We start from the raw sequence: 57,671 nt of genomic DNA on the forward strand, positions 1-57,671 counted from the left end.
GAACACGATGGTCGCATCGTTGACGTTAGAGCTACGTCCCGCGTGACCGTAACCCTGGCCGCTGACACTCTGCTCGTTGATTTGATAGCCACCCGCCTGGACTTGGCTGGCGAAGGCGGCAGTGGCGACGGCGACTGCCAGGGCGAGCTTGTTGAATTTATTGTGCATAGTGGGCCTCTTTTCCCAATGATCCGACGGGATGGTGAACATCCATCATACTTTTTTTGTACATGTCAGTTTTGGCCCAAAAGCCCGCTTGGTTCAAGGGCAAACGAGCGTTTTATTTTATTTTTGCCTTATACATTAGTCGCACGTACGTTTTAAATCATTGTTTTAACCGTTTCGGCCTATTTTTTTGCTCAGACTTGACCTTTGTGTAACCCATAGGTTTTAGACTCATGGTCAGTCATCAACACTTTCCATTGGAGCGCACAATGAAAGTCAGCGAGCTGGCAAAACGTGGTGGCGTCACCGCCGAAACGGTACGCCATTACACCCGGGAGCAATTGCTTGCGCCCAAACGACATCCCGATAACGGCTACCAGCTTTACTCCGCGACGGACCTCGAACGGCTGCACTTCATTCAACGGGCGCGCAAGCTGGGTTTCAGCGTCGCCGAAATTCTCGACATCCTCGCTCACGCCGACCACGGGGACTCCCCCTGCCCATTGGTGCGCGACCTGCTGGCCAACCGGCTGCCGCAAATCCGCGCCCAGATCCGCGAACTCGAGGCGCTTGCCCAGCGGATGGAGCAGGCTCTGGAAAGCTGGCAGCACATGCCCGACGGTACGCCGGACGGCCACAGCCTTTGCCGCTTGATCGAAAGCTTCCCCGAGAAGCAGGAGGTAAAATGAGCCAGCACACCCTGACGCGCACGGTGCCCGGCATGAGCTGCCAGGGCTGTGTAACGCGCATGCGCGAGGCGATTCAGCAACAGGACAGCGACGCAGACGTGGTAGGCGAACCAGGTGAAAAGCGCCTCGAAGTCACCACCACGCTGGACGCCACCACCCTGGACCAAACGCTGCGCCAGGCAGGCTACCCGCCCGGCACACCCGATACGCCGGACGAAAAACGGGACCGGACGACTGACGCCACGCCTGCCCAAAGCGCTCCCCAGGGACGCCACCAGAAAACCCGCCTGGCGATCAGCGGCATGACCTGTGCCAGCTGCGTGAAAAGCGTTCAGAAAGCGCTGGAGCGCACCGAAGGCGTGGACACTGCAAGCGTCAATTTTGGCACGCATACCGCGCAGATTTTTGGCGATGCCGACCAGCAGGCCCTGGTAGCGGCCGTGGAGTCGGTGGGTTACGGCGCCGAGCCCATTGTCGATATGCGCGAGGCGGAAAGAACGCGCTCAGAACAGGAAGCCCACGACTACAAGCGCCGCTTGAAAGGCAGCGCCTGGTCACTGGCACTTGCCGTTCCGCTGATGCTCAGCATGTTCGTCTATCACCCACACCCGGTGGGCGCCGGGCGGCTGTTCTGGCTGGTGATCGGGCTGCTGACACTGGCTATTCTGGCGTTTCCCGGGCGGCACTTTTTTGTCAACGCCTGGAAAAACCTCAAGCACCATCAGGCCAACATGGACACCCTGGTGGCCATGGGCACCGGTACCGCCTGGCTCTACTCCATGGTGGTCGTGCTGTTTGCCCCCTGGCTACCCGAAGTCGCCCACGGCATCTATTTTGAAGCTTCCGCCATGGTGATCGGCCTGATTCTGCTGGGCAACGCCATGGAGCTTAAAGCGCGCGGGCGCACAAGCGATGCGCTAAAACGCCTGCTCGACCTGCAAAGCCGCACCGCAAGGGTGATCCGGGACGGCGAAGAGCGTGAGGTGGACATCGATGATGTAGGCGAAGGCGACCAGATCCGCGTTCGCCCCGGCGAGCGCCTGCCGGTGGATGGCGAGGTTGTGGAAGGCGCAAGCCACATCGACGAATCCATGCTCACCGGCGAACCCGAACCGGTGAAAAAGGGCCAGGGCGATGAAGTCAGCGCCGGGACGGTCAATGGCAAAGGAGGCCTGGTGTACCGGGCAACAAGGGTGGGCGCCGACACCCGTTTGGGGCAGATCACCGAACAGGTGGCCAGCGCCCAGAACTCGCGCCCGCCGATTGGCGAGTTGGCCGATAAAGTGTCCAGCGTGTTCGTTCCTTCGGTGATGATCATCGCCGTGCTTACCGCACTGGTATGGTTCAACATCGGCGCCGAGCCACGGGTCATCCACATGCTGGTAACGGCCACGACAGTGCTGATTATCGCCTGCCCCTGCGCACTGGGCCTGGCCACGCCGATTTCCACCATGATTGGCGTAGGCAAGGCCGCTGAACACGGCGTGCTGGTGAGAAACGGCGACGCCCTGCAAACCGCCAGCAAACTGACCACACTGGTCGTGGACAAGACCGGCACGCTCACCGAGGGCAAGCCCCGTGTCACAGAGGCGGAACTGCTGGACGAGGATAGGGCCCAGACGCTTGGCTATATCGCGGCCCTGGAACGCGGCTCCGAGCACCCGCTGGCAGCAGCATTGATGGCCTATGCCGACGCGCATGACGCTGAACCTGCCAGGATTCAGGACTTCGACAGCGTCACCGGGGGCGGTGTCAAAGCGCAAACCACCGACGGTAAGTCACTGCTGCTCGGCAACGCCCGTCTGATGGAGAATGCCGACGTCGATCTTTCCGCGCGTCTGGAAAACGCCCGCGAACTGGAAGAGAAAGCCCGCACGCTGGTGTATTTTGCCCTGGATGGGCAGTTGGCGGCGCTATTCGGCATCAGCGACCCGCTGCGCGACGATGCCGTTGCCGCCGTCAAGCGGCTACAGGAAGACGGTTTGAACGTCGTCATGCTGACCGGCGATAACCCCCACACGGCCGCAGCGATCGCGCGTCAGGTGGGTATTGATGATTACCGCGCCGGACTGCTGCCGGAAGACAAGCACGCTGACATTGAGCGGCGGCAAAACGCTGGCGAAATCGTCGGCATGGTCGGCGATGGCATCAACGACGCCCCGGCGCTTGCGCGTGCCCATGTCGGCTTCGCGATTGGTCAGGGCACCGATGTGGCCATCGAAAGCGCTGGCATGACGCTGATGCGGGGTTCACTGCACGGCGTCGCCGACGCCATCGAAATCAGCCGCGCCACCCTGCGCAACATCAAGCAGAACCTGGTCGGCGCCTTTGGCTACAACGTGCTGTGTATTCCGATTGCCGCCGGGGTGCTTTACCCGCTGACCGGTACGCTGCTTTCGCCGATGATCGCAGGCGCGGCGATGTCGCTATCGTCCATCACCGTGGTCAGCAACGCCAACCGCCTGCGGTTATGGAAAACCAGCGCCACTCAATCCAAAGGAGACACAGCATGAGCCTACTGATCAACCTTGCCGGAGTCGGCCTGATCGCGCTGATTGTTTGGTGGTTCTGGCTGAGCAAAGCTGACTGAACCAACGACGTTAGCTATCGCCGCACTTTCCAGCGATGTTTATAAGCGTCATGCTTTTTTACAAAAACCAAAATGTCACCCATAATAACGTATATATACGCTTCTATAGGTGACGAGAATGGCCCTTGAAATAAACAGCGCCGTGGATCGTGACGGTTTTATCATCGCCGATGCGCTCCTTGACGAGCTGCATATCACCAAGCGCGAGTTCGCTCATGCGATTGGGTTGAGCCATAGCGCCATCATCCGCAAGGATCGCCTTCATGCCGTTTCCACGCAGCAGCGTCTGCGCCAAACGATGGAAATCCTCAAGCGCATTGAACCCTGGGCGGGGTCGATAAGCGGTGCATGGTCCTGGTACCGCACTTACCCTATCGCACCGCTGGGTGATTTAACTGCCGAAGAACTGGTCAGTCATGGGCGGGCGGATGATGTCCGGGCCTACCTCTCGCACATTGCCGAGGGAGGCTATGCGTGAGTCTGCTGGCACTCGGGTTTCAATACACAGGGCTCGTCTATCGTGGCCACAACCCCAGGTGGCAGCATGCACCCACGTCAGGCGAAGGGGCCGCTCGCAACGGTGGCCGCTGGAACCCTGTTGGAATGCCTGCGCTGTATACCAGCGAGCGGTTCGAAACGGCCTGGCTTGAAGCCCAACAAGGCTTTCCTTTCAAGACGCAACCGCTGACGCTTTGCAGCTATGAGGTCAATTGCGGTCCGATTCTGGATCTGTGTGATCCAGATATCCAGAGGCGCGTTCGCCCGCACCCGGAAAATTGGCTGCGGGAAGCCTGGTTAGCCAAGAAAATCAGGCGCGAGCCCGTTATCGCCTGGGAGATCGCTGAGCAGTTGATCGCTATGGGGTTCGCTGGCATTCGCGTGCCGTCACAAGCGAAGGGAGCGACCCATCGAGACGTTAATCTCGTGTTCTGGCAATGGTCATCTCACGCACCGACCAGGGTTTGCGTGATAGACGATGAAAATCGATTGCCCAACGAGCCCTCTCAGCATCAGAAACAATCTTAACTCACCCCGATATAGCGCCCCGGCTTGTGGTTCAGGGCGATGATCAGGTTGAGCGTCAGCGCCCCCAGTACCGAGTAGGCCACGCGGTCCAGCGGCAACTGGGTGAGCGCTACCAGCAGGATCAGCCCGTCGATGCCAAGTTGCACGTAGCCTGCGCGCAGGCCGTGTTTTTCCTGGAGGTAAAGCGCCAGGATATTGATACCGCCAAGACTGGTGCGGTGGCGAAACAGCATCAGCATGCCGATGCCCATCAGCGCGCCGCCCATGAGGGCGGCATAAAGCGACGGCACGGCGGCAAACTGCACCCAGCCCTGGGTGAGCTCCGAAAACAGCGATACCAGGCCGATCGCCGCAAAGGTGCGCAGCGTAAAGCTCCAGCCCATGCGTTTGATGGCCAGGTAATAGAACGGCAGATTGATGGCAAAGAACCACACCCCGAAGCCCCAACCGGTGATGTAATTTAACAGCAGCGCCAACCCAGCCGTGCTGCCCGTCAACAACACCGCATGGGTATAAAACGTCACTCCCAGCGCCACAAAGCAGGTGCCCAGCAACATCGCCATGACATCCTCATAGGGCTTGTGAGGGTCCTTGGGAAGGTCTTCCACACGCATGGGGGTGTCCTTGTTTGGTCTGTCAGGATTATCGAGTGATGCGCTTAGACAGGGCTGGCGTGTTCGACCATCAACTGCAGCGACTCACGCCCCCGCCAGCGGTTGCGATTAAGCTTGTAGGCGCAGTGGAGGGTATCGCCGACGCTGAATGCGGGCAGCTCACCGGGGGTCAGCGCGCGAAACCAGATCGCCTTGCAGGTCACCGGGCCCATGGAAAGCTCCATCATCAGGTGCGCGCCTTCCGCGCCGACCGGGCGCAGTGCTTCGACGATAAAGCGCCCTTCAAACAGCGGCGGGTCGAACTCGCGGCCATAGGGGCCCAGGGCCTCGATATCGCCAAGCGTTGCCAGTGACAGCTGTGTCGTGGATAGCTCGCCGTCGGTCCACAGGCGCGGATAGAGCTCGCGGCCTGCCAGTTGCTCTTCCACCGCCTGAAGAAACGCGGCTTTGAAGGCCTGCAGTTGGTCCCGTGGCACGCCCACCCCGGCTGCTCCACTATGGCCGCCAAATCGCGGCAGCGCCTGAGGGGCGAGTTCAAAGGTGCGCTGAAGCGCATCGCGCAGGTGCAGACCGTCAATCGAGCGGCCGGAACCGGTGAGCATGTCGGGGGCAGCCGCTCGGGTAAGCACCAGCGCCGGGCGCCCATAGGCCTGCACCAGCCGCGAGGCGACAATGCCCTGAACGCCTGGGTGACCATCTTCCAGTAACACGACGACCGCCGACTCGTTGGCTTCCAGTGCGGGCGCCGCCAGGGCGCGGGCTTCTTCCGCCATATCAGCCTCGATGGCCTTGCGCGACTGATTATCCTGGTCGAGGACTTCCAACTGGCGATTGGCCACGCCCTCGGTTTCCGCGAGCATGAAGTGCAGCGCCGCGTAAGGGTCGTCCAGCCGCGAGCGGGCATTGATGCGCGGCCCCATCTGGAAGGCCAGCGTTTCGGCATTGAACGGTACGCTGTCGGCACCCAAGCGGGTAGCCATGGCCCGCCAGCAGGCGGCCTCCATACGGTTGATCAAGGTCAGGCCGTGGCTGACCACTGCACGGTTGGCGGGGCTACCGCCCAGCGACACGCAATCCGCTACCGTGCCCAGCGCGACGTAGGAAAGCCACGGCGACAGCTTGGGAGTGGAGGCTGACAGCGCCCCCCACTCGATCAGCACGCCGCGGGCCAGCGACATCAGTAGCCACGCCACCATGCACCCGGCGATGGTTTTATCCGGGTAGTCGCAGTCATCACGGGTTGGATTGACGCAGGCATAGGCCGAAGGGGGTGGGCCTTCCAGCGGCAACGCATGGTGGTCGCTGACCACGACATCGATGCCCGCGGCTTTCAAGCGGGCAATGCGCGGCTCGTCGCTGCTGCCGCAGTCGGCAGTAATCACCAGCGACGGCAGCGGCTTCAGGTTCAGCGTGCGCTCGACCAGCGGCAGACTGATTCCATAACCGTCGTGAATACGGTGGCCAATCAGGCTGTGCAGCTTATGCTCCGGGACGCCAAATAACTCGACCAGGGTACGACGGATCACCACATGGGAGGTGATGCCGTCCACGTCATAGTCGGTAAGAATCCCGATCGATTCGCCTTCGACTACCGCCTGGGCGATGCGCTCGGCGGCTCGGCGGCCGTCAGCGAGTTTCTCCGGGTGCGCTAGGTAGCGAAGGCTGGGCGATACCAGCGGTGCCAATTCGCCTTGATAGCCCGGCAGCCGCGAGGCAAGCAGGCGCGCCTGCAACTCATTCAAGCCTTCCGACTGGGCGCGGGCATACACCGCCTCGTCCAGTGGACGAGGCTCCAGCCGGGGACGGCTAGCGTGTTGCAGCGACGCCCCCGCCTGGCGGGCAGGTGGTCGGTCTGTCACGTCGGCCATCATACCTAGCGCCGGTTGTCAGCGACAAACTGCTGCACCGCGGCGAGCTCAGCGGGCAACACCGCGTAACGCTCTTCGCGTTCAAGCAGGTCATCCATGTGTGTCGGCAACGGCACGCCCTGGAACCCGGCCTTCACCACCGCTTCGGCAAACTTGGCAGGATGCGCCGTGGCCAGCGTAATCACCGGTGTGGTCTGGTCGGCCCGAGCACGCTCGGCGGCGCGATAGCCGGTGGCCGTATGCGGGTCGAGTATTTCACCGGTACGGTGGTGGGCTTCACGGATCACTTCCAAGATCGTCGCGTCGTCAACGCTGTGGCTTGAGAACTTTTCGCGCAACCTGGCCAGCGGCGCATCGGCAAGTGCCGTGGGTTCCTGCTGAAAACGCTCCAGCAGCGCCGCCACCGCGGCACCGTCCTGGTCGTAGGCATCAAACAGCAGGCGTTCGAAGTTCGACGACACGACGATATCCATGGACGGCGCAAGGGTTGCCGCCAGCTCTTTCTTGGAGAAGTCATTGGCGGCAAGCGTGCGGTGCAGGATGTCGTTGGCGTTGGTGGCAATGATGAACTGCTTCACCGGCAGGCCCATCTTGTAGGCCATATAACCGGCAAAGACATTACCGAAGTTGGCCGACGGCACGCAGAAACTCACTTCGCGCTTGGGCGCACCCAGCGCCACGCCCGCGGCCACGTAATAGACGATCTGGGCCATGATGCGCGCCCAGTTGATGGAGTTCACCGCCACCAGGCGCGTGCCGTTCAGGAAGTCCTGATTGGCGAAGCTGGCCTTGACCATCGCCTGGGCGTCATCGAAATTGCCTTCGATGGCGATGTTGAACACGTTATTGGCCAGTACCGTGGTCATCTGACGACGCTGCACTTCCGAGACACGGTTGTGGGGGTGCAGGATAAAGATATCCAGGTTGTCGCAGTGACGGCAGCCTTCAATGGCCGCCGAGCCGGTGTCACCAGAGGTGGCGCCCATGATGACCGCACGCTCACCGCGCTTTTGCAGGAAGTGGTCGAGCAACCGGCCCAACAACTGCAGCGCGACATCCTTGAATGCCAGGGTAGGACCATGGAACTGCTCGAGCAGAAAATGGCTGGCGTCCAGCTGCTTGAGTGGCAGCACCGCGTCGTGATTAAAGGTCGCATAGGCATCGGTGACGATCTGACGGAAGGTATCGTCGTCGATCTCGCCGTTCACAAACGGCTTCATGACGCGAAACGCGATCTCCGCGTAAGACAGGCCAGCCATCGCTTCCAGGTCTTCTTGCGAGAACGACGGCAGCGTTTCCGGCACATAAAGCCCACCGTCGCTGGCCATGCCGGTCAACACCACCTCTTCAAAGGAGAGCGCGGGCGCCTGCCCGCGCGTGCTGATATAACGCATGTGGTGGGTTACTCCCCTTCGTCCAGGCTTTCCACGCGGATACGCGTGACAGGGCCCGCAATATCCGCCATGGCTTCGATTTCACGGATCGCTTCGTTCATCTGCTTCTCCTTGGTGCGGTGGGTCAGCAGGATGATGGGTACCAGCTCGCCTTCGGTCGCCTCTTTCTGGATCAGCGCCTCGATGGACATGCCCTGCTCGGCAAGGATGGTCGCCACGCGGGCAAGTACGCCGGGGCGGTCGACGGCCAGCAGGCGCAGGTAATACGCCGTGGTAATGTCTTCCATGGGCATGATCGGCAGCTGGCTGACGTCTTCGTCAATACCGCTGAACGCCAGGTAAGGTACGCGATAGTGATGGTCGGTGGCAATGTCACGCGCCACGTCGAGGATATCCGCCACCACGGCCGAAGCCGTCGGCTCCGCACCTGCACCGGCACCGTAATAAAGCGTCGGCCCGACGGCGTCGCCCATTACCGCGATGGCATTCTTGACGCCGTGAACATTGGCAAGCAGACGCTCTTTTGGGATCAGCGTGGGGTGTACGCGCAATTCAAGCCCATGGTCGGTGCGCTTGGAGATGCCCAGGTGCTTGATGACATAGCCTAGGTTATCGGCCTGTTCAACGTCTTCTGCGGTGATCCGCGAAATCCCCTCGGTGAACGCCTTCTCGAACTGAAGCGGCACGCCGTAGGCGATCGAGGCCAGAATGGTCAGCTTATGCGCCGCATCGATGCCTTCGACATCGAAGGTCGGGTCGGATTCGGCATAGCCCAGCGCCTGGGCTTCGGCGAGCACGTCTTCGAAGGCACGGCCTTCATCGCGCATGTGGGTCAGGATGTAGTTGCCAGTGCCGTTAATGATGCCCGCGACCCACTCGATGCGGTTGGCACCCAGGCCTTCGCGCAGCGATTTGATGACCGGGATCCCCCCCGCGACGGCGGCTTCAAACGCCACGATCACGCCCTTTTCGTGGGCCGCCTTGAAAATTTCGTTGCCGTGGACGGCGATCAGCGCCTTGTTGGCCGTGACCACGTGCTTGCCGTTTTCAATCGCGGTCAGTACCAGTTCGCGGGCAATGTCGTAACCGCCAATCAACTCAACCAGGACATCCACATTGGGGTTGGTGGCCACTTCAAAAACATCCGTGGTGGCATTGATACCGGTAATGTCGCAATCGGGGTGAATACTGCGGTGGCCCACCTGCTCGATCACGATCGGACGACCCGCACGACGTGCAATATCGTCCGCGTTGCGCGTCAGCACATTGAAGGTACCGCCACCGACGGTACCCAGCCCACAAATGCCTACTCTTACCGGTTTCAAAATACTTCCCCTTTCATATTGTGCACTCAGAGGTGCAGTGTCTCAGCGTGATAATGGTTGATCAATCGGCCCGTGGCTGTTGATTCTAGGCGTCGTCCAGCGCCAGCATTTCCACCATGCGGTCCGGCGGTACAAACCCTGGCACCATCTGCCCATCAGGCAGGATAATCGCCGGGGTGCCCTGTACGCCTAATGCACGGCCCAGCGTGTACTGCTCGGCGACCGGGTTGTCGCAGCTGGCTGAGCCGGAAAGCGTTTCGCCTTGCTTGGCCTGCGACATGGCTTCGCTGGGGTTATCGGCACACCAGACCTGTTGCAGCGTTCTCCCCGCATTGGCGTTCATTCCGCTACGCGGAAAGGCCAGGTAGTGTACCGCAATCCCCCGCTCGTTGAGCTCCGGAATGGTTTCGTGAAGCCTTACGCAATAAGGGCAGCTTGGGTCGGTAAACACCACGACCGTCGCCTTGGGGGGCTCTTCACCGCGGAACACCACCCGCTCGCTTTCCGGTATCGCCGCAATGGCGTCCGCGCGCTCCTGGTTGCGCGCCTGCTCGGTCAGGTTCACCAGCCCGCTGTCGGCGTTCTCGTAGAGGTCGCCGACCAGAAAATAACTGCCGTCGGCATTCGAATAAAAGGATTCGCCGTTTTCCAGACGCACATGGTAAATCCCTTCCATCGGCGTTTCACGCACCTCGTCGACCGGCATTGCCTGGCCATTGACGCTTAGCGTGTCGCGCAGCGCATCGGTGGCGCTACTAGCCTGCGCTGCCATGGGTAACAACGCACCGACCATCAGCCAGCCTATCAGCTTACACGGCTTGCTCTGGGACGTCGTTTGTTCTGTGCCTCGGCGCATCATGCATTCAACCTCTTGGGTGATGTTCAGCATGCAGACTTTCCAGGCGGGCCTGGGCCACATGCGTGTAAATTTGCGTGGTGGATAGGTCGCTATGACCTAGCAACAGCTGTACGACCCGTAAATTCGCCCCATGATTCAATAAATGGGTCGCAAACGCATGACGAAGCGTATGTGGCGACAGGGGGCGTGTTATGCCTGCCGTGATGGCGTGCACCTTGATGCGATGCCAGAAGGTCTGTCGCGTCATCGCTTTATCACCCCGGCCTGGAAACAGTGCCGGGCGCGTGGGATCCTGCATCAGCATGGGCCGCGTCGCTTGCATATACTGGACCAGCCAGTCGGCGGCCTCCTCCCCCATCGGTATCAGGCGGTCCTTGTCGCCTTTGCCGCGCACCCGGACGACCCCCTGGCGCAAATTGACCGCGTCACTGGTTAACCCTACCAACTCCGAGACCCGCAGTCCGCAGGCGTAGAGCAACTCCAGCATCGTGCGGTCACGTACGCCCAGCGGCGTATCCAGTACCGGCGCCTGAAGCAGGCGCTCCACTTCGTTTTCTTCCAGCGTGTTGGGCAGGCCTGGCTGCACACGCGGCAGGCGCACCTCCGCCAGCGGATCACTGGAAACGTGACCGTGGACGCGCGCCCAGCGGTAAAAACTGCGCAGACTCGACAACACACGAGCATTACTGCGTACCTGATAGCCCGCTTCACGGCGGCTGGTGAACCACGCATCCAGCCGGTCAGGCGTGGGCGACAATAATGACTCGCCGTGCACCTCCAGGTGCTGCTGCCAGGCGTTCAGGTCGCGTCGATAAGCCGCTAGCGTATGCTCACTGGCCCCGCGCTCCAGCCACAGAGCATCCAAAAAAGCATCAATGACATGCATACGCAAGCCGCCCATTAGGTTGCTTCATCGGTTAGATAAACAAAACCCCGCCCCGCAGAGCGGTGACGGGGTTTTGATACCCAGGCGCAAGCGCCTGCGGAAACGACTCGCCTTAGGCCAGCTTTTCCTTGATACGGGCCGATTTACCGCTGCGCTCGCGCAGGTAGTAAAGCTTGGCCTGGCGCACGTCACCGCGGCGCTTGACTTCAATAGAGTCAACCAGCGGGCTGTAGGTCTGGAAGGTACGCTCAACGCCAACGCCGTGAGAAATCTTGCGCACGGTGAACGCGGAGTTCAGGCCACGGTTACGCTTACCGATGACCACACCTTCAAACGCCTGCAGACGCTCGCGGTTGCCTTCTTTGACTTTCACCTGAACGACGATGGTATCGCCCGGTGCAAAGTTCGGCACCTCTTTGGACATTTGCTCGTTTTCGAGCGCCTGGATCACCTTGTTTTTACTGCTCATCATCATGCTCCTAAATAACGTGGTGGCAAAACCGCTCAGCCATGGAAGGCGGTCGCCGTGATCCCGGCGCTCAATAACGAGCGACGCGGGAGTCGTTATGGGTGACACAGGTGCGCTGGCGCGTCGCCATTACCGCCCTGCACCGCCGCTCATGCCGGTTCAGTCTTGATTTCCTAGTCAGTCTTGGCTGACGAACCGGAAAGAGCGTATTCCTCGATAAACTCGTTCAACAGCTTGCGCTGTTCGGCATCCAACGGTCGCCCTTCCAACAGGTCGGGTCGACGCTGCCAGGTGCGACCTAGGGATTGCTTCAACCGCCAGCGCTTGATGGCGGCGTGATTACCGCTCAGCAGCACATCCGGCACCTGTCGCCCGTCGATAACCTCGGGACGGGTGTAGTGCGGGCAGTCTAACAAACCGTCGTTAAACGAGTCTTCGATGGCGGAATCCTGATGCCCCAATACACCGGGAATCAGCCTTGCCGCCGCGTCAATCAACACCATGGCCGGCAGCTCACCGCCGCTTAGCACATAGTCGCCAATTGACCATTCTTCATCGATGTCACTTTCCACCACCCGCTCGTCAATGCCTTCATAGCGCCCTGCGACAACAACCAATGGGCCTTTAGACGCCAGTGACGTCACCCCCTGTTGGTCCAGCTTGCGCCCCTGGGGTGATAGATAAATCACCGTGGGCGTCTGGCCGGTTGCATCATGCGCCTGCTGTCGGGCGTCATGAATGGCAGCGCGTAAGGTGTCGACTTTCATCAACATCCCGGGGCCGCCGCCATAGGGGCGATCATCAACGCTACGATGGCGGTCAGTGGCGTAATCGCGCGGATTCCAGAACGCGAGCTCTATGTGCCGTTTTTCGATCGCTCTACCGACCACGCCCTGCTGGGTGAGCGCATCGAACATCTCGGGAAACAGCGATACCACACCTATCCACATCGCGGGGTGTGAAACGTCGTCTCCACTGCCCGGCTGTTGTTCACTGCTCAAAACTCAGGATCCCAATCAACGACCATTCGGCCGTCTTCAAGACTGACTTCAACAATGACGTCGCCCGGCAAAAACGGCAGCAGGCGCTCACGCTTGTCGATCGCCTCGACATCGCCGCGAACGACCATGACATCGTTGGCACCGGTTTCGAACAGGTAACTGACCTGCCCTAACCGTTCGCCGGCTTGAGTGAAAACCGCAAGGCCTTCAAGCTCATGCCAATAATACTCATCGTCGGAAAGCTCAGGGAGAGCCGCTTTGGGCATCAATATGTCCGCCTGGGCCAATGCGTCGGCCGCGTCACGGTCATCGATCCCTTTAAGCTGAACCACAAGGCCCTTACCTTGCCGACGGCCCTGAACAATGGTCATGCGCGTCAGACTGTCGCCTTGGCGCACCCACCATTCGGGGTAGTCCAAAATGCTGTCCATGGGGCTGGTATAGGAATATACCTTCAGCCAGCCTTTCACTCCGTGGGAGCTTGTCAGCTTGCCGAGCACCACATGCGTGTCGTCAGTATGGCTTGTTTCAAAACGCGTCATTGACGACCTCAACGTACAACAGCACTTGCCACATCGCGAACAGGTTTAGGCCTGTTTACGCGCTTCTTTTACCAACTCAGCAACACGACCTGACAGCTGGGCACCCTGGCTCTGCCAGTGTACGACACGGTCCAGGTCAACGCGCAGGCGTTCTTCCTGGCCACGTGCAACAGGGTTGAAGAAACCGATACGCTCAATGAAACGGCCATCACGGGCGTTACGTGAGTCGGTCACGGTCAGGTGGTAAAAGGGACGCTTCTTGGCGCCACCACGTGCCAAACGAATGGTAACCATACGATAACTATCCTTCGGTTGAGGTTACGAGAGTGTGCCTTGGCGGCGTTCGCTTCCGGAAGCACTCTTCATACTATAAAAGCCTTCAGCGTGGGGTATCGTCATTATATGACCAACACCCACACAAGAAGACGCCGCATTCTACGCAAATGCGCTCGGCTTGGAAAGCCTGATAGCCAGAAAACTATTAGTCCGTCAAGCATACCCCCCGACGGCAATGCCTAGCGGCGCGGGAATCCACCTGGTCCACCCATGCCGCCAGGGCCACCCATGCCACCGGGACCGCCTGGGCCGCCACCGCCGCCCATCATGCCGGACATGCCACGCATCATTTTTTCCATGCCGCCTTTTTTGCCGGCTTTTTTCATCATCTTCTGCATCTGCTTGTGCTGCTTGAGCAGACGGTTCAAGTCCGGCACCTGAAGCCCCGCACCCGCCGCAATACGGCGCTTGCGTGAGCCGTTGATGATTTCAGGCTTGTGGCGCTCCTTGGGGGTCATGGAGTTGATCAACGCCTCAAGCTTGCCGAGCTCTTTTTCGGGACCGGGCCCCTGGGCCATATCCGCCATCTGCCCCATACCCGGCAGCTTGCCGAGCAAGCCCCCCATGCCACCCATTTTCTTGAGTTGCTGGAGCTGCTCGCGAAAATCTTCCAGATCGAAGCCATCGCCTTTCTTGACCTTTTTGGCCAACTGGTCGGCTTTGGACTTATCGACCGTGCGCTCGGCTTCTTCAATCAGCGAGAGCATGTCGCCCATGCCCAGAATCCGCGAGGCGACCCGGTCAGGGTGGAAGGGTTCCAGGGCGTCGACCTTTTCACCGACCCCCATGAACTTGATCGGCTTGCCGGTGACATGACGCACCGAGAGCGCAGCACCGCCCCGCGCATCACCGTCGGCCTTGGTCAGGACCACCCCGGTAAGCGGCAGCGCATCGTGGAACGCTTTTGCGGTATTGACCGCATCCTGGCCGGTCATGGCATCGACAACGAACAGCGTCTCGTCAGGCGTGACGGCTTTATGCAACGCCTGAATTTCCGCCATCATGGCTTCGTCGATGGCCAGGCGGCCTGCGGTATCGATCAATACGACGTCGTGAAACTGGATTTTGGCGTGCTTGATGGCCGCTTCGGCAATCGCCACTGGCGCCTGATCCGAGCGGGAGGGGAAGAAATCGACTTCCACCTCTTTGGCTAGCGTCTCCAACTGGTCAATCGCCGCGGGGCGGTAGACGTCGGCCGAGACCACCAGAACCTTTTTCTTTTCGCGTTCCCGCAGGTAGCGCGCCAGCTTGGCCACCGAGGTGGTTTTACCCGCGCCCTGCAAGCCCGCCATCAGCACCACGGCCGGAGAGCTCTTTAATGTCAGCCCTTCGTTCGCTTCGCCCATGGTGGCTTCCAGCTCTTGCTGGACAATCTTGACGAACTGCTGCCCGGGCGAAAGACTTTTGGATACCTCTTGCCCTACGGCCCGTTCGCGCACCCGCTCGACGAAGTCCTTGACCACGGGCAGCGCCACGTCTGCCTCAAGCAGCGCACGGCGAACTTCCCGCAGGGTATCTTTAATGTTGTCTTCGGTCAGACGCGCCTGACCTTTGATCGATTTTAACGTCTGGGAAAGACGCTCACTAAGAGTCGAAAACATGGGGCCTCTCTGCCTCCGTCGCTGTTGCCGGGCTTGACCGGCCCTAGGCTAATGAAAAAGATTATACGCGCTCGCCGCTTGAGTCTCCATGGGCTCAAGATATAGATGACTGTGCGTCACTGTAAGGATTCGTTATAGTAGTGGCTTATCAGTTCGATTTGTTTCATTACGACGCGCTGCAAGGCGCACGGATAGCATCATGCAGGCGCTCCCTTTCGCCACCATCGCCTTTGTTCTCTACATAGCCGCTGCCATCTGGCAGGGGATGGCGCTGTTCCGGCGCGTGCCCCCGCGCCAGGTCATCGTGCGGCTTTTAGCCGCGTTAGGCCTGTTGCTGCATATCCCGGTGGTGGTTCAGCTCGTCGGGCAAACGCCCGGCTTGCTGCCCGGTTTTACCACCAGCGCTACACTGCTGATGGCGGTCGCCGTGAACGTGGTCCTGGTCGCAAGCCTGTTCAAGCCCGTGCTCAACGCCGGCATCGCCCTCTTCCCGCTCGCCGGCATCGCACTGATGGCCGCTACCTGGCTACCCAGCCAAAGCGGTCACAGCGGGCTTACGCCGGGCATTTTGATGCACGCCATCAGCTCCGCGCTGGCCTTTGCGGTGCTGGCGATTGCCGCCGCACAAGCGGTACTGGTAGGCTTGCAGAATCAGGCATTGCGCCACCATCACATCCGCGGCATTGTCCAGTCACTTCCTCCGCTTACCACCATGGAGCGGGTGCTCTTCGAGCTGGTGTGGGTCGGCATTATATTGCTGACGCTATCCATTATCAGCGGCTTGCTGTTCCTGGATAACTTCTTTGCCCAGCACCTCGCCCACAAAACGGTACTGTCACTTCTGGCCTGGGTGATTTTCACCGGGCTCTTGATTGGCCGTTACCGGTTTGGCTGGCGCGGCATGCGAGCGGTGCGCTGGACGCTCGGCGGCTGCGCGATTCTGGTATTGGCCTACTTTGGCAGCAAGTTCGTGCTGGAAGTGGTACTTAACCGCTAACCTTGCAGGCACTAGTCTTGTAGGCATCAGGTGTATTGACACCTCTGTTGCAACCTCTTACAAATCGAGCTGAACACGGCATAAAGGAAATTCTGACTTGAGTGATGACTTCCCGCTGGGATTACTCTTTGGCTTGCTGGCCCTTCTCATTGCCCTCTCCGCTTTTTTCTCAAGCTCTGAAACCGGCATGATGTCGATCAACCGCTATCGGCTCAGCCACAACGCCAATAGCGGCGACCGTCGCGCCAAGCGCGTCATGCGCCTGCTGGCGCGCCCCGACCGGCTGATTGGCGTTATCCTGATCGGCAATAACTTCGTCAATAACCTTGCCGCCTCCATTGCCACGATTATTGCCATCCACTTTTTCGGCGATGTGTCGGGCCCCGCCATTTCAACCGCCCTGCTGACCATCACCATTCTGATTTTTTCCGAGGTGACGCCCAAGACCTATGCGGCCATCAAGCCCGAGCGCATTGCCTACCCAAGCTCGTACGCGCTTGAACCGCTGCTCAAGCTTCTCTACCCACTGGTATGGCTGGTCAACGCCGTTTCCAACGGGCTGCTACGCCTGATCGGCGTCAAGAGTGTCGAAAACGGCGGCGACAACCTCACGCGGGATGAATTGCGTACCGTGGTGCACGAAGCCGGCACGCTGATTCCCTATCGCCACCGCGCCATGCTGCTTTCGATTCTCGATCTGGAAAACGTCACCGTCAACGACATCATGGTGCCCCGCCATGAAGTGCTGGGCATCGACCTTGATGACTCACTGGAAGACATTCTGGCGCAAATCCGCACCAGCCAGCATACCCGCCTGCCGGTCTACAAAGGCGATATCAATAACATCATCGGCATGCTGCACTTACGCAATGCGGCACGCTTTTTATCGCGCAGCGAAGTCACCAAGGCAGCGATCGTGCAGGAAGCCCGCGAGCCCTACTTCATTCCGGAATCCACGCCGCTTCACACCCAGTTGCTCAACTTCCAGAAACAGAAGCGCCGTATCGGCATCGTGGTCGATGAATATGGTGATGTTGAAGGGCTTGTCACCCTGGAGGACATTCTTGAAGAGATTGTCGGTGAGTTCACCACCGACGTATCGGAAGACGATGAGATACATCAACAGGATGACGGCAGTCATGTCATCGAAGGCACCGCGACCATAAGAGACATCAACAAGATGCTGGGCTGGCAGTTACCCACCGATGGTCCCAAAACCCTCAACGGGTTAATTCTCGAGCATTTGGAAGGCTTTCCCGAAGGGCCTGCCTGCCTGCAGGTAGGGGCAACACGCATGGAGATTCTGGCGATTCGGGACAACCTGATCACCTCCGCCCGCTGCTGGAAGGCGACCCGCAGCGGGCTCGGTCAATAGGCTGGCGCCCTGTCACTGGCGTGGCAAGATATCCTGATCCGCCTCGACCTTAAGCTGCCTCACCTGCTGCTCAAGGTAGCGGCGCAGCGCCAGCTCCCCTGTATCACTCGGGTCAACGGGGTCGCCAAAGCGGAGGCTTACCGGCGCCCGGAAACGCCTGGGCCATTTCTTCAACGCCTTGCCGTCATAGTGAGATGTCCACGACCCCCAGAGTCCCGCAAGCGCGGCGGGCACCACCGGCACGCAGTCCCGCATGACAATCGCCTCGAGCCCGCGGCGGAAAGGGTGGATCTCACCGTCGGGCGTTAGTCGCCCTTCGGGAAACACCATCACCACTTCACCCTGGCGCAGTGCCTGGCTGACTTCTTCCAGGGCGCGACGCAGCGCGCCCGGACTGCGACGCTCGGACTCGATGGGAATGGCACCGACCAGTTGAAACCACCACCTCAGCCAGGGGGAGTCAAAGATCGGCTGGTCCATGACAAAACGCAACGGGCGGGGGCTGCCGCCGCCCAGCACCAGTGCATCCATAAAGCTGACATGATTACACACCACCAGCGCTGGCCCTTGCTTGGGAATATGGCAACGCCCCCGAACATGCAGCCGATAGCAAAGCCGCATGGCCAGAAAGATACCGCCGCGCAGCAGGTGGCGCACTGGCTTAACCAATCCCATTACTCGGGCTGCTCTCGGTTGCGCAGCCCGGCAAGAACGGTGCTCAACAGCTGGTCAAGCAGTTCATCCACCTTGAGCTGGTGCCCCTGCCAGTAACCGAGGCGTTCATTCAACCCCAGCTGAACCAGCCCGTGCACACTGCCCCATAAGGTACGCCCCAGGCGTCGCGCCTCGGCATCATCCAGCAGGGGCTGATACTGTTTGAGCGATGTTTCAACCTGGGTAAACAACGCTTCGATCAGCTGGCTCTGACGCTGGTCCAATTCGCCTTCCTGGGCCAACGGATGGTCAAACAACAGTTGCCATCGGTAGCAATCCTTTTCGGCAAATCGCCAATAGGCATTGGCCAGCGCCCGCAGCCAGGGTTCGGGTTCATCAGACGCAAGGTTGGTAATCGTGGACTGCAAGCGCGCCAGGGTTTCGACGTTGACGTGTTGCAACAAAACATTAAAGCTGCCATACAGCTTGAGCAATGTACTGGGGGCGCAGCCCACCTCTCTGGCCAGGGCACGCAGCGATAAGCCATGAACGGACTGTTGAGCCAACCATTCATCGCAAGCGTGCATAACCTGCGCGTGTAGTGCATCCGGCGCGTGCTGTCTGGGGCGAGCCATGGCGATCTCTTAAGGTGAACGGCAAACAGGAAGAATGCCTTATCGCGCTTTAGCGTGAACAAGGGATGCTATAGGATACCCCACATCGAACACTGTTTTCGACTCCAAACCTCGACATTTCATGCTTAATACCCTCTAAACGGGTACAGACAACGCCTTAGCGTAAAAGGAGACCTGCATGGCCGGGCGCTTACACGTGCAGCAACTGCCTCTTGCCCGCCTACTCCCAAGCCTGAAGATGGCTGAACCCTTGATTGAATCACCCAATGTGGCACCGCGACAGCCGATATCGGCCATCCGTACGGTTGAGGGTCAACCCTGTTTAGAGTCGTTATTCTGGGGGCTGACACCGCCCTGGCTAAAAGTCCTGGATAATGCCCCACACTGCGCTCGAGCGGAAACCCTGAACCAACGGGGCATGTTTCAGGAAGCCTATCGCTCGCGTCGCTGCCTGGTGCCGGTGAGCGGCTTTTACATCTGGAAACGGCTACCCCGTGCCAAGCAACCCTACCTGGTCACGCAGGTCAACCGCGGACCGCTATTACTTGCGGGGCTGTGGTGCCGGTATCACACCACACTCACTGCCTACAACGACTCCACCGCTCTGGTAACCGTCCCTGCGAACGCCTGTTTGTCGCACCTGACGGACCGGCTGCCTGCGGTGATCGACCCGCGGGACGCAGACGAATGGTTAAATCCCGACACGGCTCACACTCGCCTTGATCGTTTATTGACGCCCGCACCCCTGGAACTGTTGGGCGCTTTTCCGGTATCAAAGCAGATTAACTTTCCCACCTACCAGTCACCGGCCTGCGCTCACCCCACCGGGCCGATGATACGCTGGACCACGTCATAGGAGCTTACATGCGTCAACTGATTGGTTTAAAACGCTTTGCACGGTGGAAAATGGCGTTGCCCGGAGGCGCCCTGCTGGGCATGGCCATGGGCAGCCTCTGGCTTGCGCCTGCGGCGCTGGCGGCTGATGAAGACGACATCAAGGAGGTCGTTACGCCCCACGTCAGCCCGTATGACGAGCGCGACTACCGCGTGCTCGAACTGGAAAACGGCTTGAATGTGCTGCTCGTCAGCGATGACGAGGCCGATAAAGCGGCGGCCTCGATGAACGTACGGGTCGGCAGCGCCCAGGACCCTGATGACCTGCAGGGGCTCGCCCACTTTCTCGAACACATGCTGTTTTTGGGCACCGAGGCTTACCCTGAGGTTGACGCCTATCAGCGCTATCTATCGCGCAATGCGGGGTCGCACAACGCCTTCACCGCCTCCCAGGATACCAATTACTTTTTCAGCATTGAGCCTTCCGCCTTTGAGGGCGCTCTGGACCGATTCAGTGCATTTTTTGTTTCGCCGCTGTTTAATGCCGACAAGCTTGAAAGCGAGCGCAATGTGGTGCACTCCGAGTACGTAGCACGCCGTCGCGATGAAGGAAGGCGCGAAAACGCGGTACTCAACCAGTTGCTGAACCCGGATAACCCCACCACCCAGTTTGCCGTGGGTAACCGCGAGACGCTGGCCAATCCCCCGGAAGGTGAAGCCACCCTTCGCGAACGGGTCATGGCGTTTTATCAGCGCCACTACGATGCCAATGTCATGAACCTGGCCGTGGTAGCACCTCAGTCGCTGGATACCCTGGAAGACTGGGTGGTGGAGCGCTTTGCCGAGATTCCCGATAACGACCGGGAGGCTCCCGCCATCGATACCCCGCTGGTCGATCGCGACACGCTGCCCCGTTACGTAGAACGCCAGTCGATTGAAGATCGCCATCAACTACGTTTTTACTTTCCCATTCCCGACCCCACCGACGCTTATCGCCAGAAACCCACTCAACTGATTTCCCATCTGTTGGGCGATGAAAGCGATGGTAGCCTGTTCGCCGTTCTCAAGGACGCCGGGCTTGCCGACGCGTTGTCGACAGGGATCAGCCGCGCCGATGGCCAGCATGCGCTTTTCACGGTCTCCATCAGCCTTACCGAGGACGGCGCGCAGCGCCTGGACGATATTGAAGCCACGCTGTTTGCCGCCATCGAGCGTATCCGCCAGGGCGGGCTTGAAGAGTGGCGCTACACCGAGCAAGCCGACCTCAACGAACAGGCCTTCCGCTTTCAACAGCACGGCGAACCCCAGCAGGAAGCCATTCGACTGTCGATGAACCTGTCGCGCTACCCGGTGGAGGACGTCCAGTATGCCGCGTATCGGATGGATGAGTTCGATGCCGAGCAGCATCAACGCTACCTGGATGCGCTGACCCAGGACAATATGCTGCGGATTTACTCAGCGCCCGATATCGAGAGCGAAAAGGTAACGCCCTGGTTCGACACCGCCTGGCGCGAACAGACGCCAAGCGAAAGTGGCCAAGCCTTGAGCGGGCTGGCATTACCGGCACCCAACCCCTTTATCGCCAGCGACCTGACCCTGCTGGAAGGCCAGGACGAACGCCCCAGTACGCTGATCGACACGCCTTCGTTTACCGCCTGGCATATGCAGGTCGCCCAGTTCAACACGCCCAAGGTGGAGTGGCGGCTGAGCTTGCAGCACCCCAGTGCCAGCTATTCCGCCGAAGAAGCGGTGCTCACCCGGCTGTTGGCCAACTGGCTGAACGATAGTCTTAACGAAGCACTTTACCCAGCCTGGCTGGCAGGCCAGTCGTTCAGTGCCTATGCCCATTCACGCGGGATCACGCTGTCGTTTTCCGGCTGGCGGGACGGTCAGACCCCGCTCATCGAGCAAGCACTCGACCAGCTCAGCGGCGCCGACATTGGTCAGCGCGACTTCGAGCGGGTGCTCAACCGTTTACAGCGCGAGTGGCGCAACGCCCCTCAAGCTTCTTTGTACGCCCAAGCCAGCGGCACCCTGGGCGAAGCCCTGCTAACTCCCCAATGGTCGACCCAAGCCCTGCTTGAGGCCAGCCAGCGACTGGCGCGTGGTCACCTGATCGATTTCCGCCAACGTTTCCTTGACGACCTCTACGTGGATGCAATGGCGGTCGGCAACCTGGGGCCTGAACTTGCCATAGAGCAGGCAAACCTGATGCGCGGCAAACTCACTCCCCGGCTAGCGCGCGACGATATCCGCAATCTCACACCGCTCGCCGTCAGCGGCGACGATACCGTCCTGCACCCCAATAGCCAGCGTGAAGAATCCATCGTACTGCGCTACCTGCAAGGCCGTGACCAAACATTGCGCGAGCAAGCCGCAACGCAGGTGCTCGCCCAGTGGCTGGAAACGCCTTTCTACCAGCAACTACGCACCGAGGAGCAGCTTGGTTATATCGTCAACGCAGGTTACTCACCGGTGCTGGACGCCCCTGGCATCGCCATGGTCGTACAGTCACCGGACGCCGATAGCGACACCATTGCCGAGCGCATGGACGCGTTTCTGGAAGATGCCGACGAGCGGCTTGAACAGCTGGAAGACGGTGAGCTGAACGCCTACCGCCAAGCAGTGAACACCCGCTTGAGCCAGCGCGATACGGGGTTGGCGCAGATGGCCAATCGCTACTGGCAGGCAACCGCCCGGGATGAAGTGCGCTTTGACCATCGTGAGCAGCTCGCCGAGCTGGCCCTTGAGGTGACGCTAGATGAGCTGCAGGCACTGTGGCCTGCGCTGCGTGAACATCAACTGGACGTGCGCTTCAACCCCGGCGACGAACCCAGCGATGTGGCGGCGATCCGCCAGCAGTTCACGCCTTTACCCGAAAAAGCCGACCACTAACCGTTGGGCCCTAGGCCTGCCTGCTCAGGCGTCAAATGCCTGGGCAGGCAACATGGCTTCAACATAGAGCACGAGTTCCTCGAGAATCTGGCGCTGTTGATCGGTGAGCGTCTGCTGGTTGTAGTTTTCGATCTCCCGGGCAAAGGCTTTCAAGGTAAAACCTGACAGCGTGGCATCGTTCAGACGCATCCAGCGAAACGCCTCCCACTGCTCCAGCTCGTCGCCCTCGAGGGTTTCCGGGTAGCTTCGCGCACGAAAGCGGAACAGCATCTCCTCAAGTCTCGGGTCCTGAAAGGCGAACCGCTCGCCCACCAAATCCCAAGGGTCCATGGCCCTGACCCGCTCCATCTGCTGGCGGTCGGCCGCCGAGAAAAAGGCACCGGCATAGAGCATCAGGTCGGGATCCTGGGGCGCATCGTCGTAGCCTGCGCTGAAGACGTCAGCCACTTTCTGGGACACCGAAGGGGCCTCGCGGAGCATTTTCCAATGTCGGCGACAGGCGTTCATATCCAGCCCCAACCGGGCCACGATGTCGCCATACTCCCCTTTCTGCGGACCCTCCACGTCTTTCAGCGCCGTGGTGGGAAAGACTACCGGGCAGCGATTGATGTGAATGACCTTGAGCGGAATGCGGGTGTCGCCCTCCGCCAGGTCCTGCTGACTGACGAAGACGCGCTCACGAATTTGCGCCGCCGACATGGTCAGTAACTCGCTGGGATCAATGCTCAGGTCATAGACGATCACCCCGTTGGGGTTGCTCGGATGCTCGGCCAACGGCATCACCAGCGCACTGCACGCCCGGCTTGCCGGGTAGCGACGCGAAATATGCAAGATCGGTTTGGCACTGGGCAAGTCGAGCTGCTTGGCCACTGCCCGCTTGCCGCGCAGGCCGAGCAAATAATCAAACAGCTTGGCATTGCGCGACTTCAGCAGGCGCGCCAGCGCAATCGTCGCACGCACATCGGCCACCGCATCGTGGGCGCCTTCGTGGGCGATGCCATTGGCCGCCGTCAGGTCTTCCAGCTTGAAACTCGGCGCGCCATCGTCGCGCAACGGCCATTCGATCCCCTCGGGCCTCAAGGCGTAAAAAGCTCTGACCACATCGATAAGATCCCAGCGCGAGTTGCCGTTTTGCCACTCGCGGGCGTAAGGGTCGAGCAGATTACGGTAGAACAGGTGGCGCGACACTTCGTCATCGAAACGCAGGCTGTTATAGCCCACCACGCAGGTGCCCGGCTCGCTCATATGGCGCTGCACCTCAGCGGCGAACTCGGCTTCCGGGAGACCGTGACGCTGTGCCTTTTGTGGGGTAATACCGGTAATCAAGCAGGCGGCGGGATGGGGAAGATAATCGTCAGCGGGGCGGCAGAACAGCTCGATCGGCTCGCCGATTTCATTCAACTCAGCGTCGGTGCGCAGAGCAGCGAACTGAGCGGGCCGATCACGACGCGGATCAGCCCCGAAGGTTTCATAGTCATGCCATAAAAAGCTGGCGGGGGCAGCATTGGGTGACGCCATGGACAAGCACTCCGCTGGGCATTGAAAAGCCCAAGCCTAGCATATCCACGCTGGGTTTCGCCGCGCATTCAGGAAACCTCTGATGTCAGCAATCCCGGTTGCAGCAACCCTGGCTACCAGAAAGCGCGGCTCAGCTTTTGGGCAGCGTCACGTTCAACTCCAACACCGAGCAGTTGTCTTCACTATCCAGTGAGATCTGAATCGCATCGTCGTCCACGTGAACATAGCGGCGAATGACCTCCAGCAACTCACGTTCCAGCATCGGCATGTAATCGGGTTGCCCTCGTTGGCTTCGTTGATGCGCCACGATAATTTGCAGGCGTTCTTTGGCCACCGAGGCAGACTTCTTGCGCTCACGCTTCAAGAACTCCAGCAGTTTCATCGCCGACCTCCACCAAACATGCGGCTGAGCAGGCCTTTACGCTGCATTTCGTGAAAGCGCAGCGGCATGTCTTCACCGAGCAGACGCGAGACGGTGTCGCTATAGGCCTGGCCCGCGTCGCTTGAAATATCGTGGGTCACCGGCACGCCCTGGTTCGACGCCCGCAGCACGGCTTCGGACTCGGGAATCAAGCCAAGCAGGTTAATCGCCAATATTTCACGAATATCGTCCAGCGTCAGCATGTCGCCCGAGGTGACACGCTCAGGGTTGTAGCGCGTGACCAGCAGGTGTTCCTTGATCGGGTCGCTGCTTTCCTCGGCGCGACGTGTCTTGGATGCCAGCAGGCCAAGAATCCGGTCGGAATCGCGCACCGAAGATACTTCCGGATTCGTCACCACGATGGCTTCATCGGCAAAGTACATGGCCAACTGGGCGCCACGTTCGATACCGGCGGGCGAATCACACATGATGTAGTCGAAGTCCTCTTTCAGCTTGTCGAGCACTTCGGCAACACCTTCCTGGGTCAAGGCATCCTTGTCGCGGGTTTGTGAAGCCGGCAGAATAAACAAATTCTCAACCCGCTTGTCGCGGATCAATGCTTGATTGAGCCCCGCCTCACCCTGAATCACGTTTACCAGATCGTACACCACGCGGCGCTCGCAACCCATGATCAGATCAAGGTTGCGCAAGCCAACATCGAAATCAATCACCACCGTTTTCTTTCCGCGCAGGGCTAAGCCTGTCGAAATCGCGGCGGCACTGGTGGTTTTGCCGACCCCCCCTTTACCTGAGGTCACTACAATAATTTTGGCCAAGAGTTACTTCCTTCTTGAAGTCGTTCATCGCAAGTACACCGTTGGCGCACTACGTACAACGGGAACGTCTATGTCATCTGTAAACCACGCGGTGACGCCGCGTGGCTGGCATTCTCAACGATTTACGCGTTAGGCGCTAATTAAGCGGCTTAATTTCCAATTGTTGTTGCGTAAAGTGCACCTCAGCGGGGGCACCCAGCAGCTGAGAATCAATATCTTCCAGACGCTTGTAATTACCCGCCACCGACAGTAATTCAGCGGCCAGCTCGCGGCAATAGATACCCGCCTGGGTATTGCCATGAATACCCGCTAATGCCCGCCCGCGCAATGCGCCGTAAACATGAATACTGCCGGCGGCCAGCACTTCCGCTCCCGCATTGACCGCACCGATGACCACCAAATCCCCTCCCGAAGCGCTCACCTGCTGCCCCGAGCGCACCGTACCACGGTAGAGGCGCGTGGTTTCTGCACCGTTGCTGTCCTGTGCCTGGGCTGGCTCTTCAGCGGTGTTTGCATCTGCCAAGGCGACGGGAGCGGTGCTTTCGCTATCGCTGCCAACACTTTTCAGCATTTGCGCACGGCTTTCATCGACCGGCGCGAACCAGCCAAGGCCGAGCGCCCACGCCGATTGGCGAACAGGCTCAGTGCCACCCCTCACTGCCACGGGGAGCAGCTTGTGGTCACGGCAGACGGCGCAAATACGCTCCAGCGAAAGATGGGGCTCATCGAGCTTTTCCACGTTAAGCACAACCGGTGTATGCTGAAAGAACGCGGGCGACTGAGACAGTTTGCTCGCCAGCTGACGTCGGATATGCTCAGGGTCAGCACTGTTTAGCTCCATGACGGTCATCGGCAGCATGCCGCCTTTAAAAGTAAAGGCCACGTCGGCACTATCCACATTGAGGCTCATGGCCGAACTCCATGTCATGTTCAGGTAAGATATTAAGGTAGCGCATTTGAGCGCTTTTGGGTGGTGAGAATTAACCCTCACCAGGCCCGCATCATAAGTCAACGCTAAGCGACAGCGCCGACAACTGCAACCTTCTAAGGGTCGACGTCTGATTTTTTTCACGCAAAGCGCCTCACAGCAGGATGATCCATGCACGGACTGTTAAGACGCCTGTTCGCACCTCGCTGGCAACACCCCAATGCCGAGGTACGTCGCCAGGCTCTCCACCGCCTTGATCCTGACCATCGCGAACAGCGCCAGGCGCTCGCTTCGCTTGCCCAGGATCCGGATAGCGACATACAGCTTGCCGCCTTACTTGCCCTTGACGACCTTGAAGGCCTGATGGCGGCTTACCCGGCTCATCAGGACGATACGGCTTGGCAAGAGGCGCTATGCCAGCGGCTCAGCGGCCAACAAGGGCAAACGGCGCTTGGCCAGCGTGAGGCACTTGCCGAGCGTATCGATGATACCAAGGTCCTCAACGCGCTTGTGCATAAGGGTGACAACCTCAACTTACGGTTGACCGCACTCGCCCGGTTAACCGATGAACGCGACTTCATCGAACACGCCTGCCATAACGGCGTCGCGGCCGTGCGTCACCAGGCAGCTGATCGCGTGGTCAGCGAAGAAGGCTTGAAACAGCTGTTGAAGAAAGCCCGCCGGGACCGCCAGGTCGTACGCATGGCCAAAGATCGGCTGCAGGAACGCCGGGCCGACGCCGAGTGGAAAGAAGCCCAACAACAAAAGCGCGAGACGCTTTTGCAACAGCTGGAAAAGCACGCTCAAGCCACCTGGGAACCCCTCTACGGCGGCCGACTGCGTCACCTGCAGCGTGAATGGGAACAGCTTCCCCAATCACCTGACCCCGACCAGGAGGCACGTTATCATCAGGCCGTACTCGCGTGCCGCAAAACGCTGCACGACCACGAAACTCACGAGCAGGCGCGTCAGCAGAACAACCAGCAACGCGAAGCCACCGACCAGACCCGAGAACAGCTATTGGAAGGGCTGGAAGAAACCCTGGAAGGCCTGCGCCTTGGCAATGGATTGACGGCACAGGATATCGACAGCCTTCGCGCCCAGCGTCAGTTGCTTGGCCAGCGCTGGCAACAACTGTCTGACGAACACCCGCCCAGTGACTCGATGCGCCAACGCTACACCCGGGCTCTGAAAGAGTACGAGGCCTGTATCGAAGCCTGGCAGCGCTGGCAGCATATTAGCGCAGACCTTGAGCAAGCGCTGGCCGACGCTGACCACTCCGCCATGGCGTCGCTGCTCGACCAGTGCCGCTGGCCTGACAGTCTGACCATGCCAACGCTTGCCCGCCAAGCGCAGGAGGCGCTTGCCGACGCCCACGAAACAGCCGATACGCAAAATGATGCCCAATCCCTCAGCGCTTACAACAACGATCTGGACGCCTTCGCGCAGTTGCTTGAGCGGGGCGCTTTCAAAAGTGCCAGCCGTCTTCACCAGCGGCTAAAGCCGCGCATCGATGCGCTCAAGGGCGACGACGCCCGCCCCCTCAAAGCGCGGCTGAAACAGCTTGGCGCGCAACTCGCCGAACTGCGTGACTGGCGAGGGTTCGTGGCAGGCCCCAAACGTGAACAACTGTGCGATTCCATCGAAGCCCTTGCCGACGACCAGCATATGGCGGATGCGGCGCTGGATCGCCACCACCGCCAGCTCGTCAAGGAATGGAAATCGCTGGGTGATGCGGCGGCTGATCGAGAGCTGTCCGCGCGCTTTCGCGCTGCCTCGGACCGCATCCATGAACGCCTTGCTCCCTGGCGAGAGCAACTGAGCGAAGAGCGGGCAGCCAACTTGCGGGCTCGCGAAGCGCTCTGCGAGCAGCTCGAGACGCTGATTGCACAGCCAGCGCAGGACGCCGACCCGGATGTGCTGCGCGAGATTCGCGATAAAGCGCGTCAACAATGGCGTCACCACTCTCCCGTACCGCGCGAACAGGCAGAAGCCATTGGCCGCCGGTTTGGTCGCGTCCGCCACCAGCTACAAAGCTTGATCGATACCCGCGCCGAACATATTGCCGACCAGAAAAAAAACCTGATCAGCAAGGTCCAGGCGCTCCACCAGGACGAACGTCCGCTCGCCGAGCGCATTGAAAAAGCCAAACAGCTACAGCAGCAGTGGCGCCAATTGGGGCGGGCACCTAAAGGGGAGGAACAAACGCTCTGGAAGGCCTTCCGTCACGAATGCGACCAGCTGTTTGCCCGGCGCGACGCGCACAAAAAAGAGCAGCTTGCCCAGCAGCAACGCCAGCTCGACAGCCTGCAGGCGCTGATCGACGAAATGGATAGCTGGCAACCTCAAGATGCCAGGGACCACGCCAAGCTGGATGCCTTCATCGAACAGGCAACGCATTTGGAACCACTGCCGCTTAAACGCCGCAGCGAAGGGATGCAGCGGCGTTTAAGCGGCATTATTCGCGCCCGGCGTGAACGCCTGAATCGTCTTGAAGTCGCCGATACGGTCAATGCCTGGCAGCAGCTGACGCCGCTTATCGAAGCTCACTTGCGCGCAGACCAACGCCGACTTGTCGACGAACAGGCAGACACGGTGGACGCCCAAGCGGTGCTGGGCGAAACGACCTTGACGGCGCCTTTTGAGCAGGCCCACCATCAGCGCAATCAACGACGCCAGGAGACACTCCCCGAGGCACACGAAGCCAGCCTGAAAGACCAATTGGCTCGGCTTCGTGTCCACTTATCACTGCTCGCCATGGGGCGTGTTCACCAACAAGATGAACCCCTGCGGCTGGCCATCCAGGTGGAACGCCTCAACGACGGACTGCAAAAAGAACGCAGCCGCGCGCAGGAGGTCAGCGAGGTACTTGCCGACCTGATCGCCCTTGGGCCTATGCCCAGGTCGCTATGGGATCAAGAGGTCGGCGAGCTGGATGAGTTACTCACCCAGCTCGCCCGAACACCTCCGCCTTGATCCACCACCAAAGCCGCAATTAAAGAAGCCTCAATCACAAAAGCCAGCGAGGGTATCGCTGGCTTTGTGGTCATTGAGCAAAATGAACGGCTGGGTCAGCCCATGAACTGACCACCATTGATATCGAAGTTTGCCCCGGTAATGAACCCGGACTCCTTGTCGGCGATGAAGGTCACGAGTCGGCCAATTTCCTCTGGCGTACCATAGCGCTTGACGGGGATCGTTTCACGGATCGCCTCGCGCACTTTCTCTGGAATGTTCATGATCATGTCGGTGGCAATGTAGCCAGGCGACACGGTGTTCACGGTAATGCCTTTCGTGGCGGTCTCCTGGGCAAGCGACATGGTCAAGCCGTGCATACCCGCTTTTGCCGCCGCGTAATTCGCTTGGCCGAACTGCCCTTTGCGGCCATTGATGGACGAAATATTGATAATCCGCCCGTATCCGTTTTCGAGCATCATCTCGATCACGCTGCGGCAGGTATTGAAGACACTGTTCAGGTTGGTATCGATCACCTCATACCATTGCTCGTATGACATTTTCTTCATGGTGCCGTCACGGGTGATGCCTGCACAGTTCACCAACACACTGATGGGACCATGCTGCTCCTGGATTTGCTGGGCTCCTTGTAGGCAGGCTTGATGGTCGGCAAGGTCGACACCGGACAGCGCAATGTTGTTATAGCCATCGGCTTGCTGCGATGCCAGCCAGGTTTTGGCCTTTTCGGGGTTGTGATAACCCGCTACGACCAGATAACCCGCATCCGCCAGCGAACGACAAATCGCCGTGCCGATACCACCAGTTCCACCAGTTACCCAGGCGACGGGGGCTTGATTGGCCATTGACTACCTCCCTGATATGACGAATGGCTTGGGCGTTGCAGAATTAGCACCGCAAGCCATTGTGAAAAGCGCCTTGGCGCTTGAGTACCAACGGCAAATCGCCATACAGATGCGCGACTTACCGAGAGTCAGCATTGTTGTTGTTGCACTAACCTCAGCATAGCGCTACTCGGCTCATGTTGCAGCACGAACCCCACCAACGGCTATAGGGCAAACGTTTTAAAACGCCTATTGACGAAACGTAAAAAAAGCGTAGAATACGCCACACGTTGATGCGGGGTGGAGCAGTCTGGTAGCTCGTCGGGCTCATAACCCGAAGGTCATCGGTTCAAATCCGGTCCCCGCTACCAATTTTTTTGAAAGGCAGATCAGTAATTTACTGATCTGCCTTTTTTGTTTGTTGGGGTTGGCCATCCTACTTTGACCAATAGGCAACTTACAGTCTTTCCTTAATTAGACCCCGCTTTCTTTGAAACACAAATGGACCTTATCTGGTTTTCACCCTCCTTGTTGGTTTATCGCTTGCCAATATCCATACCTCTTATAATGCGCGGCAACTAGATTAGCAGACTCACAACCTTCTATTTGTTGTTTACTGACCTGGCATTGCCAACCATACAGAAGGGCTAGACGACTCTGTTAGAAGCACTGTATGTTTAATAACAATCATAATTAAGAGTCTCAGTCATGTTTGCTCCCGTACGACAAATACTCATGATGATGGCCTTTGCGGCTGGTGTGTTTGCCGCGCCAGTCCCTGCGGCCGAGGTCACATCGAGCGCGCTTTCACCATCAACAGATGCATCACCAGTTCTCACACTGCACAGTGGCGATGTACACCGCCCCATTAGTCGAGCAGCAATCGAGCAGTCACCTCTGTATGAAGTGGTCCTGCAACATTTTGAAGGGCCGAAAGGGAGTTTTGCGGGTGTCTGGCTTGACGACTTTCTCGAGGCTCAGGAGATTGATGTTTCAGCGACATTACGCTTCATTGCGCATGATGATTACACGACCTTCATAACGCCTGAAGACCGGGCAGCCAAACGTTACCTTCTCGTCACCAGGCTAGACGGCAAGTCACTGACACGGAACGAGTTTGGCCCTACGATGCTGGTCATTCCCGAAGATGCTGAAGCCGTCGAGGCGGGAACTGAAAGCATGACGCCATGGATATGGTCGATTAAAGATATATACCTTCAACAATGAAGCTACGCTTTGACCGGTCGCTTGGCTGGCAGTTGGGCCTTGGGTTCACTCTGCTCGCTGGCATCAGCGCAATCGCGGTAGGGGTCTACTTATTCCATGCGCGCCAGCACCTAGGAGCAAACTACACTGCGCTCGTCGCCGATGTCGTCCGCCCGCAGCTGCACACCACTCTGTTACGCTCCACATTGAACGAGTTCCGCGAGCAGCCACAGGATAATCAGCTTATAGAGCGCTTCGACAACTTGCTTTGGCGCATTCCACGGCATATTGAAGGTGTCACCTTTGGACTCAGCCAGAGTCGACTAGCGCCTGGCAGCTATGAGTCCTATTTAAATCGCTTAAATAGTGTTAAAGAGAGGCTTCCCGACATAAAGCAGGCGTTGGATGAGGTCGCGTCTGGCGAGCCTCCTGATCAGCTGATTCAACAAGGCTTGACCATTGAAAATGACATGGCTCAAGCCTACAGCAAGCTCAGTCATCTTTTACATTCTGAAGCAGCCAAACAACGTATTGTGATGGACCGTCTGGCGGTAGGCATCGCCATCCTGATACTTGTGATCCTGCTTTTGGCTGGCGGCCTTATGCTGGCATTAATACGCTTGCATCACCAGCATAAAAAAGTGCTCAAGCTCAGCCTGATGGACGAACTCACCGGGCTTGGCAATCGCCGTTACATGCTTAATGTCACCGAGCTTTTATTCGAACAGAGCCAACGCAGCGGGCTTCCCTTGAGCATGGCCCTGCTCGACCTTGACCACTTCAAGCGCGTGAATGACAACTTTGGCCACCCTGCTGGCGACCAAGTGCTACGGGCATTTGCCGACGCACTCTGTGACGAAGTCAGAAAGGCAGATATTGTTGCGCGTCTGGGAGGTGAAGAGTTCTGTGTCCTCATGCCTGAAACCAATGCCGAAGGTGCCTTGGAAGTGGTTGAACGGATACGTAAGCGAGTGGCAGGGCTATCTCATCAAGAACTTGGCGTGCCCACTGCCGTGACGGTGAGCCTGGGGCTGGCAACTGCCGACAATCACGACACTTCTTTTGATCATCTATATGGCCGCGCTGACCAGGCCCTCTACGAAGCCAAGACCAGCGGGCGCAACCGTGTCGTCGTAGACTGACGCCATCTTTCAGCAACGGTAACGCCTCCTGCAAACCAAACCAGGTCATATAAAAACCCCAAATTCAGCCTATTTCGCATCGTCATGCCAATTCCCGATAATCACGCCACCCTTTTGGTAAGCTAAACCTCTCCATAAAGGCAAGCAGGCGCGATGCCTCCTGGCGGACCGCGCTCTGGCCATTATTCATTTTTATAATAAGGAGGCTGCGCTTGGAAATACTTTTATATGCCCTGGACAGTGCGGGCCTGCTGCTGTCGCGAACGTTGGAGCATATTGCCCTTGTCGGTGTTGCTGTCGGCATTGCGACATTGACGGGTGTGCCCATCGGCATTGCGATCACCAAAAACGAGCGCTTGGCTCAAGGGGTGCTGTACCTGGCCTCGATTATCGTCACCATCCCGTCAATCGCGCTGTTCGGCATCATGATTCCGGTGCTATCGCTGATAGGACACGGCATCGGCTACGTACCTGCGGTTATCGCGGTACTGCTCTATTCCCAGTTGCCCATCATTCGTAACACCTACACCGCGATCAACAATGTGAACCCCGCGTTGCGGGAAGCGGCTAGAGGCATCGGCATGAGCCCCAATCAACGCCTGCGTCTGGTCGAGATCCCACTCGCCATACCGGTCATCATGGCCGGGGTTCGTACGGCCGTGGTCCTCAATATCGGCGTGATGGCGATTGCAGCGTACATCGGCGCTGGGGGTTTGGGTACTTTCATCAGCCGTGGCATTTCACAGTCAGACCCGCGTCAGCTGATCGTCGGCGCGATTGCCGTGAGCGTACTGGCGATTATCGTTGACTATTCACTGCTGTATGTCCAAAAGCGCCTGACGCCCAAAGGGATGAGCCGCCAGGCCGCCGCGACCTGATGCCGCTTTCCTGACGTCATTTCTACTATAAGAGACACCCCTATGATTCGACTTGACAGCCTGACCAAGGTGTTCGATACGCCGAAAGGCGCGGTGGTGGCCGCAGACCATATCGATATGGAAGTACCTGAAGGGGAAATATGTGTCCTGTTGGGGCCATCGGGCTGTGGCAAGACCACGACACTGAAAATGATCAACCGGATCGTAAAGCCCACGTCCGGCAAAGTGTTTATCAATGGCGACGATACCACCGGCCTCGATACCCAGACGCTGCGACGCAATATCGGCTACGTGATCCAGCAGATCGGCCTGTTTCCCAATATGACCATTGAGGAAAACATCACCATCGTGCCCAAGCTACTTGGCTGGGACAAGGCCAAATACAAGGCGCGCGCACGCGAAATGATGGCCATGATCGCGCTGGAGCCCGATGCCTTTCTGAAACGCTTCCCGAGCGAGTTGTCCGGTGGCCAGCAGCAACGCATTGGCGTCGCCCGCGCGCTGGCCGCCGACCCGCCGGTGATGTTGATGGACGAACCGTTTGGGGCCATCGACCCCATCAACCGGGCGGTCATTCAGGACGAGTTCCTGAAGATGCAGCAGGCGCTCAATAAAACCATCATGTTCGTCAGCCACGATATTGATGAAGCCATTAAAATGGGCGACCGCGTGGCGGTTTTCCGGGAAGGTAAGCTGGTTCAATATTCCACACCCGATGATTTGCTGGCCGCCCCGAAAAACGCCTTCGTGGAGTCGTTCCTCGGTGAAGACCGGGCGCTCAAGCGTTTGAACCTGGTGAAAGTGCGCGAGATTGTCACGGATGAAATCGGCACCGTAACACCCAGCGATACGCTGGAAACCGCGTTGGCCAAGATCGACAACTATGGTTATCAAAACGCCATTCTGATGGTCAATGATCGAAAGCAACCCGCCGGGATTGTCAGCCGCTCCGTCGCACGCACCACGAAGGGCTACTGCCGTGATCACTTCCAGACCGTCCCGGCCGTTGTAGGCCTCGACGACGACCTGCGTAAAGCCGCGTCCCTGATGTTTGCCCATGACCAGACCTGGCTCCCCTGTGTCAACGACGAAGGGACGGTGTGCGGGCAAATTACCCAGCGCGCCATGACCAGTCACTTGGGCGCGCGATATCGCGCTCGCCAGGGGGATGACCGTACGCCATCGCCGGCCATCAAGGAGTAACCATGCCGATTCGATCCATGAGAGGGGCGCTTAAGGCACTGGTGCTGGTGGCTATTTTTTTCGCCGGTGTATGGAGTCAATCCAGCGGCGTCATTGATGACTTTATCTGGTACCTGCCTGATGTTCAGTATCTGGCGGTTCAGCACATCTGGCTCACACTCATGTCAGGCAGTCTGGCCATTCTCGTTGCCATTCCGCTGGGTATCGTGCTCTCTCGCCCGAGTATGGCTCGAGTGGCCGAATCACTGATGCAGATACTCAACGTGGGCACCACGATCCCCACCCTGGCCGTCCTTGCGCTATCGATGAGCTTTCTGGGTATTGGCACGGTGCCAGCCGTCTTTGGCCTGTTCGTGGCCACGCTGCTGCCGATTACCCGGAATACTTATGCCGGCTTAAAGGGCGTTAACCCAGCACTGATGGAAGCGGCTGCAGGCATTGGCATGTCACCCATGCAGCGGCTTTTCAAAGTCGAACTGCCCAATGCCCTTTACGTGATTTTTGCCGGTATGCGCACCGCGCTCACCATCAATGTGGGCACCGTGCCGCTGGCGTTCCTGATTGGCGCGGGCGGCCTTGGCGAGCTGATCTTTACCGGCATTGATCTGTACGACCCGGTCATGATGCTGTCGGGCGCTATCCCCACCGCGCTATTGGCGATCGTGGTCGATGCGCTGATTGCGACGATTGCGTTTCTCGTTGTCCCCCGCGGGGTCAACCCCGGTCGGGCTTAATGATAACCGTGAGCTAAGCTTCACTAACAAAAGAAGGATCCGATGATGAAAACACTGACGACCACACTGACCAGTATTGCCCTTGCCAGCGGCATCTCGCTGGCTAACGCCAACGAGATCAGCGTTGGCGGCAAGAACTTTACCGAGCAGCAGATCCTCTCGACCATGACGACCCAGTATCTGGATAACCTGGGCTACGACGTCGATAACCGCTCCGGCATGGGTTCCGCCGTTTTGCGTCAAGCGCAGGAAAACGGCCAGATCGATCTTTACTGGGAATACACCGGCACATCCCTGATCAACTATAACGACATCACCGAAAGCTTGAGCCCTGAAGATACTTATCAGCGGGTGAAAGAGCTTGATGCCGAGAAAGGCCTGACCTGGCTCGAACCGTCGGATGCCAACAACACCTATGCGCTCGCTATGCGCGAGGATGACGCCGAAGAACGCGGTATCGAAACCCTCTCCGACCTGGCCGACGCCGTCAACAATGAAGAAGACCTGACCTTTGCGCTTAACGCCGAGTTCTACGCCCGTGAAGACGGCTGGCGGCCGCTGATGGAAGCGTATGATTTTCGCGTGGGTCGCGGCGACGTGAGCCGCATGGATACCGGTTTGGTCTATCAAGCACTGCGCGATGAAGAAGTCGACGTCGGCCTTGTGTTTGCCACCGACGGGCGTATCCCCGCCTTCAACTTTCACGTCCTCGAAGACGACCAGGGCTTCTTCCCGGCCTACGCCCTCGCCCCGGTAGTCCGCACCGAAACCCTTGAGGCGAACCCTGAGCTAGCCGACCAGATGAACAAGCTTTCCGCGCTGTTAAACGACGCCACCATGGCCGAGCTTAACGCCCGTGTCGATGTCGAGCGCGTGTCGATTGAAGACGTGGCAGAGAGCTTTCTCGAAGATAATGGCCTGCTCTAGTAGCTGGTGAGTAGCGCTGGCATAATGCTGTTTGACATCACTGCAAAGCCGCTCCCATGGAGCGGCTTTTTCAATGGGGAAGCCAATGCATTATCAAAATACGCTTCGCGTCGGCGCTGCCCAGATCAATACCACCCTCGGCGAGGTGAATGACAACCTTGAGCGCCATTTGGCACTGATTGTCGACGCCCGGCACGACGATGTCGAACTGCTGGTATTTCCCGAGCTTTCACTGACGGGCTATCGCTTGGCAAACCGCGTGATGCAGGTGGCCATGCCGCTGGAAGACCCGCGCCTGCAAACACTCGCCCGGGCCTGTGGTCCAATGCAGGTCGTCGTCGGTTTCGTGGAAGAGGCAAGCCCTGGTGAATATTACAACGCGCTGGCCATCTTTCAGCACGGCCAGCTCATCGCCGTGCATCGCAAACTGAACCTGCCCACCTATGGCGGACTTGAGGAAGGCAAATGGTTCACCCATGGCAGTGAGCTCACTCACACGGATATCTGCCCGGGCTGGTCAGCCACCCAACTCATTTGCGCCGACTTGTGGAATCCGGCGCTTGTGCATGCGGCCCTGCTCGCCCGCCCCACGGTGCTCTGCGCGCCGATCAACTCGGCCAGCGGCATCGTCAGCGACGACTTTTCCAACGAACAAAACTGGGCGCTGAATACACGCTTTTATGCCATGACATACGGCACGCCCGTGATCATGGCGAACCGTTTCGGGCCGGAAGGCGATAGCCACTTCTGGGGCGGCTCGCGCATTCTTGGACCAGATGGCGAGACACTGGCACAGGCCAATGGTGAGGAAGCGCTGATTGTTGCGGATCTGTCACGCACCGCGATTGCCAAGGCGCGCTTTGAACTGCCCACTCACCGCGATGCCGACACACCGCTGGTGAGAGAGTTGATGGCGGGATACCGCTAGCGACGTTGAGGCGTCGCCAGCGGCTGAATCAAGCGACTACACTTCTCGGTTCAACAACACGTCGTTAAACGGATAGCGGGAAAGCCGCTCAATGCCGGTCTCGGTGATCAGCACCTCTTCTTCGAGCTTGACGCCGTCGGCCGCCCCGACTTCGCCAATATAGCTTTCTACCGACACCACCATGCCAGGCTCCAGGATACCGTCCTTGGAGAAGCGGTCGAAATCCATATGGTGGGCGACCAGCGGCGTCTCGCCGTGCATGCCTACCCCGTGAATGATCGACGGGTAACGGCGGTCGATAAAGCGCTCGGGGATTTTCCATGCCTGCTCGGCAATTTCCCGGTAGCTGATGCCCGGCTTGAGCAAGCCCATGTTATGTTGCACTTGGTCGTAGGCCATACCGTAAAGCTCGCGCTGATAGGCCGTCGGCTTGCCGGGCCCGACATGGAAAGTGCGCGAAAAATCCGAGTAGTAACCATGGCAACCGATGGTGTCGGTATCCAGCGCCACCAATTCACCGGGGCGGATCTTGCGATCGCTGGCTTCGTTAAACCAGGGATTCGTGCGCGGCCCTGAGGAAAGTAGGCGGGTTTCAATAAACTCACCGCCGCCTCTGATCACCTCGCCGTACATGATCGCAAACAGCTCGTTTTCGGTAACCCCTGGTTTAATCGCCGCTTCGACTTCGGCGACAGCAGCTTCACTTGCGGCCATCGACTGCGCCAGGCAGGCGATTTCCTCGGGGGTTTTGATGCGGCGGCAGTGCAGCGTGTCCTGCATGCAATCGTAGACTTCCAGCCCCTGCGCTTCCAATGCCCGCGCCAGATTCAGTGTGCAGCGATCAAGCCCGACCTTTTTGTTGCCCTTACCGTGCTCTTTGACCAGCTCGGCAATCTCCACCCCAAAGGGGTCGGATGACATACCATCGCGCTGGTTAACTGCCGACCACACCACCTTGGAAGTACGCGCCTCGTCAATGGTTTCAAGCCAAGTGGATACATGCGCGCTGCCGGGGTATTCGAACAGAATAATCGGCCCTTCCAGCGGCACGTAGACGTAACGCGTGGAGTTGCGCAAAAAGTAACCAAACATATTGCGCGAGCCCGTCGCATAGCGCTGGTTGTTCGGGTCAAACAGTACCAGCGCCGCATACCCTTCTTCCGCCATCATGGCGCGCAGGCGCTCAAGGCGTCCGGCCCGCAACTGCTTGGGGTCAAACGCCGTGGGGATACTATCACCGTTGGCCATGGGCGCCGAAGGCACGACGGGAATGTGATCCGGTTCGTTATCAGTCAGGCTTTCGCTTTCAACAATGCTCATGAATATCTCGCGTTGGGAGTGGGTAGCTGTTGTAAAGACGGCATGGCGTTAATCTGCCAGGCTATCGCTGCGCTGCATGCCGTCTTTCAGCAGTTGTTCATGCACTGGCGCCATGCGGCCGAAGATGCGCTTCGCACGCTCGGGCCGCCCCACAAAACCGGGCTCTTTGGCATAGGCGAAAATCACCGTATGGCGCTCTTTGTCCCCGACCACAGGCGTCACGCGGTGTAGCGAATAGCGGCCAAAGAAAATCTGCAAATCACCCGGTTGAAGATCCAGCGCCTTCAAGCGAGTGCGATCACCATCGATGACCTTTTCCACCTCAGCGAAGTTTTCACCCTCGGGGTTGCGAATCCCCGGTGCATACTCAAAGCGACCACCGCTTTGGGATTGCCGGGTCATCATGGTGACGATGAACTCGTTGGTATCGTAGTGCCAGGGATGCTGACAGCCTTCGCGCAGCACGTTCACCACTAGGTCGGCCAGGGGATCAGCGTATTGGTGGATCTCTTCGATACCCACAACCGCGCCGATAAACCGCTGGAATTCTGGATTCTCATATACCTGGCGGATAATGGTGTCATGCCCGATGCGGTCCCCGGCGACAAAGCCATTAGTCCGATCATCAAAGCGGTTTTTGGGATGTGTGGCGGGCAATGATGCGTCGCCGTCGCTGTTGTACGGATTGGTTTCGGTCTGATTATAGTGAGCGTCTGGGGATAGTCGTTCGGTTTCACGCTCAAGCCGTGCTAATGCGGCTTCAGGGACAAAGTTTTTAAGCACCACACAGCCATCTTCTTCGAGCTGGCGACGGCAATCGGCAATAAACGTTTTTCCTGCCAGCGATGACAACTCATCGAGCGGGTAGCGCTCAAGGTCGATCAGCCCTTCGAGGGCATTCACGGGTTGTTCAGCGGTGGTTATTGTCATGGGGTCACGCTCCTGTCGCGTTGGAAGCTTATCTGGACAGGCTAGAGAAGGCTCTTCCATAATAGAAATGAATAGTTAAGATAACACCCATTTAAATGGCTCATTCATCATGGACACAGACCTACTACGAGCGTTTGTCACCGTTGCCGAGTGCCAAGGATTTAGCGCGGCGGGTAAAGTGCTACATCGAACTCAATCGGCGATGAGCCTACAAATCAAGCGTCTTGAAGATCAGATGCACCAAGCGCTTTTTGAGCGCACCAGCCGCAGCGTCCTGCTGACGGCCGCCGGGGAGCATCTACTTCCCTATGCGCGCCATATGCTGAAACTCGAAGATGAGGCCAAGGACCTTTTGAAGGGCGGGATGCACGGCGAGCTTATTCGGCTGGGCACCTCGGAAGAACAGGCCGCTACCTACCTGCCCGACTTGCTACCCCGCTTTGCGGCCCAGTTTCCGCAGATTCAATTAGAGGTGCATTGCGATATCAGCGACACCCTGGTCAAGCGGTTCCAGGAAGGGCTGTTGGACGTGGTGCTCTCGGTAAGGCACAAGCCCACCCAATCCGGTCACTTGCTTGGCTGGGAGCCGATGGTATGGGTCATGGCCGACCACGTCTCACTTTCGCAATGGCAAACACTGCCGTTGGCCCTGAATCCCGAAGGCTGCATTTTCAGAGCGCATGCGTTATCCGCCCTGGGCCGCGATGAGACGCGCTGGGAGCTTCGCTACGTCAGCCAATCCCCGACAGGTATCAACGTGCCAGTGCAAAATGGACTGGCAATAACCGTTAAAACCCCGCGTAGCGTACCGCCGGGCTGCCGGATAGTGACCGAAGAAGAAGGCCTCCCCAACCTGGGGCATGTCGAAATTGAACTCCACCAACGCCCTGGACACTCCAGCGAGGCTTTTCAGGCGTTATGCAAATCTCTTGAAAGCGTGGTCGCCGAACACGAGTCGATTGCCTGTCTTGGAGGCAGGGGAGAGACATAATCCGGCAAGGCAAATGGTAGATTAGATAATGTACCAATTAATCTACCTCAATGAGCCTCATCCCAGTTGTCACCGCTTTCCGCTTCCACAATCAACGGCACGCTCAACTGCGCGGCACCCTGCATACGCTGCTGCACCTGCTTGATAAAGCTCTCTACCTGAGACTCAGCGACTTCAAACACCAGTTCGTCATGCACCTGCATGACCATTAGCGCATCAAACTCGCCCTCTGCAAGCCAGGCATCCACATCAATCATCGCCTGCTTGATGATATCCGCCGCGGTGCCCTGCATGGGCGCGTTGATCGCGGTACGCTCGGCACCCTGACGGCGGTTGCGGTTTTGCGAGTGAATTTCCGGTAAGTAAAGGCGGCGCCCTCTTACGGTCTCCACATAGCCGTCCTCCGCCGCCTGGCTGCGAATACGGTCCATGTAACGCGCCACCCCTGGGTAACGGTCGAAGTAGCGATCGATATAGGTCTGCGCCTGATTACGCTCGATATGCAGCTGGCGTGACAGGCCCCAGGCGCTCATGCCGTAGATCAAGCCGAAGTTGATCGCCTTGGCGCTACGCCGCTGATCGCCGGAGACTTTCTCAAGCGACGTGCCAAACACCTCTGCGGCCGTGGAAGTGTGAATATCGCGACCTTCCGCAAACGCTGCCAGCAGGCCTTTATCTTCCGACAGGTGGGCCATGATGCGCAGCTCGATCTGCGAGTAGTCGGCCGCCACAATACGGTAGCCGGGGCGAGCCACGAACGCCTGGCGGATCTTGCGCCCTTCTTCGGTGCGGATGGGGATGTTCTGCAGGTTGGGGTCGGACGACGACAGCCGCCCAGTGGCCGTCACCGCCTGGTGGTAGCTGGTGTGTACACGCCCGGTGGCTTTGTTCAAAAGACGCGGCAGCTTGTCGGTGTAGGTGGACTTCAACTTGGCCAGCCCCCGGTGTTGCATAATGACCTTCGGCAACGGGTAATCCAGCGCCAGTTCCTCAAGCACGGCTTCGGCCGTAGAGGGCGCGCCCTTGGGGGTTTTCTTGATCACCGGGATTTTCTGTTCTTCGAACAGGATCTGCCCCAGTTGCTTGGGTGACCCCAGGTTGAACTCACGTCCCGCCAGCTCATACGCCTGGCTTTCCAGCTCGCGAATACGCGATTCCAGCTGCTGGCTATGCGCATGAAGGCGTTCAGCATCCAACGCCACACCATTGCGCTCGATGCGGGACAGCACGCTGATCAACGGCAGCTCCAGATGATCCAGCACCTCGGCGAGGCGGCCTTCGCGTTCTACCTGGGGGCGCAGGGTTTCCTGTAACCGCAGGGTAATATCCACGTCTTCACAAGCGTACGGGGCCGCCTGCTCAAGAGCGACTTGATTGAAGGTCAGCTGTTTGGCGCCTTTACCAGCGATGTCTTCAAACGAAATGGTGCTTTCACCCAGATACTTCAGCGCCAGGGAGTCCATGTCGTGGCGGGTAGCGGTGGAGTTCAACACGTAGGAGGCCAGCATGGTGTCGGCCAGCGGCCCCGCCACGGCAATATCATAGTTGGCCAGCACGGAAATATCGTACTTGAGGTTCTGGCCAATCTTGGTTTTCTGGACGTCTTCCAGCAGCGGTTTCAGCGCGGACAATACCGCTTTGCGGTCAAGCTGCGCCGGGGCATCCAGGTAGTCATGGGCCACCGGAATATAGGCGGCTTCACCCGCTTCCAGCGCCAGCCCAATGCCAACGATTTCGGCGTCCATGTAGTCGAGGCTGGTGGTTTCCAGGTCGAAGCAGAAACGCTCCGCTTTGTTGAGGCGTTCTAACCAGGCATCAAACTCACTCTGCTCGACAATCACGTGGTCGTGGCGCTCGCTGGGAGTGGCAACGCTATCATCAGCCGCCTTAGCCGGTGCGGGCTCGCCACCCTTCACGTCGTCAACGCCTTCGTCCTTGCCTTCCAGCAGCTCGTTCAGCCACTGCTTGAACTCCATCTCCTTGTAGAGCGCTACCAGCGCTTCTCGGTCGGGGTGGGCAATATCCAGGTCATCCAGCCCCACCGGCAGGTCGCAGTCGACCTTGATGGTGGCGAGCTGGTAAGACAAAAACGCCTGCTCGCGGTGTTCCTCAAGCTTCTTGGGCAGCGTCTTGGCTCCCCGGAATGACAGCGTTTTTACCCGATCCAGATCCGCATAGATGGTATCCAACCCACCCCCCATGCCCTGCAGCAATCCTATGGCGGTTTTTTCCCCGACCCCTGGCACGCCGGGAATGTTATCGACCTTGTCGCCCATCAAGGCGAGAAAATCGATGACCAAGGCGGGCGGCAGGCCAAATTTCTGCTCAACGCCCGCTTCATCCAGGGTCTCATCCTTCATGGTGTTGACCAGCGTGATGTGGGCATTGACCAGTTGCGCCATGTCCTTGTCGCCAGTAGAGATCACCGCGTCGCGCCCCGCCTGGGTGGCATGGTGGGCCAGGGTGCCAATCACGTCGTCGGCTTCAACGCCTTCAATACACAGCAGCGGCAGGCCGAGAGCTTTCACGCACTCGTGCAGTGGCTTGACCTGGCTGCGCAGGTCGTCGGGCATCGGCGGGCGATGGGCCTTGTAGTCGCTGTACAGGTCATCGCGAAAGGTCTTGCCCGGCGCGTCAAACACGACGGCCATGGGGCTTTCGGGATAATCTTTTATCAGCCGCTTGAGCATGTTCAGCACCCCCTTCACGGCGCCCGTAGGCTGGCCGTTGGAGGTGGTTAGCGGCGGCAGCGCATGAAACGCGCGATACAGGTACGAGGAGCCATCGACAAGCACGATCGGAGCACGGGCCATAACCAAATTCCATTGTTGGCAAACAGTAAGATGTCTGCTTCATGATACGCGTTCAGCGGCCACACTGCAGACCCAAGGTGGCCCGATAACGTTATTCAAGATGACACAATGCTGCCAACTGACGCATCAAGCCGCTACAATAATGGGCTTAGCAACCTGGGCGAGATTCTCATGGCTGTATTCACTCCGCTTAGCGACGCACAGGTCGCTACGTTTTTAGAAAAATTTGATGTCGGTAATTTCTTGTCGCTGAAAGGCGTGACGGCGGGGACGGAAAATTCGACCTTTTTTGTGACCACCGACCGCCGCGAGCTGGTATTGACCCTGTTCGAACAGGGCGAGCATGCCGAGCTGCCGTTTTTTGTCGAGTTATTGGACTACCTGGATGAACACCGCCTGCCGGTTCCCGGCACCGTTCACGATCGCGAAGGCATCGCACTGCATAGCCTGGCCGGCAAGCCCGCGCTGCTGTTTCCGCGCTTACCAGGGCGTCATCCAGAGGCGCCCAACCTGGCCCAGTGCCACGCTTTGGGTGATACCCTTGGTCGAATGCACGTTGTGTCAAAGCGCTTCCCCGGCCACCGCCCTAACCCGCGGGACCTGCATTGGCTTCATGCCATGCATCACAGGGTGCTGACTTACCTGAGCCCAGACGACCAGACGCTGATGAAAGACGAGGTCGATGACTTCGAAAGTGCCTTCGCCCAACACGATGAGTTGCCTCAGGGCGCGCTTCATGGCGACCTGTTCCGCGACAACACGCTGTTTGAAGGCGATGAGCTTGGCGGCATTATCGACTTTTACAATGGCTGCACCGGTGACCTGCTGTTTGACCTCGCCATTGTGATTAACGACTGGGCTTCCAACGAGGACGGTACCTTGAACGGCGAACGCTATGCGACCATTCTGAGCGCGTATCAGGCACGCCGTTCGTTAACGGCAGATGAGCAAGCGCTATGGCCGACCATGCTGCGCATGACGGCGCTGCGTTACTGGCTCTCGCGCCTGCTGGTGGTTTACGTGGACCCGCCCGCCCACGACTTGACCCCCCACGACCCCGACCGTTTCCGCACTATCCTGAAAGCGCGCATCACCCATGGTGCATTACCACTGCCCGAGGCATCTTCATGAACGAAGCGTCCACCAACCGTTCAGCCCAACGCGCTCGTCGCACCTGGAACATTGACCAGTGGGGGAGTGGTTACTTCGACGTGGATGACCAGGGCCAGGCACTGGTGCGCCCTTTAGGCAACGATACCGAGGGGCCAGCACTCCCGCTAAGCGGCCTTGTACGCCAACTCCAGAAAACCGGATTACGCCTGCCGGTACTGGTACGCTTTAGCGATATTCTGCATGACCGCGTCGAACAGCTATGCGGCGCCTTTGACGCTGCCATGCACGACCTTGACTACCAGGGCGGCTACACGGCGGTTTACCCCATCAAGGTCAACCAGCAGCGGCGCGTGGTGGAAGAAATTCTGGCCACCGCCGAACGGGGCCGTGGCCGTGTCGGTCTGGAAGCCGGCAGCAAGCCCGAGTTGCTGGCGGTGCTTGCCCTCTCAGAGGGTGGCTCTTCGCTGATCGTTTGCAACGGCTATAAAGACCGTGAGTACATCCGCCTGGCACTGCTGGGCGAGAAACTCGGCCATCGGGTTTACCTGGTGGTAGAAAAACTCTCGGAGCTCGATGTCATTCTTGAAGAGGCTCGTGAGCTGGACGTGACACCGCGTATCGGCCTGCGTGCCCGGCTTGCCTCCGTCGGCAAAGGCAAATGGCAAAATACCGGCGGTGAAAAATCCAAGTTTGGTCTCACGGCCAGCCAGATCCTGACCGTCGTGGAGACACTGCGCGCCCAGGATGCCCTGAATAGCCTGCAGCTTGTGCACTTCCACCTGGGTTCACAGATTGCCAATATCCGCGATATTCAGCGCGGCCTGCGGGAGTGCGCACGCTTCTATCAAAACCTGATGACCCTGGGCGCCCCGATTGATACCGTCGATGTAGGCGGTGGCCTGGGCATCGACTATGAAGGCACCCGCTCCCGCAGCGACTGCTCCGCCAACTACTCAATGCGTGAGTATGCCCGCAACGTGGTCAGCGCCTTTGCCCAACTTTGCCAGGACGCCAACCTGCCTCAGCCGCATCTGATCAGCGAGTCCGGCCGGGCACTGACCGCCCATCATGCCGTACTGATTACCAACGTGATTGGCGACGAACGCATCGATGACACGCCGCCCGAGCGTTCCCAACAGGATGACCTGCAAGTGGCCGCGCTATGGCGGGTCTTTGAGCAGTTGGCAGACCCTCAGGAGCCTCGCGCGCTGGTCGAAGCGTGGCATGATTTGCTCCAGGCGGTCAGCGAGTTACAGGACCGCTTCGTGCTGGGGCTCAGTGATATCAACGCCCGCGCCGAAGGCGAGCGCCTGTATATGGCCGCATGCGCGAGACTGCGCGGCCAACTGGATACCCGCAACCGGGCGCATCGCGACATCCTGGATGAGCTCGCGGAGAAGCTGGCCGATAAGCTCTTCGTCAACTTCTCGCTGTTCCAGTCAGTACCCGATGTCTGGGGCATCGAGCAGATTTTCCCAGTACTGCCGTTAAGCGGGCTGGATCAACCCCCAACGCGTCGAGCGATTATTCAGGACATCACCTGCGACTCCGATGGCCGCATCGATAGCTACGTGGATGGACAAGGTATTGAAAGCACCTTGCCGATTCCTGAGTGGGAAACCGAGGATGAGCGCTGGCTGGGCTTTTTCCTGGTGGGCGCTTATCAGGAAATTCTCGGTGATTTGCACAACCTGTTCGGCGATACCGACTCGGTGGATGCGGCCCTTGGCCCCGACGGTGAGTGGCAGCTTTCCAATGCCCAGGCGGGGGATACGGTGGCGGAGGTGCTCGCCTACGTGAACTTCGATGCCCGGGTCCTGAAGCAAAAACTCACCGAACAGCTGGCGGCCAGTGGTTTTTCCGCCCATGAGCAGGCGCACTTTGCCGCCAGCCTGAGCGACGGATTGGAAGGCTACACCTACCTGGAGTAGCCCTGACTTACCCGGTCTTTACAAAACAACGGCCACCGACTCTGTCGGCGGCCGTTTGCGGCGGCGGCTCACTCAACCACGCTGGTGGTAATATCCAACCCCCCGGTCAGCGTCATGCGCAGCTTGGCGCCCCGGTGCAGCTCGCCCACCCCCACCGGCGTCCCGGTCAAAATGACATCACCGGCTTCCAGGGTGAAATGGCGGCTCATCTCCGCAACCAGGGTGGGGATGGTAAAAATCATGTCGGCACCTTCACCGTGCTGGCGTTCTTCGCCGTCAATTTCCAGCTTGAAGGCCAGCGCGTTCCAGTTCGGCACGCGGCTTAACGGCAAAAACGGAGATAGCGGGCAGGCACCGTCAAATGCCTTGGCAATCTCCCAGGGGTGACCTTTCTCTTTCAGCTCGGTTTGAACATCGCGCAGCGTTAAGTCAAGCGCCAGCCCCAGCCCGGTAATAGCCGCGCTGGCTTCATCCGGCGTGGCATCGCGGATGGTCTTGCCGACTAGAAGCGCCAGTTCAATCTCGTAGTGAACCTCACCACGATGGAAAGGCGGTGACAACGGCTGTTGAATATCCACGACGCTGGTCGACGGCTTAATGAACAGCAGTGGCTGGCTGGGAACCGGGTTATCCAGCTCTTTGGCGTGGTCAGCGTAGTTGCGCCCGACACACACAACCTTGCCCAACTCGTAGGGAAACGCTTGACCATCGGTAAATTGAGGAACAAAACGCATGATGGAGTGACTCCTTATGATGCACACATAGTAGCAAGCGCACCAGTCTACCCCACCCATGCGATTGTTCCACACCTGAGTGGTTACCGGTTTGCCCCTATTAACGACTGGGCGTCGTCTTCAGGTTCATGAGCAAGAAAGCTCGGACGCTGCGCTGGCGCCGCATAAGGCTCGCGGCAACGGTTATCGGGGCGGTTGAACACGAAAAAAACGTTGCTGCGCGGATCGGGCGACAGGTTGGCATTGGAGGCATGCAGCGTGTTGCAGTCGAACAGCAGGAGGCCACCTGCCTGCCCCTTGGGTGCCTCGATGCCATGCTCGGCCACCAGCTCCGTCAGCGCTTCTTTACTTGGCACACCGATTTCCTGCATTTTAAGCGAGCTTTTGTAGTTGTCTCCTGGCGTTTCCCCCAGGCACGGCACGAATTTCTTGTGCGACCCGGGGATCAACATCAAGGGGCCGTTAAATTCGTGGTTTTCTGTCAGGATCAGTGAGGCACTCACGGCATGCATGTTGGGCATACCGTCTTCAGCGTGCCAGGTTTCAAAGTCGGAGTGCCAGTTGAACCCCTTGCCGGCAAACCCTGGCTTATAATTGATGCGCGACTGATGCACATAGGGGTCAGCGCCGATAAGTTGCCGCGCGGCGCCCGCCAGGCGCTCATCCTGGGCGAGCTCGCCCATGCGCTGCGAGAGAAGGTGCACGGCAAACAACGAACGAATTTCCTGGCTTTCCGGCTCGGTAATGCTGAAAGGCTTGTCACGATAGGCTTCATTGTTCATGAGCGTCTGCATTTCCCGACGCAGCTCATCGAGCTCTGAACCGGAAATCAGGTTGGGAATGAACAGAAACCCTTTACGCTCGAACTCGTCGAGTTGCGCCTGGCTAAGCGGACCTGTCAGGTGACGACCTTTGACAACATCTTCCTGGCGCGGCTGCCAGAGTGATGCAGGCGCTTCCGACAACCGCGACGGATAAGGATCCTTGACCATCGAAAGCTGCGCCGACGGTACATCTGCCATTTCGCTGTACTGCTTCTGCGTTTTTAAAACATTGAGAGGTGTATTGCTGACTGTCATCTAATCCACTCCTTGTATGATTAAATTTCAGATCATTCTCAGAACAATCATCTTGCAGTGCACAAGGTAGACAATATCAGTCCCCCTGCAAGGCATGCCCGCTCAGTTCATAACATGGGTTACGTGAAAAAAATTCACTTTTTGAGTAAGCAAGCACAGAAGGGCTCATGAATGTTATATGGCCTGTTTAACCCGATTCAAGTCGACGCCCATCCACATCAGTACAAAACATCACCATAAAAATCACCTGTAGAACCCCTGTATACTTTATGATCAAACACTTTATTGAGCACCGGAGGTCTCATGCTGATCCTGCAGCAACTTCACAAAACATTCAGCACGCCGCAGGGAGAGCTACCGGTACTCAACGGTATCGACCTGGCGCTTGACCAGGGCGAGAGCCTGGCATTGATGGGCGAGTCGGGCAGTGGCAAATCGACGCTTCTGCATCTCGCAGCAGGCCTTGATCTGCCCGATCAGGGCCGTATCAGCATTGATGGTCACGAGCTTTCTACCCTGGACGAACCCGCACGCGCCAGACTTCGCCGTGAGCATCTCGGGCTTGTTTTTCAGCAGTTCCATCTGGTGCCCAGCCTGAACGTCATCGATAACCTGCGACTTCAGGCCCGACTGGCGGGCCGCGAGGACGCCGAATGGACCGCCCACCTGATGGCGCGTCTAGGGCTTTCCGGCCGCGAGGCCTACTACCCCGAGCAGCTGTCGGGTGGGCAACAACAGCGCCTGGCGATTGGTCGCGCGCTGGCCGCTCGCCCCCGGCTGTTGCTCGCGGATGAGCCCACCGGCAACCTTGACGAGCAAAGCGCTGATACCGTCCTCGCGTTATTGCTCGACCTGGTAAAAGAGACGCGTTGTGCCTTGTTGATGGTGACCCACAGCGCCCGCGTGGCAGCACCGCTGAGTCGCCTGGTGCGCCTGCATATGGGCCGCTTGAAGGATAATGCCCCATGATGCTTCGCGTATTGCTCACCCTGCTGAGCCACTATCGCCGCCATCCCGGCCAACTTGCCATGCTGCTGCTTGGGCTTTGGGTTGCAAGCGCCCTATGGAGCAGCGTGCAAGCCGTCAACGCGACCGCCAAGGACAGCTACGCCCGTGCCAATGCGCTGTTCAGTGCCAACGTTGACGAGCTGGCGCGGCGCGATGGCCAGCCGCTCACCCGCGAGGACTACCTGAGCCTCCGGCGAGCCGGCTTGCCCGTCTCGCCGATGCTGGAAGGCACCCTGGAAATCGATGGGGAACGCCTGACCATCGTCGGCATTGACCCGCTCACTTTGCCAAGCAGCAACACGCTGGGCACCAACGGTACCGCGTTGACAGCCTTTATCACGCCGCCCTGGCAAACCCGGCTCGCACCCGACACGCTCGACTTGCTGGGGCTTTCGCGTCAGCAGGCGCCAGGCATGACACCTGCTGTCGATAATACGGGAGACAGTGCGGGAGATGGTGCTGGAGCTAGTAGCCAGCGCCTACCCCCGCTGGCACTGCGCGCCGACCTCCCACCGAATACCCTGGTGATGGACATCGCCGCAGCCGCCCGGTTGCTGGATCGCGATAACACCTTGAACCAGTTGGTCACCGCCCCGGGTGCGCTATCAACAGCGCCCGAAGGCTACCGGCTTACCCGGGCCGCGACGCTGGCATCGCCTGAACAGCTCACCGAGAGCTTCCACCTCAACCTCACCGCCCTGGCGCTGCTGTCGTTAGTCGTCGGCCTGTTTATCGTCCAGGCCGCACTGGGGCTTGCCATGGAACAGCGCCTGACAACGCTAAGAACGCTGCGCGCCCTGGGCGTCCCCGCCGCCACACTCGTTATGGCCATGCTGCTCGAGTTGCTGGTACTCGGCGTGCTGGGCGCCGCGCTTGGGCTGGCCAGCGGCATCTGGCTGGCGGGCCAGCTACTCCCTGACGTGGCCACGACGCTGTCGTCGCTTTATCAGGCCGACGTCAATCGAAGCCTGGTGCTGCCATGGCACTACTGGGTAGGCAGTCTGGCGATTACCTTCGGCGGCCTGCTGCTGGCGGGTAGCGGTGTCCTCTGGCGGGCCGCTCGCCTCAACGTGCTGGCCCTGGGCCAGTCCCGGGCATGGCGGCTAGCCTACCAGCGCCAGCTAAAGCGCATGACGCTTGGTGCCGCCGCGGTGGCCTTTCTCGCCCTGGGGTTAGCACTGTGGCTTGGCCTACTACCGCCCGGCCAGGGCGTCCTGGTCAGCTTTGGGTTTGTTGCCGCGCTACTGTTGGGCAGCGCGCTATGCCTGCCGCCGCTGATAAATGGGGTGCTCCACCTGCTGCAGCGGTGGCTCCGCCGTCACCCGCTTGCCCACTGGGCGGTCGCCGATATTCAGCTACAGCTGCCGCGTCTTTCCCTGGCCATGATGGCGCTATTGATTGCGCTGGCCACCAACCTGGGCGTCAGCAGCATGGTCGGTGGCTTTCGCCTTACCTTCCTGGACTGGCTGGACCAGCGGCTGGCCGCCCCGTTATATATCAATGCCTCGCCGTCGACCTTGACCCCCATGCTGGATTGGCTCGATGCCCGGCCTGACGTTGCCGAAACACTGCCTACTGCCCGCGGCAGCGTCGACCTGCTGGCAGTGGACGATGCGCAGGAACAAGGGGCCCGCGAGCGCATTGCGCTGTTCGGCATCACCCCGGCAGCCACCATCACCGACCGCTGGCCGCTGCTTGATACCATCTCAGGAAGGTCCGCTGCCTGGGCGTCGCTATCGGCGAACAGCGTGTTTATCAACGAGCAGATGGCCGTGGCACAGCAGCTCGCACCAGGTGACGAAGTAACGCTGGATACCCCGCAAGGAACGAGACCATTTGAGATTGCTGCGGTTTACCCTGACTACGGCAACCCACGTCGGCAGATCCTGGTACCCACAGAAGTGCTTATTCAGCGCTTCGGCGGCGAGGTTGCCTCAATAGGCCTGGTAGTCAACGACAACGCTGACCATCAGGCCTTACGTGAGGCACTGGCGAATAGTTTTGATGTATCCCCGGAGGCGATGGTCGATCAACAGGAAATCAAACGGCTGGCGACGCAAATTTTCGAGCGCACCTTTACTATTACCCGTGCTTTGAACGGCCTTACACTGGGCGTCGCGGCATTAGCGCTGCTGGCGACACTGCTGGCTCAGGCGCGAGATCGACAGCGCCAACTGGCGTCACTATGGGCACTTGGCGTGCCGCGTAAAACGCTGACCCTAATGCCGCTCTTTCAACTCGGCGGGCTGGCATTGTTAACCGGAGTAGTCGCGATCCCGCTGGGCATTGCCATTACCTGGACGCTCGTGGCCATCATCAACGTTGCCGCGTTTGGCTGGCGGCTACCGCTCTACCTTTTCCCCTGGGATATACTCATCACCCTGGCCACCGCGCTGGGCGTGGCGGTGACTGCCGCCGCCCTGCCATCGCTTCAGCTGTGGCGGACCTCTCCCCAGGCGATGCTCAACCAGGGGGCCACATGAATTATTCCCGGTTATCGACTGCGCTCGTGGCGATGGCATGCGCCGCCCTCATCGGCTGCCAGGAATCCCCCACCGATGCGGCCCCCCAAGGGTTTGCCGGGCTGGGGGCAAACGCGGAGGAATTTGCTCAGGCGGATGCATCCACGCCATTGAGTTTCCCCCGGGATCACGGGGCGCACCCCGACTACCGCATCGAGTGGTGGTACCTGACCGCCAACCTTGAAGACGACCAGGGCCAGCCGCTCGGTCTTCAATGGACGCTGTTTCGCCAGGCGCTGACACCCCCTGACGAGCGCCCTGCGCCGTCGCCATGGGCAGTGGACCAGGTGTGGATGGCGCACCTGGGGATTTCCCGGGGAGAAACACATGTTGCCGCCGAACGCTTTGCGCGTAGCCACAGTGAACACGCCAATGGGCAAGCGGGCGTCGAAGCGGCGCCGTTTCAGGCCTGGATTGATGACTGGTCACTCGAAAGCCGGCCAGACGCCAACTTTGAGGATTTTACCCTACAGGCCTACAGCGGTGAGGGGGCTGAGCGTTCGGGTTACACGCTTAACCTCAGCGCTCAAGGCCCATTGATCTGGCACGGAGAGAATGGGTTTAATGCGAAAACCGTCGAGGGCCAGGGGTCGCGCTACTACAGCCAGCCGTTCCTAAACATCACCGGCCGTGTCACGCTGAACGGTGAAACCCGCGAAGTCAGCGGCCAAGGCTGGCTGGACCGCGAATGGAGCAGCCAACTGCTCACCCCGGAACAGACCGGCTGGGACTGGTTTTCGCTGCATCTGGACGATGGGCGCAAGCTGATGGCCTACCGGTTAAGAGGCGGCGGCGAAGCCGGGGGCGACTATGTCTTTGCTCATTTAATCTCGGCGGATGGGCAGACCCAGCTCATCGGCGCCGACCGCGTCACGCTGACGCCGTTGGCAACGCAGACCGTCGCCAACCGAGATATCCCCACGCGCTGGTCGCTGACGCTGCCCGACGCCGACCTGCAGCTTACCGTCGAAGCACGCCACCCAAATCGCTGGATGCCCACTTCGGTACCCTACTGGGAAGGCGATGTCGTAGTTCGCCAGGCAGAAACGCAGGAAAAGATCGGGGTTGGCTATCTGGAGATGACGGGGTATTGATCAAACACTATGGATCGTGCTGGCAAGGCGTCAACTTGGCTTAGGCGCGCTCAAGGAAGAGGGCCATCAGGGGGGTATTGATGTAGAAGTTGCTGCGGCCGACTTTGGTTTTGTCCAGCAGGCCGATGCTGGCCAACTCATCAAGATATTTGGTAGCGGTAATACGGCTGACGGCCAAATCTTCCATCACGAACTCGATTTTCGTATATGGGTGGTTGAACAAGTTGTTCAGCAGTTCCTGCCGGTAGATTTTGGGGCATTCATCACGCATACGGTGTTTGGTGTGCTGCATCAATTCACGGATCTGACCAATCAGGTCAATGGTTTGCTGAGCGGTCTGGCTGATACCTTCCAGCATATAAAGAAGCCACGGCTCCCAGTTACCGGTATCGCGCACGGCCTGTAGTTGCCGGTTTTAGTCGGCTTTGGTCTGGATCAGATAGCGGCTGAGATACAACACGGGCAAGTCGAGAAGACCTTTAGCGACCAGGTACAGCATGTTGATGATACGCCCCGTCCGGCCGTTGCCATCATAGAACGGGTGAACGCTTTCAAACTGATGGTGGATGATGGCCATTTTGACCAATGGGTCGGCGTCACACAGTTCGTCATCGTTAATGTAGTCCACCAGGTTGCTCATCAACGCTTCGATTTCCTGGGCTGACTGGGGCGGCTCATAGACCACCTCCCCAGAAATCTATACATATCGGGATGGATATGCAAAGGAAACGGCATTTTTCTTTGCATGTGAAGCTGAAAATATATAAATCACGACAATATTTAGCGATTTACCATGGTTGCTTAGTCTGAAACATGTGAGAAAACTAAGACATAGCGTCAGATGTAGAAGATACACTCGCAGCATCTCAGCAATAAAATCAAATGACTGTGACAAAAAATGACTGTGAAAAAAGGGCAACGCTATGTAGAGAACGACAGAAATGAAAAAAGCCGCCCTGGAAGGCGGCTTTTTAAGATTCTTTAACGTGCTTTTTAAAACCACTTTCAGTGGTGCCGACACCAGGAGTCGAACCCGGGACCTACTGATTACAAGTCAGTTGCTCTACCAACTGAGCTATGTCGGCTACACGTAATGTCAGCAATGGCTGGGGTACCAGGATTCGAACCTGGGAATGCCGATACCAAAAACCGGTGCCTTACCACTTGGCTATACCCCAGCAGTGTGGTGGCCAGAGACGGAATCGAACCGCCGACACGGGGATTTTCAATCCCCTGCTCTACCGACTGAGCTATCTGGCCGCTGCCAACGGTGCGTATTAAACAAGAATCTCGGCTTTCCGTCAACTCCTTTGTAAAACTTTCCGTTTTGTCGGCAAGTTACGTGGCTTGCGACGGTGGCACGTAGCCTTCGGCCTGGTCGGTTTCCTGATTGTCGAAAAAGCGATGCATCTGCTCCATCAGGTAGGCGCGTGCGTCGGGGTCTAGCATGTTGAGGTGTTTTTCATTGATCAAGCGCGTTTGCAAAGCCTGCCAGTCTTCCCAGGCCTGCTTGGAAACGGTTGCCTGGATTTCCTGGCCCTGCTTGCCCGGCAGGGGGGGAAACGGCAGGGCTTCCAGCTCTTGTTGATACTTGCGGCAAAATACGGTCTGCGGCATGGGGGTAGCTCCTAGGTCTGGCGGTTACTCAGGGTCACGCATGCCCTGGCGTCGACGTCAGTGTGAAAGGGGTGAGTTGATTGATCAGCGACTTTACGGGGGCGGCCAGGCCGAGCTCAGCGGGTTGGCTGGGATCGTACCAGACGCCTCCGTCGCGCACGCCCTTCAGCCTATCGCAACTGACTGGCTGCGGGGTAATCGCCAGGCGAAAATGGCTGAAGGTGTGCTGAAAACGGGCCAACGGCGGCAAATGCTCAGGCGCCAGCACATGGTCATCCAACCATGAGGCCAGTTGGCTTTGGCTGTCAAACTGCGGCAGGCTCCAAAGCCCACCCCAAAGCCCACTTGCCGGGCGTTGTTCAAGCCACACCCGCCCGTCAGGGTCGTACAACATCAACATGATGGTTTCCCGAGTGGGCAAGGGTTTCTTGGGCTTGGATTCGGGATAGCGCTTTGTCTCGCCTCGCGCGTAGGCCAGGCACACATCATTGAAAGGACAATGCCCGCAAAGCGGGGCGCTGCGTTTACATAGCGTGGCGCCAAAATCCATCATGGCCTGGGTGTAATCCGCCAAGCGCGAGTCGGGCGTGTAGTAGTCAGCGAGTGCCCACAACTTGCGCTCTATGGCAGGCTTACCCGGCCAGCCCGCTACCGCATGCAAGCGTGTCAGCGAACGCTTGACGTTGCCATCCAGAATAGCAGCACGCCGCCCGGTGCTCTGGGCGATAATCGCTCCCGCCGTCGAGCGGCCGATGCCGGGTAACGCCATGAGCGTCTCGACGCTGTCGGTGGGTAGCTCCCCATCGTGATCCTCAAGCGCCACTTGCGCGGCTTTATGCAGGTTACGCGCTCGGGCGTAATAACCAAGCCCGGTCCATAAGTGAAGGACTTCGTCCTGCGGGGCCTTGGCCAGCGCCTCCAACGTCGGAAAACGCGCCATAAAGCGCTCGAAATAGGCAATGACCGTGGCCACCTGGGTCTGTTGCAACATGATTTCCGAGACCCAGACACGGTAGGCACTTCTCGGCGACTGCCAGGGCAGATCATGGCGACCGTAGCGATCAAACCAGTCCAGCAAGCGCTGTTGAAACACCTCAGCGGCCAGCCGCGGCGCGGGCATGTCCGTCATGCAAACTCCTTAATCAAGCATTGCGCTGATATAAAAAAACAGCGCCGATTCAACACCGGCGCTGTTCGGGCTGGTGGCAACTAATCAAATAAACGCTGCAACCCCTCACGCAATGCATTGCCACTGCCCTCACCGAGACGCTCGTCAAGTGAATCAAGCGATTCACCCAGGCGCTCCTCAAGGGCTTTGCTTACCTGCCCGCCGGCCTCTTCCTGAATGAATTCGACAACAGCGCCCTGAAAGGCATCACGATCAAAACGGCACCACTCGCCCCGAGCGTCGCTGATATGGCCCTCGCAACGCAATGGCAACGGTAACGCTTCGAGACGAGGATTGACATCACACGCGGCATCGGCGGTATCCACGAGCCTGGCATTGGCCTGGGTATCAAACCGTTGGCTGGTGAGGTCGTATTGACCCTCGCCCTTTACGTCGATCCCCGGCACGGTAATCAGCAAATCGTCGCTTCGCACCACGCCGTCTCGAACCTGCAGCGTGGCGGCAAACTCTTCGAAGGCGGTATCGCTTGACCAGTCACGCTGGACTTCTTCGCCCTCCAACTGGGCCGCAAGCTCGCACATCTCTTGAGAGACATTGATGTCAAGAATGGCACCCTCCGTTAACCGGGCCTCCAGGTCGCCATTGAGGTGGCGCAGCAATGCCTCGCGTTGATTACCGCGCGAGGTGAGATCACCACTCATATTGAGTCGCCCCCTCAGAGGAGAGGCCTCTTCACCCTCGCTGAGCGTCTCGATAAGCGGCGCTACCTGAACATTCTGTATCGTGGGTGATAGCGCCCACTGCAGTTCCTCCGCTCTGGCGTCTATGCGCCCGTTGGCGGTCAACTCGCCTTCATAAAAGTCTGCTTCAAAATTGCTTAGCCGATGCAGGCCTTGATCGCCCTCCAACTGGAGGCGCGTATCGCTGAACGCCATACCCGCAAGCTCCAGCGACTCGATACTCAGGTTGCCATTTACGCTTGACGACGCCAGCCATGCCTGAGGCAGAAGCTCAGCCGAGCCGTCGGCAACGGCGGCATTGATAACCCCCAGGCTCGCTTGCTGTTCGGTTTCTTGGCGCGGCAGATAACGGTCCAGGTTGAGCGCGTCACCTTGCAGATCAAACTCGACACGCGACCCGTCCAGTCGCGACGCGATATTGCCAGTAAAGGTGCTATCGTCCACCACCAACGACAGGCTGGGGAATGCTATTTTCTGCAGATCCCCCTCAATGGGGCTGGTCATGGCGACATCGCTGAACGCTGCTTCACTGGCCGTCTCAAGCGTCACACCTGCCCGTGCCAACCATGGGCGCAGGGTGAATGGCGCGGCAGTCAGTTGCCCCTGATAGCGCGGCGCATCGCGCAACGCCGACACATTAAGATGACCGCTTACACGCAGACTATCAGGCCCGGTCAGCTGCATGTCTTTTAACCGAGCGGTTTGCGCCTGCCAGTCCCCCTCCAGGCCAAACGCAAGTGCCAGCGTCAAACCTCCGTCCCAGTTTTCCGGATGGCGAAGCGTGGTTTCCAGCTTTCCATCGCGAATGCTCAGTTGCTGTTCAGCGAGCCGGACAGTGGCTTCGGCCGCTGATAGGTCCAGCTGTTGCGGTTCGCCTTCCGCCTCAAACCGTGTGCGCGTACTAAGCTGGGTATTTTCCAGCACGAACCTCTTCTCGGACAAGCCAAGCTGCATGCGGGTTTCCAGGCCGATATCGCTTGATAGATTGGGCGCCCGCTCCAATGCTTCAGCATCCAGATTATTGTGCTTGGTCAAGGTGAACATGGCTTTAAGCGGAAAGGCGCGAACGGGATTGACGTTACTGCCAGAGATACTCAGGTCCTGTACATGCCACAGCGCCTGGGACTGCTCATCCCGGAAACGAATATTGGCATCGCTAATATTGACATTGGCAATACTCAGCACGACTTCCAGGTTGCCAGCATCCACGTTAGGCCCCGCACTCGCTGGCGCCAGCACGGTTTCCGCTTCTTCACTTTGCTCGACAAGCCTTTCCAGAAGCGGCTCCCAATTGCCCTCACCGTCGGCATCACGCCGCAGGTTGAGACGCACGCCGTTCAGGGTCAAGCCATCAACAGCAATTTCGCCACGTAACAAGGGGGCAAATGCGACGCTGACCTCGGCACGGTCAACAGACGCAAATGCCGTGTCTTCTTC

51 protein-coding genes and 4 tRNA genes (2 of these 55 only partly in view) are annotated in these 57,671 nt (G+C 58.8%); 23 read left to right on the plus strand and 32 right to left on the minus strand.

Annotated elements, in window-relative coordinates; genetic code table 11:
• On the minus strand, positions 1-168 hold the 5' end (the start) of the coding sequence (locus BMX75_RS10450) for an OmpP1/FadL family transporter (RefSeq protein WP_092827699.1). It extends 1,164 nt beyond the left edge of the window; only the first 168 of its 1,332 coding nucleotides appear in the window; the start codon lies at positions 166-168; its stop codon lies beyond the left edge, outside the window.
• Between the two features lie 266 nt (positions 169-434).
• Here BMX75_RS10450 and BMX75_RS10455 point away from each other — a divergent pair, with 266 nt between their 5' ends.
• From BMX75_RS10455 to BMX75_RS10470, 4 genes are all read left to right on the plus strand, one after another.
• Positions 435-854, plus strand: coding sequence for a MerR family transcriptional regulator (locus BMX75_RS10455; RefSeq protein ID WP_092827701.1), 420 nt, complete (start codon positions 435-437; stop codon positions 852-854).
• Positions 851-3,367 (plus strand): heavy metal translocating P-type ATPase, encoded by a 2,517-nt coding sequence (locus BMX75_RS10460; protein ID WP_092827703.1) that lies wholly within the window; start codon positions 851-853, stop codon positions 3,365-3,367. Before BMX75_RS10455 ends, BMX75_RS10460 begins: the two co-directional genes overlap by 4 nt.
• A 195-nt stretch (positions 3,368-3,562) precedes the next feature.
• A complete protein-coding gene (locus BMX75_RS10465; protein WP_092827705.1) occupies positions 3,563-3,922 on the plus strand; it encodes an XRE family transcriptional regulator in 360 nt (119 codons plus the stop codon).
• The gene (locus tag BMX75_RS10470; RefSeq protein WP_217639873.1) at positions 3,919-4,470 is read left to right on the plus strand and encodes an RES family NAD+ phosphorylase; all 552 of its coding nucleotides are present in this window, start codon (positions 3,919-3,921) and stop codon (positions 4,468-4,470) included. Before BMX75_RS10465 ends, BMX75_RS10470 begins: the two co-directional genes overlap by 4 nt.
• Here the strand turns inward: BMX75_RS10470 and BMX75_RS10475 are convergent.
• The 11 genes from BMX75_RS10475 to ffh form a co-directional block, all read right to left on the minus strand.
• Positions 4,467-5,084 carry a YitT family protein gene (locus BMX75_RS10475; protein ID WP_092827707.1) on the minus strand — a complete coding sequence of 206 codons (618 nt, stop codon included), beginning with the start codon at positions 5,082-5,084 and terminating at the stop codon, positions 4,467-4,469. The genes BMX75_RS10470 and BMX75_RS10475 overlap by 4 nt on opposite strands.
• Positions 5,085-5,128: 44 nt before the next feature.
• Positions 5,129-6,952: a single-stranded-DNA-specific exonuclease RecJ gene (locus tag BMX75_RS10480; protein ID WP_245748494.1), complete on the minus strand. Its 1,824-nt coding sequence runs from the start codon at positions 6,950-6,952 to the stop codon at positions 5,129-5,131.
• Positions 6,953-6,957: 5 nt separating this feature from the next.
• A complete protein-coding gene (thrC, locus tag BMX75_RS10485) occupies positions 6,958-8,346 on the minus strand; it encodes a threonine synthase (protein WP_092827709.1) in 1,389 nt (462 codons plus the stop codon).
• 8 nt (positions 8,347-8,354) lie between these two features.
• Positions 8,355-9,671 carry a homoserine dehydrogenase gene (locus tag BMX75_RS10490; protein ID WP_066319352.1) on the minus strand — a complete coding sequence of 439 codons (1,317 nt, stop codon included), beginning with the start codon at positions 9,669-9,671 and terminating at the stop codon, positions 8,355-8,357.
• Between the two features lie 85 nt (positions 9,672-9,756).
• The gene (locus BMX75_RS10495; RefSeq protein ID WP_092827711.1) at positions 9,757-10,560 is read right to left on the minus strand and encodes a DsbC family protein; all 804 of its coding nucleotides are present in this window, start codon (positions 10,558-10,560) and stop codon (positions 9,757-9,759) included.
• A complete protein-coding gene (gene xerD / locus BMX75_RS10500; protein WP_092827811.1) occupies positions 10,535-11,416 on the minus strand; it encodes a site-specific tyrosine recombinase XerD in 882 nt (293 codons plus the stop codon). Before xerD ends, BMX75_RS10495 begins: the two co-directional genes overlap by 26 nt.
• A gap of 112 nt (positions 11,417-11,528) precedes the next feature.
• The gene (gene rplS, locus BMX75_RS10505) at positions 11,529-11,885 is read right to left on the minus strand and encodes a 50S ribosomal protein L19 (RefSeq protein WP_066319347.1); all 357 of its coding nucleotides are present in this window, start codon (positions 11,883-11,885) and stop codon (positions 11,529-11,531) included.
• Positions 11,886-12,058: 173 nt separating this feature from the next.
• Positions 12,059-12,835: a tRNA (guanosine(37)-N1)-methyltransferase TrmD gene (gene trmD, locus BMX75_RS10510; RefSeq protein ID WP_066319345.1), complete on the minus strand. Its 777-nt coding sequence runs from the start codon at positions 12,833-12,835 to the stop codon at positions 12,059-12,061.
• Positions 12,836-12,882: 47 nt separating this feature from the next.
• Positions 12,883-13,428: a ribosome maturation factor RimM gene (rimM, locus tag BMX75_RS10515; protein WP_066319342.1), complete on the minus strand. Its 546-nt coding sequence runs from the start codon at positions 13,426-13,428 to the stop codon at positions 12,883-12,885.
• Positions 13,429-13,473: 45 nt separating this feature from the next.
• A complete protein-coding gene (rpsP, locus tag BMX75_RS10520) occupies positions 13,474-13,722 on the minus strand; it encodes a 30S ribosomal protein S16 (RefSeq protein ID WP_007111767.1) in 249 nt (82 codons plus the stop codon).
• A 221-nt stretch (positions 13,723-13,943) separates the two neighbouring features.
• Positions 13,944-15,365 (minus strand): signal recognition particle protein, encoded by a 1,422-nt coding sequence (gene ffh, locus BMX75_RS10525; RefSeq protein WP_066319340.1) that lies wholly within the window; start codon positions 15,363-15,365, stop codon positions 13,944-13,946.
• A gap of 199 nt (positions 15,366-15,564) precedes the next feature.
• Between ffh and BMX75_RS10530 the strand changes: the two genes are divergently transcribed.
• A complete protein-coding gene (locus BMX75_RS10530; protein ID WP_092827713.1) occupies positions 15,565-16,362 on the plus strand; it encodes a cytochrome C assembly family protein in 798 nt (265 codons plus the stop codon).
• 97 nt (positions 16,363-16,459) lie between these two features.
• Positions 16,460-17,737 carry an HlyC/CorC family transporter gene (locus BMX75_RS10535; RefSeq protein ID WP_066319336.1) on the plus strand — a complete coding sequence of 426 codons (1,278 nt, stop codon included), beginning with the start codon at positions 16,460-16,462 and terminating at the stop codon, positions 17,735-17,737.
• A gap of 12 nt (positions 17,738-17,749) precedes the next feature.
• Here BMX75_RS10535 and BMX75_RS10540 read toward each other — a convergent pair whose 3' ends face one another.
• The gene (locus tag BMX75_RS10540; RefSeq protein WP_092827715.1) at positions 17,750-18,412 is read right to left on the minus strand and encodes a 1-acyl-sn-glycerol-3-phosphate acyltransferase; all 663 of its coding nucleotides are present in this window, start codon (positions 18,410-18,412) and stop codon (positions 17,750-17,752) included.
• On the minus strand, positions 18,412-19,026 hold the full coding sequence (locus BMX75_RS10545) for a TetR/AcrR family transcriptional regulator (RefSeq protein ID WP_092827717.1): 615 nt from the start codon (positions 19,024-19,026) through the stop codon (positions 18,412-18,414). The genes BMX75_RS10540 and BMX75_RS10545 overlap by 1 nt, the downstream gene beginning before the upstream one ends.
• A 178-nt stretch (positions 19,027-19,204) precedes the next feature.
• Between BMX75_RS10545 and BMX75_RS10550 the strand changes: the two genes are divergently transcribed.
• Together BMX75_RS10550 and BMX75_RS10555 are read left to right on the plus strand one after the other, a co-directional pair.
• Entirely contained in the window at positions 19,205-19,882 is a 678-nt protein-coding gene (locus BMX75_RS10550; RefSeq protein ID WP_066319329.1) for an SOS response-associated peptidase, read from the plus strand.
• Between the two features lie 50 nt (positions 19,883-19,932).
• On the plus strand, positions 19,933-22,755 hold the full coding sequence (locus tag BMX75_RS10555; protein WP_092827813.1) for an insulinase family protein: 2,823 nt from the start codon (positions 19,933-19,935) through the stop codon (positions 22,753-22,755).
• A gap of 24 nt (positions 22,756-22,779) precedes the next feature.
• Here the strand turns inward: BMX75_RS10555 and sbcB are convergent, their stop codons facing one another.
• From sbcB to minC, 4 genes are all read right to left on the minus strand, one after another.
• The gene (gene sbcB, locus BMX75_RS10560; protein WP_092827719.1) at positions 22,780-24,273 is read right to left on the minus strand and encodes an exodeoxyribonuclease I; all 1,494 of its coding nucleotides are present in this window, start codon (positions 24,271-24,273) and stop codon (positions 22,780-22,782) included.
• A gap of 130 nt (positions 24,274-24,403) precedes the next feature.
• Positions 24,404-24,655, minus strand: coding sequence for a cell division topological specificity factor MinE (gene minE / locus BMX75_RS10565; protein ID WP_027337743.1), 252 nt, complete (start codon positions 24,653-24,655; stop codon positions 24,404-24,406).
• On the minus strand, positions 24,652-25,470 hold the full coding sequence (gene minD / locus BMX75_RS10570; RefSeq protein ID WP_092827721.1) for a septum site-determining protein MinD: 819 nt from the start codon (positions 25,468-25,470) through the stop codon (positions 24,652-24,654). The genes minE and minD overlap by 4 nt, the downstream gene beginning before the upstream one ends.
• A 136-nt stretch (positions 25,471-25,606) precedes the next feature.
• Positions 25,607-26,380, minus strand: coding sequence for a septum site-determining protein MinC (gene minC / locus BMX75_RS10575; RefSeq protein WP_092827723.1), 774 nt, complete (start codon positions 26,378-26,380; stop codon positions 25,607-25,609).
• 189 nt (positions 26,381-26,569) lie between these two features.
• On the opposite strand from minC, the gene BMX75_RS10580 reads away from it, so the two are divergent.
• On the plus strand, positions 26,570-29,374 hold the full coding sequence (locus tag BMX75_RS10580) for a DUF349 domain-containing protein (RefSeq protein ID WP_092827725.1): 2,805 nt from the start codon (positions 26,570-26,572) through the stop codon (positions 29,372-29,374).
• A gap of 95 nt (positions 29,375-29,469) precedes the next feature.
• Here the strand turns inward: BMX75_RS10580 and phbB are convergent, their stop codons facing one another.
• Positions 29,470-30,216 carry an acetoacetyl-CoA reductase gene (phbB, locus tag BMX75_RS10585; protein WP_092827727.1) on the minus strand — a complete coding sequence of 249 codons (747 nt, stop codon included), beginning with the start codon at positions 30,214-30,216 and terminating at the stop codon, positions 29,470-29,472.
• Positions 30,217-30,489: 273 nt separating this feature from the next.
• On the opposite strand from phbB, the gene BMX75_RS10590 reads away from it, so the two are divergent.
• The 8 genes from BMX75_RS10590 to BMX75_RS10625 all read left to right on the plus strand — a co-directional run bounded on the left by BMX75_RS10590 (position 30,490) and on the right by BMX75_RS10625 (position 37,213).
• Positions 30,490-30,566, plus strand: a tRNA-Met gene (locus BMX75_RS10590).
• 337 nt (positions 30,567-30,903) lie between these two features.
• On the plus strand, positions 30,904-31,422 hold the full coding sequence (locus BMX75_RS10595; protein WP_092827729.1) for a molybdopterin-binding protein: 519 nt from the start codon (positions 30,904-30,906) through the stop codon (positions 31,420-31,422).
• Positions 31,419-32,543: a sensor domain-containing diguanylate cyclase gene (locus BMX75_RS10600; protein WP_092827731.1), complete on the plus strand. Its 1,125-nt coding sequence runs from the start codon at positions 31,419-31,421 to the stop codon at positions 32,541-32,543. The genes BMX75_RS10595 and BMX75_RS10600 overlap by 4 nt, the downstream gene beginning before the upstream one ends.
• A 212-nt stretch (positions 32,544-32,755) precedes the next feature.
• Positions 32,756-33,421 (plus strand): ABC transporter permease, encoded by a 666-nt coding sequence (locus tag BMX75_RS10605; RefSeq protein WP_066319304.1) that lies wholly within the window; start codon positions 32,756-32,758, stop codon positions 33,419-33,421.
• A 42-nt stretch (positions 33,422-33,463) separates the two neighbouring features.
• Complete coding sequence (locus tag BMX75_RS10610) at positions 33,464-34,624, plus strand: ABC transporter ATP-binding protein (protein ID WP_092827733.1); 1,161 nt, start codon at positions 33,464-33,466, stop codon at positions 34,622-34,624.
• Positions 34,625-34,626: 2 nt separating this feature from the next.
• The gene (locus BMX75_RS10615; RefSeq protein WP_092827735.1) at positions 34,627-35,358 is read left to right on the plus strand and encodes an ABC transporter permease; all 732 of its coding nucleotides are present in this window, start codon (positions 34,627-34,629) and stop codon (positions 35,356-35,358) included.
• 45 nt (positions 35,359-35,403) lie between these two features.
• Positions 35,404-36,285: a glycine betaine ABC transporter substrate-binding protein gene (locus BMX75_RS10620; protein WP_092827737.1), complete on the plus strand. Its 882-nt coding sequence runs from the start codon at positions 35,404-35,406 to the stop codon at positions 36,283-36,285.
• Between the two features lie 85 nt (positions 36,286-36,370).
• The gene (locus BMX75_RS10625; RefSeq protein WP_092827739.1) at positions 36,371-37,213 is read left to right on the plus strand and encodes a nitrilase-related carbon-nitrogen hydrolase; all 843 of its coding nucleotides are present in this window, start codon (positions 36,371-36,373) and stop codon (positions 37,211-37,213) included.
• A 36-nt stretch (positions 37,214-37,249) separates the two neighbouring features.
• On the opposite strand, the gene BMX75_RS10630 is transcribed toward BMX75_RS10625, so the two are convergent.
• Together BMX75_RS10630 and BMX75_RS10635 are read right to left on the minus strand one after the other, a co-directional pair.
• Positions 37,250-38,533 (minus strand): M24 family metallopeptidase, encoded by a 1,284-nt coding sequence (locus BMX75_RS10630; protein WP_092827741.1) that lies wholly within the window; start codon positions 38,531-38,533, stop codon positions 37,250-37,252.
• Positions 38,534-38,581: 48 nt separating this feature from the next.
• Positions 38,582-39,463 carry a HalD/BesD family halogenase gene (locus BMX75_RS10635; protein WP_092827743.1) on the minus strand — a complete coding sequence of 294 codons (882 nt, stop codon included), beginning with the start codon at positions 39,461-39,463 and terminating at the stop codon, positions 38,582-38,584.
• Positions 39,464-39,572: 109 nt separating this feature from the next.
• Between BMX75_RS10635 and BMX75_RS10640 the strand changes: the two genes are divergently transcribed.
• On the plus strand, positions 39,573-40,454 hold the full coding sequence (locus BMX75_RS10640) for a LysR family transcriptional regulator (RefSeq protein ID WP_092827745.1): 882 nt from the start codon (positions 39,573-39,575) through the stop codon (positions 40,452-40,454).
• 47 nt (positions 40,455-40,501) lie between these two features.
• Here the strand turns inward: BMX75_RS10640 and polA are convergent, their stop codons facing one another.
• Positions 40,502-43,267: a DNA polymerase I gene (polA, locus tag BMX75_RS10645; protein WP_092827747.1), complete on the minus strand. Its 2,766-nt coding sequence runs from the start codon at positions 43,265-43,267 to the stop codon at positions 40,502-40,504.
• A 171-nt stretch (positions 43,268-43,438) separates the two neighbouring features.
• On the opposite strand from polA, the gene BMX75_RS10650 reads away from it, so the two are divergent.
• Both BMX75_RS10650 and speA read left to right on the plus strand, forming a co-directional pair.
• Positions 43,439-44,398: a homoserine kinase gene (locus BMX75_RS10650; protein ID WP_092827815.1), complete on the plus strand. Its 960-nt coding sequence runs from the start codon at positions 43,439-43,441 to the stop codon at positions 44,396-44,398.
• Positions 44,395-46,311: a biosynthetic arginine decarboxylase gene (gene speA / locus BMX75_RS10655; protein WP_092827749.1), complete on the plus strand. Its 1,917-nt coding sequence runs from the start codon at positions 44,395-44,397 to the stop codon at positions 46,309-46,311. Before BMX75_RS10650 ends, speA begins: the two co-directional genes overlap by 4 nt.
• 68 nt (positions 46,312-46,379) lie before the next feature.
• On the opposite strand, the gene BMX75_RS10660 is transcribed toward speA, so the two are convergent.
• Both BMX75_RS10660 and thpD read right to left on the minus strand, forming a co-directional pair.
• Positions 46,380-47,045 (minus strand): fumarylacetoacetate hydrolase family protein, encoded by a 666-nt coding sequence (locus BMX75_RS10660; RefSeq protein WP_092827751.1) that lies wholly within the window; start codon positions 47,043-47,045, stop codon positions 46,380-46,382.
• Positions 47,046-47,128: 83 nt separating this feature from the next.
• Complete coding sequence (thpD, locus tag BMX75_RS10665) at positions 47,129-48,124, minus strand: ectoine hydroxylase (RefSeq protein ID WP_092827753.1); 996 nt, start codon at positions 48,122-48,124, stop codon at positions 47,129-47,131.
• Positions 48,125-48,427: 303 nt separating this feature from the next.
• On the opposite strand from thpD, the gene BMX75_RS10670 reads away from it, so the two are divergent.
• From BMX75_RS10670 to BMX75_RS10680, 3 genes are read left to right on the plus strand one after another with little or no spacing between them, the layout of a single operon-like run.
• Complete coding sequence (locus tag BMX75_RS10670) at positions 48,428-49,093, plus strand: ABC transporter ATP-binding protein (protein WP_092827755.1); 666 nt, start codon at positions 48,428-48,430, stop codon at positions 49,091-49,093.
• The gene (locus BMX75_RS10675; RefSeq protein ID WP_245748486.1) at positions 49,090-51,615 is read left to right on the plus strand and encodes an ABC transporter permease; all 2,526 of its coding nucleotides are present in this window, start codon (positions 49,090-49,092) and stop codon (positions 51,613-51,615) included. Before BMX75_RS10670 ends, BMX75_RS10675 begins: the two co-directional genes overlap by 4 nt.
• The gene (locus BMX75_RS10680) at positions 51,612-52,748 is read left to right on the plus strand and encodes a lipocalin-like domain-containing protein (protein ID WP_092827757.1); all 1,137 of its coding nucleotides are present in this window, start codon (positions 51,612-51,614) and stop codon (positions 52,746-52,748) included. The genes BMX75_RS10675 and BMX75_RS10680 overlap by 4 nt, the downstream gene beginning before the upstream one ends.
• Positions 52,749-52,788: 40 nt before the next feature.
• On the opposite strand, the gene BMX75_RS18150 is transcribed toward BMX75_RS10680, so the two are convergent.
• The 8 genes from BMX75_RS18150 to BMX75_RS10715 form a co-directional block, all read right to left on the minus strand.
• Complete coding sequence (locus BMX75_RS18150) at positions 52,789-53,106, minus strand: Fic family protein (protein ID WP_217639874.1); 318 nt, start codon at positions 53,104-53,106, stop codon at positions 52,789-52,791.
• A gap of 57 nt (positions 53,107-53,163) precedes the next feature.
• Positions 53,164-53,433: a Fic family protein gene (locus tag BMX75_RS18155; protein WP_281244552.1), complete on the minus strand. Its 270-nt coding sequence runs from the start codon at positions 53,431-53,433 to the stop codon at positions 53,164-53,166.
• Positions 53,434-53,757: 324 nt separating this feature from the next.
• Positions 53,758-53,833: transfer RNA gene (locus BMX75_RS10690), tRNA-Thr, on the minus strand.
• Between the two features lie 18 nt (positions 53,834-53,851).
• Positions 53,852-53,926 (minus strand) — tRNA-Gln (locus tag BMX75_RS10695).
• A gap of 6 nt (positions 53,927-53,932) precedes the next feature.
• Positions 53,933-54,008: transfer RNA gene (locus BMX75_RS10700), tRNA-Phe, on the minus strand.
• 78 nt (positions 54,009-54,086) lie between these two features.
• Positions 54,087-54,365, minus strand: coding sequence for an oxidative damage protection protein (locus BMX75_RS10705; RefSeq protein WP_092827759.1), 279 nt, complete (start codon positions 54,363-54,365; stop codon positions 54,087-54,089).
• Positions 54,366-54,399: 34 nt separating this feature from the next.
• Positions 54,400-55,494, minus strand: a complete 1,095-nt coding sequence (gene mutY, locus BMX75_RS10710; RefSeq protein WP_092827761.1) for an A/G-specific adenine glycosylase — start codon at positions 55,492-55,494, stop codon at positions 54,400-54,402.
• 80 nt (positions 55,495-55,574) lie between these two features.
• On the minus strand, positions 55,575-57,671 hold the 3' portion of the coding sequence (locus BMX75_RS10715) for an AsmA family protein (protein ID WP_092827763.1). It continues 240 nt past the right edge of the window; only the last 2,097 of its 2,337 coding nucleotides appear in the window; its start codon lies beyond the right edge, outside the window; it ends in the stop codon at positions 55,575-55,577.

The organism is Vreelandella subterranea (assembly GCF_900111305.1).
In the GTDB taxonomy this organism is placed as follows: Bacteria; Pseudomonadota; Gammaproteobacteria; order Pseudomonadales; family Halomonadaceae; genus Vreelandella; species Vreelandella subterranea.

What these genes read in the sequence shown, in the direction of transcription:
- BMX75_RS10550 (WP_066319329.1), top strand. Translation starts at nt 19,205, where the DNA reads ATGGCCGGGCGCTTACACGTGCAGCAACTGCCTCTTGCCCGCCTACTC.
- BMX75_RS10495 (WP_092827711.1), bottom strand. Translation starts at nt 10,560, where the DNA reads ATGCTGAACATCACCCAAGAGGTTGAATGCATGATGCGCCGAGGCACA.
- trmD (WP_066319345.1), bottom strand. Translation starts at nt 12,835, where the DNA reads ATGTGGATAGGTGTGGTATCGCTGTTTCCCGAGATGTTCGATGCGCTC.
- BMX75_RS10555 (WP_092827813.1), top strand. Translation starts at nt 19,933, where the DNA reads ATGGCGTTGCCCGGAGGCGCCCTGCTGGGCATGGCCATGGGCAGCCTC.
- polA (WP_092827747.1), bottom strand. Translation starts at nt 43,267, where the DNA reads ATGGCCCGTGCTCCGATCGTGCTTGTCGATGGCTCCTCGTACCTGTAT.
- BMX75_RS10650 (WP_092827815.1), top strand. Translation starts at nt 43,439, where the DNA reads ATGGCTGTATTCACTCCGCTTAGCGACGCACAGGTCGCTACGTTTTTA.
- BMX75_RS10660 (WP_092827751.1), bottom strand. Translation starts at nt 47,045, where the DNA reads ATGCGTTTTGTTCCTCAATTTACCGATGGTCAAGCGTTTCCCTACGAG.
- minE (WP_027337743.1), bottom strand. Translation starts at nt 24,655, where the DNA reads ATGAAACTGCTGGAGTTCTTGAAGCGTGAGCGCAAGAAGTCTGCCTCG.
- BMX75_RS10545 (WP_092827717.1), bottom strand. Translation starts at nt 19,026, where the DNA reads ATGGCTCGCCCCAGACAGCACGCGCCGGATGCACTACACGCGCAGGTT.
- xerD (WP_092827811.1), bottom strand. Translation starts at nt 11,416, where the DNA reads ATGCATGTCATTGATGCTTTTTTGGATGCTCTGTGGCTGGAGCGCGGG.
- rimM (WP_066319342.1), bottom strand. Translation starts at nt 13,428, where the DNA reads ATGACGCGTTTTGAAACAAGCCATACTGACGACACGCATGTGGTGCTC.
- BMX75_RS10630 (WP_092827741.1), bottom strand. Translation starts at nt 38,533, where the DNA reads ATGAGCATTGTTGAAAGCGAAAGCCTGACTGATAACGAACCGGATCAC.
- BMX75_RS10455 (WP_092827701.1), top strand. Translation starts at nt 435, where the DNA reads ATGAAAGTCAGCGAGCTGGCAAAACGTGGTGGCGTCACCGCCGAAACG.
- BMX75_RS10635 (WP_092827743.1), bottom strand. Translation starts at nt 39,463, where the DNA reads ATGACAATAACCACCGCTGAACAACCCGTGAATGCCCTCGAAGGGCTG.
- rpsP (WP_007111767.1), bottom strand. Translation starts at nt 13,722, where the DNA reads ATGGTTACCATTCGTTTGGCACGTGGTGGCGCCAAGAAGCGTCCCTTT.
- BMX75_RS10465 (WP_092827705.1), top strand. Translation starts at nt 3,563, where the DNA reads ATGGCCCTTGAAATAAACAGCGCCGTGGATCGTGACGGTTTTATCATC.
- BMX75_RS10620 (WP_092827737.1), top strand. Translation starts at nt 35,404, where the DNA reads ATGAAAACACTGACGACCACACTGACCAGTATTGCCCTTGCCAGCGGC.
- phbB (WP_092827727.1), bottom strand. Translation starts at nt 30,216, where the DNA reads ATGGCCAATCAAGCCCCCGTCGCCTGGGTAACTGGTGGAACTGGTGGT.
- thpD (WP_092827753.1), bottom strand. Translation starts at nt 48,124, where the DNA reads ATGACAGTCAGCAATACACCTCTCAATGTTTTAAAAACGCAGAAGCAG.
- BMX75_RS10615 (WP_092827735.1), top strand. Translation starts at nt 34,627, where the DNA reads ATGCCGATTCGATCCATGAGAGGGGCGCTTAAGGCACTGGTGCTGGTG.
- BMX75_RS10640 (WP_092827745.1), top strand. Translation starts at nt 39,573, where the DNA reads ATGGACACAGACCTACTACGAGCGTTTGTCACCGTTGCCGAGTGCCAA.
- rplS (WP_066319347.1), bottom strand. Translation starts at nt 11,885, where the DNA reads ATGAGCAGTAAAAACAAGGTGATCCAGGCGCTCGAAAACGAGCAAATG.
- thrC (WP_092827709.1), bottom strand. Translation starts at nt 8,346, where the DNA reads ATGCGTTATATCAGCACGCGCGGGCAGGCGCCCGCGCTCTCCTTTGAA.
- BMX75_RS10580 (WP_092827725.1), top strand. Translation starts at nt 26,570, where the DNA reads ATGCACGGACTGTTAAGACGCCTGTTCGCACCTCGCTGGCAACACCCC.
- BMX75_RS18150 (WP_217639874.1), bottom strand. Translation starts at nt 53,106, where the DNA reads ATGCTGGAAGGTATCAGCCAGACCGCTCAGCAAACCATTGACCTGATT.
- BMX75_RS10610 (WP_092827733.1), top strand. Translation starts at nt 33,464, where the DNA reads ATGATTCGACTTGACAGCCTGACCAAGGTGTTCGATACGCCGAAAGGC.
- BMX75_RS10670 (WP_092827755.1), top strand. Translation starts at nt 48,428, where the DNA reads ATGCTGATCCTGCAGCAACTTCACAAAACATTCAGCACGCCGCAGGGA.
- minC (WP_092827723.1), bottom strand. Translation starts at nt 26,380, where the DNA reads ATGAGCCTCAATGTGGATAGTGCCGACGTGGCCTTTACTTTTAAAGGC.
- BMX75_RS10625 (WP_092827739.1), top strand. Translation starts at nt 36,371, where the DNA reads ATGCATTATCAAAATACGCTTCGCGTCGGCGCTGCCCAGATCAATACC.
- ffh (WP_066319340.1), bottom strand. Translation starts at nt 15,365, where the DNA reads ATGTTTTCGACTCTTAGTGAGCGTCTTTCCCAGACGTTAAAATCGATC.
- BMX75_RS10595 (WP_092827729.1), top strand. Translation starts at nt 30,904, where the DNA reads ATGTTTGCTCCCGTACGACAAATACTCATGATGATGGCCTTTGCGGCT.
- BMX75_RS10675 (WP_245748486.1), top strand. Translation starts at nt 49,090, where the DNA reads ATGATGCTTCGCGTATTGCTCACCCTGCTGAGCCACTATCGCCGCCAT.
- speA (WP_092827749.1), top strand. Translation starts at nt 44,395, where the DNA reads ATGAACGAAGCGTCCACCAACCGTTCAGCCCAACGCGCTCGTCGCACC.
- BMX75_RS10460 (WP_092827703.1), top strand. Translation starts at nt 851, where the DNA reads ATGAGCCAGCACACCCTGACGCGCACGGTGCCCGGCATGAGCTGCCAG.
- BMX75_RS10680 (WP_092827757.1), top strand. Translation starts at nt 51,612, where the DNA reads ATGAATTATTCCCGGTTATCGACTGCGCTCGTGGCGATGGCATGCGCC.
- sbcB (WP_092827719.1), bottom strand. Translation starts at nt 24,273, where the DNA reads ATGGCGTCACCCAATGCTGCCCCCGCCAGCTTTTTATGGCATGACTAT.
- BMX75_RS10480 (WP_245748494.1), bottom strand. Translation starts at nt 6,952, where the DNA reads ATGGCCGACGTGACAGACCGACCACCTGCCCGCCAGGCGGGGGCGTCG.
- BMX75_RS10705 (WP_092827759.1), bottom strand. Translation starts at nt 54,365, where the DNA reads ATGCCGCAGACCGTATTTTGCCGCAAGTATCAACAAGAGCTGGAAGCC.
- BMX75_RS10475 (WP_092827707.1), bottom strand. Translation starts at nt 5,084, where the DNA reads ATGCGTGTGGAAGACCTTCCCAAGGACCCTCACAAGCCCTATGAGGAT.
- BMX75_RS10540 (WP_092827715.1), bottom strand. Translation starts at nt 18,412, where the DNA reads ATGGGATTGGTTAAGCCAGTGCGCCACCTGCTGCGCGGCGGTATCTTT.
- BMX75_RS10530 (WP_092827713.1), top strand. Translation starts at nt 15,565, where the DNA reads ATGCAGGCGCTCCCTTTCGCCACCATCGCCTTTGTTCTCTACATAGCC.
- BMX75_RS10600 (WP_092827731.1), top strand. Translation starts at nt 31,419, where the DNA reads ATGAAGCTACGCTTTGACCGGTCGCTTGGCTGGCAGTTGGGCCTTGGG.
- mutY (WP_092827761.1), bottom strand. Translation starts at nt 55,494, where the DNA reads ATGACGGACATGCCCGCGCCGCGGCTGGCCGCTGAGGTGTTTCAACAG.